53 protein-coding genes (2 of these 53 cut by a window edge) are annotated in these 57,010 nt (G+C 64.0%); 37 read left to right on the top strand and 16 right to left on the bottom strand.

The features are described from left to right. From QX071_RS30840 to QX071_RS30890, 11 genes are all read left to right on the top strand, one after another. On the top strand, nt 1-453 hold the 3' portion of the coding sequence (locus QX071_RS30840; protein ID WP_315702977.1) for a nitrite/sulfite reductase. The gene continues 1,203 nt to the left of window position 1, outside the view; the window shows 453 of its 1,656 coding nt (coding positions 1,204-1,656); its start codon lies off the left edge, out of view; its stop codon occupies nt 451-453. Then, nucleotides 440-958, top strand: coding sequence for a DUF934 domain-containing protein (locus QX071_RS30845; RefSeq protein WP_315702978.1), 519 nt, complete (start codon nt 440-442; stop codon nt 956-958). The genes QX071_RS30840 and QX071_RS30845 overlap by 14 nt, the downstream gene beginning before the upstream one ends. Further along, nucleotides 955-1,680, top strand: coding sequence for a phosphoadenylyl-sulfate reductase (locus tag QX071_RS30850; protein ID WP_315702979.1), 726 nt, complete (start codon nt 955-957; stop codon nt 1,678-1,680). Before QX071_RS30845 ends, QX071_RS30850 begins: the two co-directional genes overlap by 4 nt. A gap of 139 nt (nt 1,681-1,819) precedes the next feature. After that, nucleotides 1,820-2,809, top strand: coding sequence for a sulfate ABC transporter substrate-binding protein (locus tag QX071_RS30855; RefSeq protein ID WP_315702980.1), 990 nt, complete (start codon nt 1,820-1,822; stop codon nt 2,807-2,809). A gap of 34 nt (nt 2,810-2,843) precedes the next feature. Beyond that, nucleotides 2,844-3,680, top strand: a complete 837-nt coding sequence (cysT, locus tag QX071_RS30860) for a sulfate ABC transporter permease subunit CysT (RefSeq protein WP_315702981.1) — start codon at nt 2,844-2,846, stop codon at nt 3,678-3,680. Between the two features lie 9 nt (nt 3,681-3,689). Continuing rightward, complete coding sequence (gene cysW, locus QX071_RS30865) at nt 3,690-4,598, top strand: sulfate ABC transporter permease subunit CysW (RefSeq protein WP_315702982.1); 909 nt, start codon at nt 3,690-3,692, stop codon at nt 4,596-4,598. After that, on the top strand, nt 4,588-5,622 hold the full coding sequence (locus tag QX071_RS30870) for a sulfate ABC transporter ATP-binding protein (RefSeq protein ID WP_315702983.1): 1,035 nt from the start codon (nt 4,588-4,590) through the stop codon (nt 5,620-5,622). Before cysW ends, QX071_RS30870 begins: the two co-directional genes overlap by 11 nt. 394 nt (nt 5,623-6,016) lie before the next feature. Further along, nucleotides 6,017-6,529: a CAP domain-containing protein gene (locus QX071_RS30875; protein WP_315702984.1), complete on the top strand. Its 513-nt coding sequence runs from the start codon at nt 6,017-6,019 to the stop codon at nt 6,527-6,529. A 115-nt stretch (nt 6,530-6,644) separates the two neighbouring features. After that, nucleotides 6,645-7,823, top strand: a complete 1,179-nt coding sequence (locus tag QX071_RS30880) for a patatin-like phospholipase family protein (protein ID WP_315702985.1) — start codon at nt 6,645-6,647, stop codon at nt 7,821-7,823. Nucleotides 7,824-7,829: 6 nt separating this feature from the next. Then, entirely contained in the window at nt 7,830-8,621 is a 792-nt protein-coding gene (locus tag QX071_RS30885; protein WP_315702986.1) for a 3-hydroxybutyrate dehydrogenase, read from the top strand. 265 nt (nt 8,622-8,886) lie between these two features. Then, complete coding sequence (locus QX071_RS30890) at nt 8,887-9,141, top strand: SemiSWEET transporter (RefSeq protein ID WP_315702987.1); 255 nt, start codon at nt 8,887-8,889, stop codon at nt 9,139-9,141. A 42-nt stretch (nt 9,142-9,183) separates the two neighbouring features. Here QX071_RS30890 and QX071_RS30895 read toward each other — a convergent pair whose 3' ends face one another. After that, entirely contained in the window at nt 9,184-9,837 is a 654-nt protein-coding gene (locus tag QX071_RS30895; protein ID WP_315702988.1) for a L,D-transpeptidase, read from the bottom strand. Nucleotides 9,838-10,102: 265 nt separating this feature from the next. Between QX071_RS30895 and QX071_RS30900 the strand changes: the two genes are divergently transcribed. Beyond that, a complete protein-coding gene (locus QX071_RS30900) occupies nt 10,103-12,340 on the top strand; it encodes a lytic transglycosylase domain-containing protein (protein WP_315702990.1) in 2,238 nt (745 codons plus the stop codon). Nucleotides 12,341-12,349: 9 nt separating this feature from the next. On the opposite strand, the gene QX071_RS30905 is transcribed toward QX071_RS30900, so the two are convergent. After that, the gene (locus tag QX071_RS30905) at nt 12,350-13,726 is read right to left on the bottom strand and encodes a lipopolysaccharide biosynthesis protein (RefSeq protein ID WP_315702991.1); all 1,377 of its coding nucleotides are present in this window, start codon (nt 13,724-13,726) and stop codon (nt 12,350-12,352) included. A 246-nt stretch (nt 13,727-13,972) separates the two neighbouring features. Continuing rightward, on the bottom strand, nt 13,973-14,812 hold the full coding sequence (locus QX071_RS30910) for a protein-disulfide reductase DsbD domain-containing protein (RefSeq protein ID WP_315702992.1): 840 nt from the start codon (nt 14,810-14,812) through the stop codon (nt 13,973-13,975). Nucleotides 14,813-14,948: 136 nt separating this feature from the next. On the opposite strand from QX071_RS30910, the gene QX071_RS30915 reads away from it, so the two are divergent. Continuing rightward, on the top strand, nt 14,949-15,599 hold the full coding sequence (locus tag QX071_RS30915; protein WP_315702993.1) for a YqgE/AlgH family protein: 651 nt from the start codon (nt 14,949-14,951) through the stop codon (nt 15,597-15,599). A 185-nt stretch (nt 15,600-15,784) separates the two neighbouring features. Further along, complete coding sequence (locus QX071_RS30920; protein ID WP_315702994.1) at nt 15,785-16,153, top strand: CsbD family protein; 369 nt, start codon at nt 15,785-15,787, stop codon at nt 16,151-16,153. A gap of 97 nt (nt 16,154-16,250) precedes the next feature. Here QX071_RS30920 and QX071_RS30925 read toward each other — a convergent pair whose 3' ends face one another. The 3 genes from QX071_RS30925 to QX071_RS30935 all read right to left on the bottom strand — a co-directional run bounded on the left by QX071_RS30925 (nt 16,251) and on the right by QX071_RS30935 (nt 21,883). Continuing rightward, nucleotides 16,251-17,966, bottom strand: a complete 1,716-nt coding sequence (locus QX071_RS30925; RefSeq protein ID WP_315702995.1) for a DUF459 domain-containing protein — start codon at nt 17,964-17,966, stop codon at nt 16,251-16,253. Nucleotides 17,967-18,194: 228 nt separating this feature from the next. Further along, nucleotides 18,195-20,330, bottom strand: coding sequence for a copper-containing nitrite reductase (gene nirK / locus QX071_RS30930; protein ID WP_315702996.1), 2,136 nt, complete (start codon nt 20,328-20,330; stop codon nt 18,195-18,197). Between the two features lie 158 nt (nt 20,331-20,488). After that, complete coding sequence (locus QX071_RS30935) at nt 20,489-21,883, bottom strand: lytic murein transglycosylase (protein ID WP_315702997.1); 1,395 nt, start codon at nt 21,881-21,883, stop codon at nt 20,489-20,491. A 218-nt stretch (nt 21,884-22,101) separates the two neighbouring features. Here QX071_RS30935 and galU point away from each other — a divergent pair, with 218 nt between their 5' ends. Next, nucleotides 22,102-22,977 carry a UTP--glucose-1-phosphate uridylyltransferase GalU gene (gene galU, locus QX071_RS30940; RefSeq protein ID WP_315702998.1) on the top strand — a complete coding sequence of 292 codons (876 nt, stop codon included), beginning with the start codon at nt 22,102-22,104 and terminating at the stop codon, nt 22,975-22,977. A gap of 87 nt (nt 22,978-23,064) precedes the next feature. Here the strand turns inward: galU and QX071_RS30945 are convergent, their stop codons facing one another. Next, complete coding sequence (locus QX071_RS30945) at nt 23,065-23,994, bottom strand: SDR family NAD(P)-dependent oxidoreductase (protein WP_315702999.1); 930 nt, start codon at nt 23,992-23,994, stop codon at nt 23,065-23,067. Between the two features lie 96 nt (nt 23,995-24,090). On the opposite strand from QX071_RS30945, the gene QX071_RS30950 reads away from it, so the two are divergent. Continuing rightward, nucleotides 24,091-24,771, top strand: coding sequence for a TetR/AcrR family transcriptional regulator (locus QX071_RS30950; protein WP_315703000.1), 681 nt, complete (start codon nt 24,091-24,093; stop codon nt 24,769-24,771). Nucleotides 24,772-24,792: 21 nt separating this feature from the next. Here QX071_RS30950 and QX071_RS30955 read toward each other — a convergent pair whose 3' ends face one another. Then, the gene (locus tag QX071_RS30955; RefSeq protein WP_315703001.1) at nt 24,793-25,647 is read right to left on the bottom strand and encodes an NAD-dependent epimerase/dehydratase family protein; all 855 of its coding nucleotides are present in this window, start codon (nt 25,645-25,647) and stop codon (nt 24,793-24,795) included. Between the two features lie 96 nt (nt 25,648-25,743). Here QX071_RS30955 and QX071_RS30960 point away from each other — a divergent pair, with 96 nt between their 5' ends. The 5 genes from QX071_RS30960 to QX071_RS30980 all read left to right on the top strand — a co-directional run bounded on the left by QX071_RS30960 (nt 25,744) and on the right by QX071_RS30980 (nt 31,149). Beyond that, nucleotides 25,744-27,798: an NAD(+) synthase gene (locus QX071_RS30960; protein WP_315703002.1), complete on the top strand. Its 2,055-nt coding sequence runs from the start codon at nt 25,744-25,746 to the stop codon at nt 27,796-27,798. A 36-nt stretch (nt 27,799-27,834) separates the two neighbouring features. Further along, on the top strand, nt 27,835-28,515 hold the full coding sequence (locus QX071_RS30965; protein WP_315703003.1) for a substrate-binding domain-containing protein: 681 nt from the start codon (nt 27,835-27,837) through the stop codon (nt 28,513-28,515). Nucleotides 28,516-28,770: 255 nt separating this feature from the next. Further along, on the top strand, nt 28,771-28,992 hold the full coding sequence (locus tag QX071_RS30970; protein ID WP_315703004.1) for a hypothetical protein: 222 nt from the start codon (nt 28,771-28,773) through the stop codon (nt 28,990-28,992). 215 nt (nt 28,993-29,207) lie between these two features. Continuing rightward, nucleotides 29,208-29,834 (top strand): cell envelope biogenesis protein TolA, encoded by a 627-nt coding sequence (locus QX071_RS30975; RefSeq protein ID WP_315703005.1) that lies wholly within the window; start codon nt 29,208-29,210, stop codon nt 29,832-29,834. A gap of 88 nt (nt 29,835-29,922) precedes the next feature. Then, on the top strand, nt 29,923-31,149 hold the full coding sequence (locus QX071_RS30980) for an MFS transporter (RefSeq protein ID WP_315703006.1): 1,227 nt from the start codon (nt 29,923-29,925) through the stop codon (nt 31,147-31,149). Between the two features lie 8 nt (nt 31,150-31,157). Here the strand turns inward: QX071_RS30980 and QX071_RS30985 are convergent, their stop codons facing one another. Then, a complete protein-coding gene (locus QX071_RS30985) occupies nt 31,158-32,021 on the bottom strand; it encodes a protein-L-isoaspartate O-methyltransferase family protein (protein WP_315703007.1) in 864 nt (287 codons plus the stop codon). A gap of 123 nt (nt 32,022-32,144) precedes the next feature. Here QX071_RS30985 and QX071_RS30990 point away from each other — a divergent pair, with 123 nt between their 5' ends. After that, a complete protein-coding gene (locus QX071_RS30990; RefSeq protein ID WP_315703008.1) occupies nt 32,145-32,729 on the top strand; it encodes a sigma-70 family RNA polymerase sigma factor in 585 nt (194 codons plus the stop codon). Next, on the top strand, nt 32,726-32,992 hold the full coding sequence (locus QX071_RS30995) for a hypothetical protein (RefSeq protein ID WP_315703009.1): 267 nt from the start codon (nt 32,726-32,728) through the stop codon (nt 32,990-32,992). The genes QX071_RS30990 and QX071_RS30995 overlap by 4 nt, the downstream gene beginning before the upstream one ends. A gap of 19 nt (nt 32,993-33,011) precedes the next feature. Here QX071_RS30995 and QX071_RS31000 read toward each other — a convergent pair whose 3' ends face one another. Continuing rightward, complete coding sequence (locus QX071_RS31000) at nt 33,012-33,416, bottom strand: hypothetical protein (RefSeq protein WP_315703010.1); 405 nt, start codon at nt 33,414-33,416, stop codon at nt 33,012-33,014. A 181-nt stretch (nt 33,417-33,597) separates the two neighbouring features. Here QX071_RS31000 and QX071_RS31005 point away from each other — a divergent pair, with 181 nt between their 5' ends. From QX071_RS31005 to QX071_RS31040, 8 genes are all read left to right on the top strand, one after another. Then, nucleotides 33,598-34,521: a LysR family transcriptional regulator gene (locus QX071_RS31005; RefSeq protein ID WP_315703011.1), complete on the top strand. Its 924-nt coding sequence runs from the start codon at nt 33,598-33,600 to the stop codon at nt 34,519-34,521. A 135-nt stretch (nt 34,522-34,656) separates the two neighbouring features. Further along, nucleotides 34,657-35,757: a TauD/TfdA family dioxygenase gene (locus QX071_RS31010; protein ID WP_315703012.1), complete on the top strand. Its 1,101-nt coding sequence runs from the start codon at nt 34,657-34,659 to the stop codon at nt 35,755-35,757. A 66-nt stretch (nt 35,758-35,823) separates the two neighbouring features. Then, the gene (locus QX071_RS31015) at nt 35,824-36,978 is read left to right on the top strand and encodes an ABC transporter ATP-binding protein (protein WP_315703013.1); all 1,155 of its coding nucleotides are present in this window, start codon (nt 35,824-35,826) and stop codon (nt 36,976-36,978) included. Beyond that, complete coding sequence (locus tag QX071_RS31020) at nt 36,965-37,855, top strand: sugar ABC transporter permease (protein WP_315703014.1); 891 nt, start codon at nt 36,965-36,967, stop codon at nt 37,853-37,855. Before QX071_RS31015 ends, QX071_RS31020 begins: the two co-directional genes overlap by 14 nt. Further along, a complete protein-coding gene (locus QX071_RS31025; protein ID WP_315703015.1) occupies nt 37,852-38,682 on the top strand; it encodes a carbohydrate ABC transporter permease in 831 nt (276 codons plus the stop codon). Before QX071_RS31020 ends, QX071_RS31025 begins: the two co-directional genes overlap by 4 nt. A 39-nt stretch (nt 38,683-38,721) precedes the next feature. Further along, nucleotides 38,722-39,981 (top strand): ABC transporter substrate-binding protein, encoded by a 1,260-nt coding sequence (locus QX071_RS31030; protein WP_315703016.1) that lies wholly within the window; start codon nt 38,722-38,724, stop codon nt 39,979-39,981. Nucleotides 39,982-40,162: 181 nt separating this feature from the next. Next, nucleotides 40,163-40,735 carry a GNAT family N-acetyltransferase gene (locus tag QX071_RS31035; protein WP_315703017.1) on the top strand — a complete coding sequence of 191 codons (573 nt, stop codon included), beginning with the start codon at nt 40,163-40,165 and terminating at the stop codon, nt 40,733-40,735. An 81-nt stretch (nt 40,736-40,816) separates the two neighbouring features. Next, a complete protein-coding gene (locus QX071_RS31040) occupies nt 40,817-41,557 on the top strand; it encodes a metallophosphoesterase family protein (RefSeq protein ID WP_315703018.1) in 741 nt (246 codons plus the stop codon). A gap of 12 nt (nt 41,558-41,569) precedes the next feature. Here the strand turns inward: QX071_RS31040 and QX071_RS31045 are convergent, their stop codons facing one another. The 5 genes from QX071_RS31045 to QX071_RS31065 are packed head-to-tail and all read right to left on the bottom strand — an operon-like array spanning nt 41,570 to nt 45,567. Then, a complete protein-coding gene (locus QX071_RS31045; protein ID WP_315703019.1) occupies nt 41,570-42,337 on the bottom strand; it encodes an ABC transporter permease in 768 nt (255 codons plus the stop codon). Next, a complete protein-coding gene (locus QX071_RS31050) occupies nt 42,334-43,098 on the bottom strand; it encodes an ABC transporter permease (RefSeq protein WP_315703020.1) in 765 nt (254 codons plus the stop codon). Before QX071_RS31050 ends, QX071_RS31045 begins: the two co-directional genes overlap by 4 nt. Further along, nucleotides 43,095-43,901 carry an ABC transporter ATP-binding protein gene (locus QX071_RS31055; RefSeq protein WP_315703021.1) on the bottom strand — a complete coding sequence of 269 codons (807 nt, stop codon included), beginning with the start codon at nt 43,899-43,901 and terminating at the stop codon, nt 43,095-43,097. Before QX071_RS31055 ends, QX071_RS31050 begins: the two co-directional genes overlap by 4 nt. Then, nucleotides 43,898-44,602, bottom strand: coding sequence for a GntR family transcriptional regulator (locus QX071_RS31060; protein WP_315703022.1), 705 nt, complete (start codon nt 44,600-44,602; stop codon nt 43,898-43,900). The genes QX071_RS31055 and QX071_RS31060 overlap by 4 nt, the downstream gene beginning before the upstream one ends. Nucleotides 44,603-44,613: 11 nt before the next feature. Continuing rightward, nucleotides 44,614-45,567, bottom strand: a complete 954-nt coding sequence (locus QX071_RS31065) for an ABC transporter substrate-binding protein (protein WP_315703023.1) — start codon at nt 45,565-45,567, stop codon at nt 44,614-44,616. Nucleotides 45,568-45,664: 97 nt separating this feature from the next. Between QX071_RS31065 and QX071_RS31070 the strand changes: the two genes are divergently transcribed. The 3 genes from QX071_RS31070 to QX071_RS31080 all read left to right on the top strand — a co-directional run bounded on the left by QX071_RS31070 (nt 45,665) and on the right by QX071_RS31080 (nt 48,796). Continuing rightward, the gene (locus tag QX071_RS31070) at nt 45,665-46,654 is read left to right on the top strand and encodes a fumarylacetoacetate hydrolase family protein (RefSeq protein ID WP_315703024.1); all 990 of its coding nucleotides are present in this window, start codon (nt 45,665-45,667) and stop codon (nt 46,652-46,654) included. Nucleotides 46,655-46,705: 51 nt separating this feature from the next. Further along, nucleotides 46,706-47,482: a cyclase family protein gene (locus QX071_RS31075; RefSeq protein ID WP_315703025.1), complete on the top strand. Its 777-nt coding sequence runs from the start codon at nt 46,706-46,708 to the stop codon at nt 47,480-47,482. A 219-nt stretch (nt 47,483-47,701) separates the two neighbouring features. Next, nucleotides 47,702-48,796, top strand: a complete 1,095-nt coding sequence (locus tag QX071_RS31080; protein ID WP_315703026.1) for an amidohydrolase family protein — start codon at nt 47,702-47,704, stop codon at nt 48,794-48,796. A 308-nt stretch (nt 48,797-49,104) separates the two neighbouring features. Here the strand turns inward: QX071_RS31080 and QX071_RS31085 are convergent, their stop codons facing one another. Continuing rightward, nucleotides 49,105-49,941: a dienelactone hydrolase family protein gene (locus tag QX071_RS31085; RefSeq protein ID WP_315703027.1), complete on the bottom strand. Its 837-nt coding sequence runs from the start codon at nt 49,939-49,941 to the stop codon at nt 49,105-49,107. Between the two features lie 161 nt (nt 49,942-50,102). On the opposite strand from QX071_RS31085, the gene QX071_RS31090 reads away from it, so the two are divergent. From QX071_RS31090 to QX071_RS31100, 3 genes are all read left to right on the top strand, one after another. After that, entirely contained in the window at nt 50,103-51,032 is a 930-nt protein-coding gene (locus QX071_RS31090; RefSeq protein WP_315703028.1) for a GlxA family transcriptional regulator, read from the top strand. Nucleotides 51,033-52,593: 1,561 nt separating this feature from the next. Beyond that, a complete protein-coding gene (locus tag QX071_RS31095; protein WP_409997799.1) occupies nt 52,594-55,716 on the top strand; it encodes a winged helix-turn-helix domain-containing protein in 3,123 nt (1,040 codons plus the stop codon). Nucleotides 55,717-55,796: 80 nt separating this feature from the next. Next, nucleotides 55,797-57,010: the 5' portion of an MFS transporter gene (locus tag QX071_RS31100; RefSeq protein WP_315703029.1), read on the top strand. The gene runs 109 nt beyond the window's last position; 1,214 of the gene's 1,323 nt are visible here — the first part of the coding sequence; it begins with the start codon at nt 55,797-55,799; the stop codon falls past the right edge of the window.

Genomic DNA, 57,010 nt, shown 5'->3' on the forward strand with positions numbered 1-57,010 from the left:
ATCCCCAACGTCAACCTGGTCTCCGACATCATCGCCTGCCCGGGGCTGGACTACTGCTCGCTCGCCAATGCGCGCTCGATCCCGATCGCGCAGGAACTGACCCGGCGCTTCGCCAATCATGAGACCGCCAACCTGATCGGCCGGCTGCACATCAACATCTCCGGCTGCATCAATGCCTGCGGCCATCACCATGTCGGCCATATCGGCATTCTCGGCGTCGATAAGAACGGCGAGGAGTTCTATCAGATCACGATCGGCGGCCGTGCCGACGAGGGGGCCGTGCTCGGCACCTTGATCGGACCCGCCGTGCCTTATGGCGAGGTGGCCGATGTGATCGAGGATATCGTGGAAGCTTATCTGGCGCTGCGCGCACATCCGGACGAACTGTTCGTCGACACGGTGAAGCGGCTCGGCGTCGAACCATTCAGGGAGCGGGTCTATGCCACTCGTTAAGGGCGGAAAAATCGTCAGTGATGCGTTCGCCCATGTGGCCGACGACGCGGCTCTGCCGGAGCAGGGCGCGCTGCTGGTGACGGCGAAGCGTTTTCTCAGCGATCCCGAGGGCCTGCTGACCCGCGCAGCCGGCAAGCTCGGCGTGCTCTGGCCGAACAACCGCGACGTCGACGATCTCGTGCCCTATCTCGGCCGCCTGGCGGTGATCGCGCTCGTGTTTCCGACCTTCCGCGACGGACGCGCTTACAGCCAGGCGCGGCTGCTGCGCGAGCGTTATGCCTATCGCGGCGAGCTGCGCGCGACGGGGCAGGTGCTGCGCGATCAGTTCGTGTTCATGCTGCGCGCCGGCTTCGATGCGTTCGAAGTCAAGAAGCAGGCGGATGCCGAGGCCTTCACCGAGACGGTGAAGCGCTATTCGGTGTTCTATCAGCCGACCGGCGACGGCCGCCTGTCCGCGCTGCATCAGCGCATGCAGCTGCGCCATTCGGAGAGCGCCGGCCTATGAACGCCCATGTCGCGCCTGACCGGATCGCCGATGATGCGCCGTCGGCAAGCAAGCTCGACGCCGCGCTTCGCACGGCTGCGCCGCGCGAGGTGATCGCGGCCGCGCTCGACCTGGTGGGGCGCGAGCGGCTTGCGGTGGTCTCGTCGTTCGGCACGGAGTCGGCGGCGCTATTGAAGGTCGTGGCGGACGTCGATCCGGCGATCCCCGTCGTCTTCCTCGACACCGGACATCTGTTCGCGGAAACGCTCGCCTATCGCGATACGCTGATCGAGCGTCTTGGCCTCCGCGACGTGCGCTCGATCAAGCCCGATGCCGAGGCCCTGGCGCGCCAGGATGCCGACAACGATCTGTGGTTCTCCGATCCCGACGCCTGTTGCCGCATCCGCAAGGTCGAGCCGCTGGCACGGGCGCTCAAGCCTTTCGATGCCTGGATCAATGGCCGCAAGCGCTTCCAGGGTGGGGTGCGTGCGACGATGTCCGTCGTTGAACAGGATGGCGGCCGGCTGAAGTTCAATCCGTTCGCCAATATCTCGCAGGACGAGGTCGCTTCGATCTATGCCGAGGCCAGGCTGCCGCCGCATCCGCTGGTCGCCTCCGGATTCCGTTCGGTCGGCTGCATGCCATGCACCAGCCGCACGTCGGCGGATGAGGATGCGCGGGCCGGGCGTTGGCGCGGCCGACCCAAGACCGAATGCGGCATCCACACCGTCACTAGTTCGTAGCACAACCGCGCTGCCGGAACGGCAACAAGGAAATCCGGTTTCGTTGACATGCGCCGCGACATCCGGCCTCTTGCGCCACGCGCTCGCACGTGGCGTAGCCGGCCCAGTTGGGCCATCGTAGTAGGAATGGAGAGCTTGGATGATGCGGCATCTTCTCGCTGTTGTTGCGGCTTTGGTCTGGGCGGGCTCGGCCTCCGCGGCCGACATCACGCTCCTCAATGTCTCCTACGATCCGACCCGCGAGCTCTATGTCGAGTTCAACAAGGCGTTCGCTGCGGCCTATCAGAAAGAGACCGGCAAGAGCGTCGAGATCAAGCAGTCGCACGGCGGCTCGGGCGCGCAGGCGCGCAGCGTCATCGATGGGCTCCAGGCCGATGTCGTCACGCTCGCGCTCGCCTACGACATCGATGCGATTGCCGGCAAAGGCCTGATCGCGCCTGACTGGCAGAAGCGCTTGCCGCAGAATTCGTCGCCCTACACCTCGACCATCGTGTTCCTGGTTCGCAAGGGCAATCCGAAAGGGATCAAGGATTGGGACGACCTCCTGAAAAAGGGCGTCGAAATCATCACGCCCAATCCGAAGACCTCGGGTGGAGCGCGCTGGAACTACTTGGCGGCCTGGGGCTATGCGCTGAAGAAATACGGCTCGGCCGACAAGGCCAAGCAGTTCGTCGCCGACCTGTACCAGCATGTGCCGGTGCTCGACACCGGCGCGCGCGGCGCCACCGTGACCTTCGTTGAGCGCGGGGTCGGTGACGTGCTGCTTGCCTGGGAGAACGAGGCCTATCTGGCGCTCAAGGAGTTCGGCAAGGACAAGTTCGAGATCGTGGCCCCTTCGGTCTCGGTCCTGGCGGAGCCGCCGGTTGCCGTGGTCGACAAGGTGGCCGACAAGAAAGGCACCCGTGGAGTCGCTGAAGCCTATCTGAAATACTGGTATACGAAGGAAGGCCAGGAAATCGCCGCACGCAATTCCTATCGTCCGCGCGATCCGGAGGTGGCCAAGCAGCACGAGAATGAGTTCGCCAAGGTCGAGCTGTTCACCATCGACGAATTGTTCGGCGGCTGGACCAAGGCGCAGAAAGACCACTTCGCGGAAGGTGGCATGTTCGATCAGATCTATAAGAACTGATCGGGAGACGAGGGAACTTTAGCCTGGTGGCTTCTTGAACGCGCTTTCACCACGACGCAGCACCTTGCCGGGCTTCGGTCTCACCATGGGACTGACGCTGACCTGGCTGTCGCTCATCGTCCTGATCCCGCTCGCTGGTTTGTTCATTCGTTCGACCGACCTCAGCCTGGAACAGTTCTGGGGCATCGTGACCAGCCGCCGCACCTTGAGCGCGCTGCGCGTCTCCTTCGGGCTCGCTTTCGCCGCGGCTTGCGTCAATCTGGTCATGGGGACGATCGTCGTCTGGGCGTTGGTGCGTTATCGCTTTCCGGGCCGCCGGCTGTTCGACGCCATCGTCGACGTGCCGTTCGCCTTGCCCACCGCGGTGGCGGGCGTGGCGCTGACCTCGTTGTTTGCGCAGAAGGGCTGGCTCGGCGCGCCGCTGGCAGCGCTCGGCATCAAGGTCGCGTTCACGCCGCTCGGCATCTTCGTTGCCATGATCTTCATCGGCATCCCCTTCGTCGTGCGCACGGTGCAGCCGGTGCTGATCGATCTCGATCCCGAGATCGAAGAGGCTGCGGCGAGCCTCGGCGCCAGCCGTTGGCACATCGTCACCAAGGTGATCCTGCCCAGCCTGACGCCGGCGCTGTTGACCGGCTTTGCGCTGGCCTTTGCCCGCGCCGTCGGGGAATATGGCTCGGTGATCTTCATCGCCGGCAACCTGCCGAACGTGTCCGAGATCGCGCCGCTCCTGATCGTGATCCGGCTGTCTGAATTCCGTTATGCCGATGCCACGGCCATCGCCGTGGTCATGCTCGTGGTCGCCTTCCTGATCATCCTTGCGGTGAACCGGCTGCAGCGCTGGACGCAGAGCCGGGCACCGGTAAATTAGGGGCGCGCCATGAGCATCGAGATCAGCTTGCAACAGACGGGCCTGACATCCCCAGCGCAAGGCGTGCGTGCATTGCACGCCGCCCGCCGCGACCCGTGCACCGAGCCGCGGGCGATCCGCATTGTCATCACGACGCTCGCCATCGCCTTCCTCTCGATTTTCGTGGTGCTGCCGCTGGTGGTGGTATTCGCGGAGGCGTTCGCCAAGGGCATGCGCGCCTATATCGCTGCCCTCGCGGACCCCGAGGCCTGGTCCGCGATCCGGCTGACCCTGCTGGTGGCGCTGGTCTCGGTCGGAACCAATCTGGTCTGCGGCCTCGCGGCGGCCTGGGCGATCGCCAAGTTCGAATTTCCCGGCAAGACAGTTCTGATTACGCTGATCGACCTGCCGTTCTCGGTCAGTCCGGTGATCTCGGGCCTCGTCTTCGTGCTCCTGTTCGGCGCCCAAGGCTTCTTCGGCCCGTGGCTGCAGGCGCATCATCTGCAGATCCTGTTCGCCTTTCCCGGCATTGCGCTCGCCACGGTCTTCGTCACCTTTCCGTTCGTCGCGCGAGCGCTGATCCCGCTGATGCAGGAGCAGGGCACCCAGGAAGAGGAGGCCGCGATCTCGCTCGGCGCCTCGGGCCTGCAGACCTTCTTCCGCGTCACCTTGCCGAACATCAAATGGGGCGTGCTGTATGGCGTGCTGCTCTGCAACGCGCGCGCGATGGGCGAGTTCGGCGCCGTATCGGTCGTCTCGGGCCATATTCGCGGCGAGACCAATACGATGCCGCTGCTGGTCGAGATCCTTTACAACGAATATCAAATGGTGGCCTCGTTCGCGATCGCTTCGCTGCTGGCGATGCTCGCGCTGATCACGCTGGTCGCCAAGACCATTCTTGAACGTCAACTGGACGGGGAGGCGCCGCGTGACCATTGAAGCGAGAGGCGTCGTCAAGACGTTCGGCACGTTCAGGGCGCTCGATGGCGTCGATCTGAAGGTCGCCGATGGCGAGCTGCTCGCCTTGCTCGGCCCGTCCGGCTCCGGCAAGACGACGCTGCTGCGGATCATCGCCGGTCTCGAATGGCCCGACTCCGGCGAGATCCTGTTCGATGGCGAGAATGCGCTGGAGCGCGGTGCCGGCGAACGCCATGTCGGCTTCGTGTTTCAGCACTACGCGCTGTTCCGGCACATGACGGTGTTCGAGAACGTGGCGTTCGGCCTGCGGGTGCAGCCGCGCAGGATTCGCAAGAGCGAGGTCGAGATCCGCCGCCGGGTCAAGGAATTGCTGGACCTCGTCCAGCTGGACTGGTTGGCGGACCGCTATCCGAACCAGCTGTCGGGCGGCCAGCGTCAGCGGATCGCGCTGGCGCGCGCACTCGCGATCGAGCCGCGCATTCTCCTGCTCGACGAACCCTTCGGCGCTCTCGATGCCAAGGTGCGCAAGGAGCTGCGGAAGTGGCTGCGCTCGCTGCATCATGAGATCAACGTCACCTCGATCTTCGTCACCCACGACCAGGAGGAGGCGCTGGAGGTCGCGCATCGCGTGGTGGTGATGGACAAGGGGCGGATCGAGCAGGTCGGTTCCCCCACGGACGTCTACGACAGTCCTGCCACCGCGTTCGTGCATGGCTTTATCGGCGAATCCATCGCGCTGCCGGTGGACATCAGCGGGGGCCACGTCAATCTCAACGGCCGACCGCTGGACATCGCCGCCGATGGGGCGGCGCAGGGCGCCTCGACCCTGTTCGTCCGCCGCCACGATATGCAGATCGGGCCAGCCGGCAGCGGCGCCTTGCATGGCGCCGTCACCCATGTGCGCAGCTTCGGCCCGGTCCAGCGTGCCGAGATCGCGCTGAACGAGGGCGCGACGATCGAGATCGATGCGCCGCGCGACCGCGAGCTGAAGGTCGGCGAGTTGGTCGGGCTGAAGCCGCGGCGGTATCGGATCTTTGCGGCGTGACGGTGTGTGCACCCGCCGATGCACGTAGAGCTCGAGCTCTCATCGCGTAGCGCGCGATTGGAGACTGCTCCCAACAAGACGGGTGTCGCCCCGGACAAGCCCGGCAACGCGCAGCGTTGTTGGGCGCCGATCCGGGGCCCATACTCCCGAGAGCCCGTTGTCGCCGCGGAGTATGGGTCCCAGTGCAAGGCCGGGACGACACCGAATTCTTCAGATCGACTTCATCCCAACACGCTTGACCGCGCCAGCCGTATGGTTGACGAAGCGTTGCCGGCCGAAATGGCTCTGGAAATGGTTCTAATTGTCCTGATGGAACTTACCGCCGATTCACCTTTCAGCCACGGTTGATGTGCAACAACCCGCCTCTCGTGTCGGGATAGGGATTGGTTCATTGATGCGTTTGGCTGCTGCATTCTTCATTGCGCTCCTGCTTGCAGGCTGCGCGGCCGAGACCCCGGTCGTGCAGACGCCGTCGATGTATCTCGACATGGCCGCCGCCGGCGCCCGGCTGGACGCTGCGGCTGCCGCGACCATGATCTCGCAATATCGCCAGAACAACGGGCTTTCCGCGGTCGAGGTCGATCCGGAACTGATGCGGCTCGCCGAATCCCAGTCCCAGGTCATGGCCGAGAAGAACAAGCTCGATCATGACGTCCGCGCGCCATTGGCGAAGCGTCTGACCGGCGCCGGCTACCAGGCGACCGTCGCGGTCGAGAACGTCTCGGCCGGCTACCATACGCTGGCGGAGGCCTTTTCCGGCTGGCGCGACTCGCCGCCGCATCGGGCCAATATGCTGAAGAGCGGTGTCACAAAAATAGGCATTGCCGCGAGCTATGCGCCGAATACCAAATACAAGGTGTTCTGGACCATGATCCTGGCCGCGCCCGACACCAAACAGCCGTCGTAAAGGACGTGTAGGCCGCTCCGTGACGGCATCGGCGAACCCGGTCTGCCGAGCGGGCGGGATTGACGTCACTGTGAAGTGACGCCACGCTGCGGTGCATTTTGATATTTGGACGATAATGACGACCGATCATTGTCTCCCGGCGCCGCCGGCCACCCCCTCCGAAGCGCAACGTGTCCTGGTGCTCCAGGGCGGCGGCGCGCTGGGTTCCTACCAGGCCGGCGCCTATCAGGCGCTGTGCCACTTCGATTTCGAGCCGGAATGGATCGCCGGCATCTCGATCGGCGCGGTGAATGCGGCGATCATCGCCGGCAACGAGCGCGACAAGCGCATCGAGCGGCTGAAGGAGTTCTGGCAGCTGGTCTCCGCGCCGGTGCCGTGGAAGCCGCTGCTCAACGGCGACCGCCACCGTTCGGTGTTCAACGAAGCCAGCGCGGCACTGATCGCGACTTTCGGCGTGCCGGGCTTCTTCACCCCGCGCATCCCGCCGGTGCAGCTCTGGCCGGCCAATCGCCCGGAGCAGATCAGCTATTACGACACCGCGCCGCTGAAGAAGACGCTGGAGCGGCTGGTCGATTTCGATCGCATCAACGATCTGAAGACGAGGCTGTCGGTCGGTGCGGTCGGCATCACCACGGGCAATTTCGTCTATTTCGACAATTTCGAATTCAGGAAGCGCGGCAAGCTGATCGGGCCGGAGCACATCATGGCCTCCGGCGCGCTGCCGCCGGGCTTTCCGGCGATCGAGATCGAGGGCGAATATTATTGGGATGGCGGCATCGCCTCCAATACGCCGCTCGACTACGTGCTGGACGCCGAGACCGATCGCGATCTTCTGATCTTCCAGGCCGATCTGTTCAGCGCGCGCGGCGACCTGCCGAAGACGCTCTTGGATGCGGCCGAGCGCGAAAAGGATATCCGCTATTCCAGCCGCACCCGGATGAACACCGATAAGAACCGGATGATCCACAACACGCGCAGAGCGCTGCGCGATCTCTATGCCAAGCTGCCGGATTATCTGAAGAACGATCCCTCGTTCGAGCTGCTCTGCCAGGCGGCGAAGGAGAACACCGTCACCGTCGTGCACCTGATCTACCGCAGCAAGAACTACGAGACCTCGTCGAAGGATTACGATTTCTCCCATGTCGCCATGCTCGAGCATTGGGAGGCCGGCGTGCGCGACGTCCATCAGTCGATGCGCCACAAGGAGTGGCTGGAGCGGCCGCAATCCGGCGAGACCATGGTCACTTACGATCTCACGCATGACGGCGATCTAGCTGCCAGCAAAAAGGAGTGAAGCGACATGACGACGAATCTCGCGGGCAAGACGGCCGTGGTGACCGGCTCGACCAGCGGCATCGGGCTGGCCTATGCGCGGGCCTTTGCCAGCGCCGGCGCCAATGTCGTGCTGAACGGCTTCGGCGCGCCCGCCGATATCGAGAAGGAACGCAGCGCGATCGAGAGCGAGTTCAAGGTCAAGGCGGTTCATTCGCCGGCCGACATGACCAAGCCGGCCGAGATCGCCGAGATGGTTGCGCTCGGTGAGAGGAGCTTCGGCTCGGTCGACATCCTCGTCAACAATGCCGGCATCCAGTTCGTCTCGCCGGTCGAAGAGTTTCCGCCGGAGAAGTGGGAGACGATCATCGCGATCAATCTCTCCTCCGCGTTCTACGGCATCCGCGCCGCGGTACCGCTCATGAAGAAGCGGGGCTGGGGCCGCATCATCAACACCGCGTCAGCGCACTCGCTGGTCGCCTCGCCGTTCAAATCGGCTTATGTCTCGGCCAAGCACGGCATCGCCGGCCTCACCAAGACCGTGGCGCTGGAGCTCGCCACCCACAAGATCACCTGCAACTGCATCTCGCCAGGGTATGTCTGGACGCCGCTGGTCGAGAAGCAGATTCCCGATACGATGAAGGCGCGCAATCTCACCCGCGAGCAGGTCATCAACGATGTGCTGCTCGACGCCCAGCCGACCAAGCAGTTCGTCACGGTCGAGCAGGTCGCGGCGCTGGCGCTGTTCCTGTGCAGCGACGATGCCGCGCAGATCACCGGCAGCAACCTCTCGATCGACGGCGGCTGGACCGCGGAGTAGGGCGAGCAAACGTTCGGCCATCCTTCGGGGGCGACCTCAGCCGTCACGTCATTGCGAGCGAAGCGAAGCAATCCAGGCTTGACGTAAGAATCAGGATTGCTTCGTCGCTTCGCTCCTCGCAATGACGGAAGAGGGGGAGCGATTTGTCGGCGGAAGCATCTCAGTGAAAGGTGGAGGCGAAACCAACCGATCCTCTCGATGATAGGTTTCGCTTTCGCTCCACCCGTCCTACAAGCGTCGGAAGAAACGCGAACAGGATTCGGCCTTGCTCATCGTCACCCTCATCGGCCTTCTGGCAGCGATCTGCACCACGAGCTCATTCCTGCCGCAGGTGGTGAAGGCGTGGCGCACGCGCTCGACCCATGACATCTCGGTCGGGATGTTCATCCTGCAGACCACCGGCAATTCGATGTGGCTGCTCTATGGCGCGCTGATCGGCGACCTGCCGCTGGTGGTCGCCAACCTGATCACGCTGGGCCTGGTCGCGACCATCCTGGCGCTGAAGCTGCGCTATGGCTGACGCGACGGGTCTTCAAGCTTGAACCCGCGAGGGCGCCACCGATCAGATGCGGTGGCCGCCGAACAGGCTGCTGGTGGTGCTGGCCCCGGGCGGCAGCACCACCACGGTGGAGCCCTCCTTCACCCGGTTGTAGAGGTCGGCCACGTCGGTATTGGTCATGCGGATGCAGCCGGAGGAGATCGCCTGGCCGATATATTCCGGCTGATTGGTGCCGTGGATCCGGTACAGCGTGTCCTTGTTGCCCTGATACAGATAGATGGCGCGCGCGCCGAGCGGGTTGGCGGGGCCGCCGGGAACCCGTTTCGGATACGGCCCGAGCCGGGCCTGGATATCGGCCGTGGGAACCCAATCCGGCCATTCCGCCATCTTGCCCACCGTCGCCGTGCCGGAAAAGGCCATCGCTTCCTCGCCGACCGCCACGCCGTAGCGGATCGCCTTACCGTCGGGCAGGAAGTAATAGAGATAGCGCGCGTCGGTATCGACCAGGATCGTGCCCGGGGGCTCCTTGCGGTCAGAGTCGACGATGTGGCGCTGGAACTGCTCGGGGATCTTGGCTTCCGCATAGGGCGGATTTGCCAGAAGCTGGCGGTCGCGCGGCGTGAAATTGGCTTCCGAGGACGGCGACAGCGTCGCCTGCATGCAGCCGCCAAGCAGCAACAACCCTGCCAGCGCAAATGCCAGCCCCGATCTCGACATCGCCCGTTCTCCCCTCGTGCCTACTTTCCGAAGTCCACGCAGCATCGGCGGCACTCTTGCGACCCGACCATTTGCTGTCTCAATCGTGCCTAAATCAAGACTAATATATCCACGGTTGCGTGATCGTGGAACTTCGCGCTTTCGCAGCCAAGTGTTGCGGCCATGCGACAGTCGCGGGCCGCCGGCATGATAGCGTTCGTGCAAACCCTGCCGGCGGGGGCGTCACTCCCGCGAGCCTGCCGGCCGGTTCGCGGGGGATCAGAGCATGAACCCATTGCGTTGGTTGCTGGCCTGTGTCCTGAGCTTTGTCGCGGCCTTGGCCATGGTCGCGGAGCTGTCGAGCGAAGCGCTCGCTCGGCCGCGGCAGCACGGAGCCCAACAGCATCCCGCTTCCGTGCAAAGGCCGCATGCGAAGAAGGCTGCCACGAAAGCGGCCGCGCGACATCGACCCGAGCTTGCCCTTAAGCAGGAGCGCAAACGCAAGCCCAGCGAAGCCAGCCGTTCCGCCGTGGCTGCGCCGGTCAGCGCCGCTGCCGAAGCGCCTGCGAGCCCGCCGCTGTCGGGAGACCTCGCTGCGGTCAAGTCGGTCTTCGAGCTGACGCGCAAGGGCAAGACGAGCGATGCGAGCGCCGTCGCGAAGACGATCGAGGATCCTGCTGCACGCAAGCTCGTCGAATGGTTCATGTTGCGGCACTCGGAGTCCATGGCGAACTTCAGCCGCTACGCGGCTTTCATCCGCGACAATCCAGCCTGGCCGAATGTCAGCCTGATGCGGCGGCGCGCCGAAGCCTGCCTTTGGCAGCAGAAGAGCGACGCGGCGACGGTGCGCGATTTCATCGGCGATCGACCGGCCAGCGCAAAGGGACGCCTGGCGCTGGCGCGGGTTCTTCTCGCCGAAGGCGATGCCGATGCGGCCGCACGATGGGTCCGCAAGGTCTGGCAGTCGGAGGATCTCTCCGAGCGCACCGAAGCGGATGTGATCGAGGGCTTCGGCGCGCTGCTCGCGAGCGAGGATCACCGGGCGCGGATGGATCGGCGGCTCGGCGCAAAGGATTTTTCAGGAGCGATGCGCGCGGCCCATCGGCTTGGCGGCGACGAGGTCTCCATCGTCAAGGCGTGCCTTGCCGTCAAGGGCGACGAGAAGAAGGCGCCTGGCCTGCTCGACGACGTGCCGGCGGCTGCGCGTAGCGATCTCGGTTATGTGCTGTGTCGCATCCAGTGGCTGATGCGCCACGACCGCATCGCCGATGCGACGCAGCTGATGCTGACGGCGCCGCGCGCGACGATGGCGCTGCAGGACACGGATGAATGGTGGCGCTCACGCCGTGTGCTGGCGCGCAAGCTGCTCGACCTCGGACAGTTCAAGGAGGCCTATCAGGTCGCGCGCCAGGCCGCGCCTCCGCAGAACGAGTATTACCGCGCCGAATGGCATTTCCTGGCCGGCTGGATCGCTCTGCGCTACCTCAACGAGCCCGAGACGGCGCGCGCGCATTTCGCCCATGTCGACGAGGGATCGGTCAATCCCATCGTGCTGGCGCGCGCCAATTACTGGCGGGGCCGTGCGGCGGAAGCGATCGGCGACGCCGAGGCCATGCCCGCGGCCTATCAAGCCGCGGCACGCTACAGCACCGCCTATTACGGCCAGCTCGCACGGGCCAAGCTCGGGCTCGACGGCGTCGAGCTCCGCGCTCCGCAAGCCGGGCCGGACGACGATGCTGCGCCTGCGGACGAGCGGGTGCGCGCGGCCGAGATGCTCTACAGGCTCAATGAGCAGAACGTCGTGCTGAGCTTCGTGACCGATCTGGCGGAGCAGAGCACGGATGTCCCGGCGCTGGTCGCGCTCGGCGCGCTGGCCGGCCGCCACAACGATGCGCGCGCGATGCTGCAGATCGGCAAGACGGCCCTGGCGCGCGGACTTGCGATGGACCATTTCGCGTTCCCGACGATCGGGATCCCCGAGCACAAGCCGATCGGCCTCGCCATCGACAGCAGCGTCATCTATTCGGTGGCGCGCACGGAGAGCGCATTCGACCAGCGCGACCGCTCGTCGGCCAACGCGGTCGGCTTGATGCAGGTGACGCCGGAAGCCGGACGCGACACGGCCAAGCGGTTCGGCGTCGGCTATGACTGGGACCGGCTGGTGTCGGATCCCGTCTACAACACCCAGATGGGGGCGGCCGAGCTGAGCGCGCTGCTCCGCGAATACAAGGGCTCTCACATCATGACCTTCGCCGCCTACAATGCCGGCCGCGGCCGCGTGCAGGACTGGGTCAAGCAGCATGGCGATCCACGCGATCCCGCCGTCGATCCGGTCGACTGGGTGGAGCGGATTCCGTTTGCCGAAACCCGCAACTACGTCCAGCGCGTGATCGAGAATGTGCAGGTCTACCGCGCGCGGTTCGAGGCCATCGAGGTCGCAAAGCGCGACCAGGAGCAGAGCACGGTGGCGCGCGCGGCTGGCTCGGGAATGGTCTCCTCGGCGCAGGCGCTGCCGCCGCCGTAAGCGGCGTAGTTAGCGGCGGCCGCCGAACGCCAGCACGTGCAGGCCGAGCCGGCGCTTGACGATCCAGAACAGGAGCGCGGTCTCGAACGTCAGCGACAACGACGTCGCGGCCGCGGCGCCATGGCCGCCGAAGCGTGGCACCAGCACGATGCACAGCACCAGGTTCATGACGAAGGCGGACGCATAAGCGAGTGCGCAGACGTGCTGATGGCCGAGCATGTTGAGCAGGCGCTCGACCGGGCCGATCGCCGAACGCACCACGAGCCCGATGGCGGCGATGAACATGATGTCGTAGCCGGCCGTGAACTGTGGCCCGAAAAGCCAGAGCAGCGGCTCGCCGAGCGCGAGCAGGGTCAGCGTCGCGGCGAGCGAGGGCCAGAACGTCCAGCTGATGGCGTGCGCGACATAGGCCGACAGCCGCGCGGTGTCGCCTTGCGCGTGATATTCGGCAAAGCGATGTGCCGTGGTCGCCGACATCGCGTAGTGGATGAACGACACCAGCGCCAAGGTCTTCACCACCGCGAAATAGACGCCGACCTCCTCGGAGGGACGGAATTGCTGCAGCACCAGCACGTCCGTGTAGGACAGCAGCAGATAGAAGCCCTCGACCAGCAGGATCGGCAGCGAGACCGCAAGCCAGCCGCCGACATCGTAGGCCTTCGCGCCCGCTTCGATGTGGCCACCGAGCCTGCGATTGAGCGCGATCATCTGTCCGATCATCGCGAGCCACACGGCAGCTGCGCTGGCGAGCATCGCGGCGGTGGCGCCGAGCTGCAGGCCGAGCACAACCATGCCTGCGGTAAAGCCGATGATCAGGCTTTGCCGGATGATGAATTGCGGCATCAGCCCGAGCGTCATCCAGTCATGCGAGCGGGCGATGCCGTCCTGCGTGTTGGCGACCACGAAGGCCGGCAGGGTGGCGCAGCCGATATAGAGCGGCATGACCTCGTTCGCATCGATCCAGGGCGAGAGCAGATGGACGACGCCGGCGAGCAGCAGTGCCGCGAATGAGGACGTCGCAAAGGTCAGCCAGCGGCTGCCGGAGAGAAAGCCGCGCAAATGCGCCTGCGCGCCGCGGGCGCGATAATCGGGGATCAGCTTCTGCGCCGAGGAAGCGAGGCCGAAATCGAGCATGCTGCCGAGCAGCAGCACCCAGGTCCAGACATAGACGTAGATGCCGTAGTCCGCGCCGCCCATCCAGCGCGCCAGCAGGATCTGCGACAGATAGGCGAGGCCCGCGCTGACGACGCGAATGAGGAAGATCAGTCCCGCCAAACGGCGGGTCAGCGAGGCGTCGCTACCGTCACCGGCTAAGCGAAGCCTCGCCTTGAGCCGCGCGATCAGGCCAGCTTCTGCGGGTTGGTGTTCGGTGTCCATCACGGCCACGGCTGCGGTCCACTGTCATGTCCGCGCGAGAGGGCGGCGATCCGCGTCTGTATCAACCGGCCGTTAAGATTCGGTTGGATGGCGCCATGTTGTCGCCCCTGCGAAAGCAGGGTCTCATAACCACGGAATGTTATTGTTTAAGGATGAAGTCGACCAGTCGATTTCGTCTTGGCGGCCGCGGCGTATGGGTCCCGGCGTTCGCCGGGACGACAGCTGAGGGTGGTGCAGCGGTCGTCCGATTCACGGTCACGGCAGGTTGACGTTGAACTCGTAAGCCTTGTCCGCGCCGACCAGAGTGAACTTCAGCGCCGCGCCGTCGGGCTTGGTGCCCGGCGGCACGCCGTCCAGCGCGAATGTGAAACGTTTCACGCCCGGCGGACTGTGCTCGGCGGGAGCAGGGACGGGCAGCGACCATTCCGGCGTCGGTCCCTCCACGAACAGATTGACGTTCTTCGGGTCGGGCGTCACCACGTCGACAATGACATTGGACGGGCCGTCGCGCTTGACGTCGCGGATCGTCAGCGGGTTGGGATCGCCGACATTGGCCGGCTTCGGCACGGCGTCGAGCGCCGCGGAGAGCGCGCCGTCCTCGGTACTCGCAACGCTGGTGAAGGCGAGATCGACCTTGGCGTCGACCGGAATGCAGATCCGCTCGCACACCGCGTAGCTGATGTCCGCACGCAGCGTCACGGGCTTGTCCGTGCTCTTGGCGACGATGCGTAGCGGCAGCACGATCTGGTCGTGGTAGCCGAGTGAATGGCCGCCGGCACCATCGTCGAACTTGGTTGGCGCCGGCCACAGAACCGTCACCGCCTCGACATTCTCCGACGCCGAGAAATCGAACCGCGGGGGCACGCCGGAATCGCCTGGCGTCCGCCAATAGGTTTTCCAGCCCGGTTGCAGCTGGAAGGCGATACCGCCCAGCAGCACGTTGCCGCTGCGCGAGCCTGCGAGCAGTCGCACCGCGGAATGGCCCTCGCGCTGCCACGGTGAGGCGTCTTGCGCCGAGGCGCCGACAGCCAGGCAAGAGGTGAGCAGCGCCGCGGCGAATCCGCGGCGGGCATGAACTGGAACGAACGCGGTCATGAGACGTCTCTAATGCTGAGTGCAGGCCTAAACCATTGAATTGGTTGTGAGCGAAAAAGCCAGTGTGAACGCCGGCCTTGATTGACAGAACCCCATCCCAATATCAGGATGATCTGAAGCATGAGAGTTTGCGCCGATGAATCCTGAGGCAAAGCGGCAAGGCGATCTTCGCCGGAGAGTGACGGGCATCAGCGATGATGTCTCTCACGGCGGCTATCTCGATGGCCAGTTGCTGGTCGCGATGCCGGTGATGGGCGATTCGCGCTTCGAGCGCTCGGTCATCTATCTCTGCGCGCATTCCGCGGAAGGAGCCATGGGCATCATGGTGAACCGGCCCGCCGGCAGCATCGATTTCCCACAGCTCTTGATGCAACTCAACATCATCAACAAGGCCGACCAGATCGAGCTGCCCGGCAGCGCCGAGACGATGAAGGTGTTGAGCGGCGGCCCGGTCGATACCGGCCGCGGCTTCGTGCTGCATTCGAGCGATTACTTCATCGCCAACGCCACGTTGAAGATCAACGACGGCGTCTGCCTGACCACGACGATCGATATTCTCAAGGCGATCGCCAATGGCACGGGACCGAAGCATGCCATTCTCGCGCTCGGTTATGCCGGGTGGCGGGCCGGCCAGCTCGAAGAAGAGATCCAGGAGAACGGCTGGCTGCATTGCGATGCCGATCCGGAGCTGATCTTCGGCGACAATGTCGAGGACAAATACGATCTCGCGCTGCGCAAGATCGGGATCGATCCCGGCATGCTGTCGAACGCAGCCGGACACGCCTGAGGCGCGCTCCTGGTTCTCGCGCAACTGGGCGGGCCTCGCCCGAAAGCGTCGGGTCCCTCGTGCTTCATCGGCCGCCGCTTTTCGTCGCTTCCTCCTGCGTCTTCTTGCTGCGTCCTGGGAACTGCCACCGCTGTTGCCGGTTAGCTGGGCGGCAAGTCCCCCAAGCGAGCACGAGGAGAGGCGCGATGGACACGGATCGGATCATAGGAACGGCGAAGGATATGGCAGGCAAGGTCGAGAGCGGCGTCGGCGAGATGACCGGTGACAAGCAGACCCAGGCCTCGGGCCGCGCGCGCGAAGCCTCGGGCGTCGTGCAGAATCTTTACGGCCAGGCCAAGGATGCGGCGCGCGATGCCGGCGACGCCGCGATGAATTTCGCCAAGGATACGATCGGTGGCGATCGCGTCGACAATCTGCGCGACGGCACGCAGGCGCTCGCCAAGCGCGTGCAGGATAATCCGATCGGTGCGCTTCTGGTGGCCGGCGGCATCGGCTTTGCGCTGGCGCTTCTGATGAGCCGTCCCAGCCGGCCTCCGCAGCGCTGGCGCCACTGAGCCGCGCGCTTTCCGCGCGTTCAATTGCGATCGGCCGGTGTTCGTCTCCCAGGGGAGACGGCATCGGCCGATTTGTTTCAGCTGCAATCGAGAGAGTCTAACGGGCCGGCGCGTCCTGCACCGCCGCTGAATGGCCGACATTAGCGGGCGGCCGCGGCGGTCCTGGATTCGGGCTGCGTGCCGCGGGCGGCTTCGGCTGTTGCGGGGCGCCGCCGCCAAAGAACTCGCGGAACGCTTGGCCCGGCTGCTGCGCCTGCGCCGGAGGTGTCGCGTTCTGTGGCGCAGCCCGCTTCGGCTTTTGCGGGGTCGGCTGGGCTGTCGTTGCGGCCGGCTCGCCCGGCGTGGCGGCGGCCATCGGCGCTTCCGGCTGGGTCTGCTCTTTCGGCGGCTCCTTGGATTGCTCGCGGCCGACCTCGCGTCGCGGCCAGGCGAAATCATCGGCCCGTCCGGCTGGCGGGCTCAGTGGCTCACCCTTCACCAAGGTCCGCGCCGCCAATGCATCCACGGGAGCGGGCCGGCTGCCCGCACCGCCGAGCAACTGGTCGGTGCCGACCGATGAGGCGACCAGCGGAACGATCGGTCCCGCGATTGGCCGTGGCGCCGGCTGGCCCGGCACCGCATTGGCATCGGGCGTCGCCGGCTCGCTCGGCAGCTCGATCGGCGCCGAGCGCCCTGCCAGTACGCGCGTGATTTCGCGCTCGACATAATGCGCCAGCTTCCGGGCGCCGGGCTTGGTGAAATAGACGCCGTCATAGGTGCGCAGCTGGCGAATTTGGCCTTCGAAGTCCGGGCCCTTCTGCAGGAAGCGGCCGGCCTCGTCGACAAAGCCGTCCCACACGTCGACATAGGTGATGCCGGTTTTGCCGGCGACGTCGCGATAGAGCGAATCCAGGAACAGCATGTCGGCCGTGCCCTTGGTGCCGCGGATCGCCGGCAACCCGACCCAGATCACCGGAACGCCCTTTGATTTGGCGACCGCGATCATCTCCTCGATCTTCTTGACGTAAAGCTCGACCCAGCGGTCATCGCGGAAATCGTAGATGCCGTTCGGCGAACGTGCGGCCTTTCCCGGGGCCGCCGCGGGCGTGTCGCCGCTCTCGGCGTCGTCCTGCGGCAGTTCGCTGTCAACCGGCTTGTCATCCGGCTTCGCCGCGGCCGTGTCGGTCTTTTGCTCCGGCTTGCCGTCGCTTCCCTTCGCCTTGGCGTCCTTCTTGGTCTTGTCGCCAGGCTTCTTATCGTCCGCCTTCTTGTCGTCGGGCTTGTCCGTTTTTTCGACCACCGGCTCGCGGATCGAAATGCGGTCGTTGAGGCCGAGCATGATGACGATGGCGTCTGCCCGTTCGCCGGCGAGAATGCCCTTGGCGGCGGTCGCCCAGTCGGCGGGCTCGCCCTTCGGCTGATACTTGATCAGCCCCGAGATGGTCTTGATCTTGCGGGTGACGCCCATGTCGGGCTGTTCCGCATAGGCGTCCTCCAGCCCGTAGCCGAGCCAGTCTGCCATGCCGTCACCGAGTACCAGCACATAGCGTTCGGGTGCGTTGTCGCGCTTCTCGGGAGGTGGGGCCTTGGAGAAGTCCTGGTAGACCTTCCTGGGCTGCTGCGGCTCGCGGAACGGCGAGAAGAAGTCGCCGCCGAACCAGCCGCCGCCGCGCGGCGCTTGGCGGGTAGGAGGTGGCGAACTGAACGGATTGAAATTGAAGAACTGGGCAGAAGCCGGGCCAGCGATGCCGACCAGCATCGCAATCGCCACCGCCAGCACGACCAACAGGCCGGGCTCGTTCAGGAGCTTGATGAGGGACTTCAGCTTGGACATGCGGCCCGGTCACGCGGCGAAATCATGTGTCTCCATATAGTAGCAGCCAAATCCGGCCGCAAACGGGCATTCACGGGGTGGTTGCGAATCCCTCTGCGAAGGTTCGCAACAGCGGCGGAAAGTTCCTTTCAGTCGCGGGGGCGGCCGCTGATCCTCCGTGAAATGGATAAAAAGGTATCTGGGACCGGGCCAAGGCCACCCGCATCAGGCGGCACGCGACCGCCCATCTCAGTGCCCCATGCCCGGCATCAACTCGCCGTTATAGATGTCCGGGTTCTGCGGGCCTTCGACATTGAGAATTCCGAGCAGGCCACGCTCAGCGCGAGCAAGCGCGTGATCGACCAATGTGTAGTTGCCGGGCACCTGGACTTTGAACTCGGTGATCGCAGCGCCTCCCGGCGGGACGGTCACGGTCTGAATTCCCCGGAGCGGCGGCGTGGTTATCCCGCCAAGCAGATAGACCTTGTCGAAGATCTCGCCGATCACATGAAAGGAGGAGGTGTAGTTCGGCCCGCCGACGCCGAAGAAGATCCGCACGGTGTCGCCGACCTTCGCATGCAGCGGGTGCAATTTGCTCAACGCGCCGACCGAGCCGTTGAACACGAAATATTCAGGCCGTTCGTCCAGCAGCTTCTCGACGCTGAACTCGGCGCTGCCGTGCTGGCCGTACGGGATGTCGGAATAGATTTCGCCCTGCATGACATAGAATTCGTGATCCACCGGCGGCAGCCCGCCTTCCGGCTCGACCAGGATCATTCCGTACATCCCGTTCGCGATGTGCTCGGCGACCATCGGCGTGGCGCAGTGATAGACGAACAGACCCGGCACCAGCGCCTTCCATGTCATCGACTTCTCACCGCCTGGATCGACCTGCAACGATGCGGCGCCGCCGCCAGGACCGGTTGCCGCATGGAAGTCGACGGAATGGATCATGGCGCTGTCGGCCGAGTTCTTGAGGTGAATCTCGACCGTGTCGCCGACGCGGACGCGGATGAAAGGACCGGGCACCTTGCCGTTGAACGTCCAGTAACCGAACGTCGTGCCTTCCGCGAGCCGGCCTTCCACCTCGACGCTGAGAAGATCGACGCGGACCGTCTGCGGGTCGCGTTTGCCGATCGGTGGCGGCAGATCGCCAGGTTCACGGGAGATGTCGGCCTCGACCACGGTCTGTGGTGCGGCCCGCGGCGTCACGATGAACTGGCCTTCCATGCCGGCGAGCCTGTGCCCGGGCACGCTGCAATAATAGACGAAGTCGCCCGACCTCGCCGCGCGGAATGCGATCGTCGTGCTGGCGCCCTTGCCTGTCACCCTCGGCGACTTCGCATCCTGATCCGGGAATACGACGTCGTGCTCGGCGCCTTCGCCGTTGATCAGCGTGAGCTGAACCACTTGCCCTTCGACCGCAGTCAGGACCGGATTGACCTTGCCGTCGATGGCGCCGCCGACTCCGATATAGACCATGCGCCCTTCAGCGATGGCGGATCTCAACGTGTACTTCGCGTCGGCGACGTAGCCGATATCGGCTCCCGTTACCGTCTGCGGGGCTTGCGAGACCGGAGGTGGGGGCGTGGGCGCCGGCGAGGGAGCCTGCTGCGTTGTGGGTGCTGTGGCCGCGCCCGACGATGCGGCTAGAAAGGCGATCACATCGGCACGGTCGTGATCGGTCTTCAGTCCGGGGAAGGGCATCTTATTGCCGGGGACGACGCTCGCGGGATCTTTGAGATAGCGATCGAGCGTCTGCGCGTTCCAGACGATGTCGGCTCCTTTCATCGCCGGCGAGTAGTTGTAGTTCGGCTCGGTCCCCGCTTTGCGCCCGATGACACCGGCGAGCGAAGGGCCGAGCATGTTCTTGCCCGCTTCAATCGAATGGCAGGCCTGGCACTTGCGGAAGACCAGGCGGCCGGCCGCTGGATCGCCGGCGGTTGTCGTTACTGCCGCTGCCGGGCTTGGGCTTGGATAAGGGCTTGGGCTTGGCGAGGCAGCCCGCCCTTGGCCGCTGGTTTGCGACTCCGGCGCAGCTTGCGCCGCGTGCGGCTGGTGGTTCGTCGCGGGCGGCTGTCGGGGCGAGGATTGCTGTGTTGCCGGAGCTTGTTGGACGGCCGGCGCAGCCGATGCGGGCTGTTGTTTCGACTCTTGTGACGCTGCGGGCTCGGGTATCGACGCGTTCTGCGCGGTGGGGGTGAGAGCGGTTTCAGCCTGCGATTTTCCCGGCTCTGTGTCCGTCTGGCTGGACGCCGGCATCGTGCTGCCTGGCGGGTACAAGATCGTGGCCAGCGAGAAACCACCAACGATCAGCACCACTCCGAGCAGGAGTATCGACCATCGGCGAGCCGCCCCGACGAGCGTGGGCCTCATTCGATCCATGCTGCTTCCGCAAGCGTTTTGCGGAATCTCGGTGCATCACGCGCGTCCGTCAACCAACATATGTTTGAGGGCAGGCACCTCCCGCAAACGTGTCGAGGCGGAGTAGCGATGAACCGCCGCGTCGCGTGCCCATCACCAGTGATGGCGGGGGGCACAGATCAGCGCCCGCGCAGCCGCTCCAGCACCTCGGCGGAGGCGAAGCCATCCGCCGGTGCGCCGATCGAGGCCTGGAAGTTCCGCAGCGCCTCGCGGGTCTGGCCGCCGAACTGGCCGTCCGGCGTGCCGCGGTAGAAGCCGCGCTCGGCGAGCAGCTGCTGCAGCTCCAGCCGCTCCGCGCGCGACAGCGTGCGCTCCTCGCGCGGCCAAGCCTGGACGAACGGCTGGCCGCCGCGCAGCCGGTCGGCGAAATGGCCGATCGCGAGCGCGTAAGCCTCGGCCGGATTGTATTTCATGATGACGCGGAAATTCTGCATCATCAGAAAGCCGGGCCCTTGCGCGCCTGCCGGGGCCAGCAGATAGGCCTTGTCGGCCGAGCGCGGAAATGCCTGCCCGTTGGGGCGCTTCAGGCCCATCTGCTCCCATTGCGCCAGGGTCATGACCTTGGCGCGGTCCGCCAGCATGTAGTTGAAGCCCTGCGGCACCACGACCTCGTAGCCCCAGCTCTGGCCGGTCTGCCAGCCGTCCTTCTTGAGGTTGTTGGCCGTGGAGGCGATCAGGTCGGCGGCATTGTCGACCACGTCGCGGCGGCCGTCGCCGTCGGCATCGACCGCGTAGCGCTTGAACGCGGTCGGCATGAACTGGGTCGGGCCGAAGGCGCCGGCCCAGGAGCCGCGCATCTGTTCGGGCCTCAGGTCACCGTGATGGAGGATCTCCAGCGCCGACAGGAACTCTTCCTTGAAATAGGCCTGGCGGCGGCCGATGCAGGCGAGGGTCGCGGTGGACTGCAGCACGCTGCGATCGCCGATCTGGGTGGAATAGTTCGACTCGATGCCCCAGATCGCCGCGATGATGTAGCGGTCGACCCCGTAGGCCCGCTCGGTCGCATCGAACTGCGCCTTGTAGGTGGCGAGCACCTCGCGGCCCTTGGCCAGCCGGTTGTCGTTCACCAGGATATCCAGATACTCCCAGATCGACTTGGTGAACTCCGGCTGCGCATCGAGCAGGTCCATGATCCGCAGGTCGGGGGACAGCCCTGCCGTGAACCGCTGAAAACTCTCCTGCGAGATGCCGCGCCGTGCGGCATCGGGCCACATCCCGGCGATGCAGTTATCAAAATTCGCCGCCGCCTCGCGAATCGCAGCCGCCGTCATCAGCGGATGGCCGGAGGCGCCGTCCTCCCCGCTCCAGGGCAGCGGGCCGCCCCCCGGCGCCGGGGGCGTTGACTGCGCATTGCTCGCATTGCCCTTGGCGAAAGAGCCGGTGAAGAGATTGTCAAGAAAGTTCAAGGGATTGTTGCCGGACTGGGCGCGGACCGGGGTTGCGCAGGTGACGGCAGCGGCGAGTGCCACGGCGCCGGCCAGCAGAATCGCGGATGGTTCCGTTCGTCGTCCCATGTTCACTCGCTGCCTCACAAATCAGGCGTCCAGGAGGCCTTGTCTCGGTTTCCAGAAGATTAACGAACCTCCGGTTTCATCCGCAGGCAAATTTTCTGCAGCGCACCCTGGCTGTCTGGAACTGTTGGCCAACATCCGCCTTTGTTCTCGGCTGCAAACCAGCTACCAGGATGCGATCCATTTCGCATTCATATCTTTGCAAGGTCCAGTTTCGCCCCATGAAAATCCGCAAAGCTGTTTTTCCGGTCGCCGGCCTCGGCACCCGTGTCCTTCCCGCCACCAAAGCGATGCCGAAGGAGATGCTGACCATCGTCGACAGGCCGCTGATCCAATATGTGTTCGATGAGGCCAAGGAAGCGGGGATCGAGCATTTCGCGTTCGTGACCGGGCGCAACAAGACCGCGATCGAAGACCATTTCGACCGGATGTACGAGCTCGATGCGACTTTGGCCGCGCGCGGCAAGAAGACCGAGATGGAGATCCTTGCGCGCGACCAGCCGGAAGCCGGCGCAGTCAGCTTCACCCGGCAGCAATCGCCGCTCGGGCTTGGGCATGCGGTGTGGTGTGCCCGCGACATCATCGGTGACGAGCCGTTCGCGGTGGTGCTGCCGGACGAACTGGTCTTGAACAAGCCGGGCTGCCTCGCCCAGATGATCGCCGCCGCGGGCAAGCTGCCGGAGAAGTCCAATGTGCTGGCCGTGCAGGAGGTGCCGGCCGACCAGACCCATCAATACGGCATCTGCGGCGTCGGCAAGCGCGACGGCAAGATGTTCGAGGTCGACGGCATGGTCGAGAAGCCGGCGAAGGGCACGGCGCCATCGAACTTCTCGATCACCGGCCGCTATATCCTGCAGCCGGAGATCTTCAAGATCCTGGCAACGCAGGAGCGCGGCGCCGGCGGCGAGATCCAGCTCACCGATGCGATGATCGGCCTGTCCAAGACGCAAAAGTTCTATGGCGTGGAGTTCGAGGGCGAACGGCACGATTGCGGTTCGAAGTCGGGCTTCCTGCGCGCCAACATCGCCTTCGGCATGGCGCGCCCTGACCTGCGCGAAAGCTTGCGCGAGGACATGAGGAAATATCTCGAGGGCTGAGCCAAGGTGTCGTTTGAACGCTCGCAGGGCCGCGCATCCCGCGGCCCTTGTCGGTCTGAGAGCGCGACCTCGCGGTGATGGCAAGCTCTAGCCGGAGCCCGAGCCGCCGTCCGCGATGAGCGCCGAGCCGGTCATGTAGGTCAGCTCCGGAGCGGCCATCGCAACCGCGAATTCCGCGATTTCTTCCGGCTTAGCCATCCGCTTGATCCCCGGCAGATTGACGCGCGCCCACTGAGCGGCACCGATCTCCCACATCGCGTCGGGCATCGCCTCGGTGCCGCCGACGCGCCGGACCAGTGCGGTGTCGGTGGTGCCCGGTACGATCGCATTGATGCGGATGCCCTTCTCAGCATAGTCCAGCGCCGCCGACCGGACCAGGCCGATCAGGCCGGACTTGGTGGCGGTATAGACGCTGCGTCGGGCGCTGGTGCGATGCTCGTTCGACGACGAGGTGACGAGAATGGTGCCGCCCCCGCGCTTGAGCATTTCCGGGATCTGATACTTCATCGCGAAGAATACGCCGCGCAGATTGGTAGCGACGATGTCGTTCCATTCCGCCGCGGCGAATTCATGCAGCGGCTTTTCCAGCGTGATGCCGGCATTGTTCAGCGCAATGTCGAGCCCGTCGAATGTATCGACCGCCTGTCGGACGAAGTCTTCGACCTGGGCCTCCTCGCGCACATCGGCGCGGATGTAGCGCGCGCGACCACCCGCAGCCCGGATCTGCTCTTCGACCTCGCGACCCAACCCCTCGCGGCGGCCGCAGAAGGCCACCGCCGCGCCCTGGCGCGCGAACGCCAAGGCGGCGGCGCGGCCGATGCCGGACGTCGCCCCCGTGATCAGTACGACCTTTCCTGCAAAGCGCTTGGGCGCCTCGACGATAGTGGGGGCGGGCGAACGGCTCGCCTGCGCCAGCGCCACGCCGCCAACAGCGCCGAGCGCGATCCCGCCGGCGACGCCGGCGAGGGTGAGCGCCTTGCGGCGCGAGGGGGCTGGAGTGGTCGGTCGTTCGTCCATGGTTGTGCACTCCCTGCTTCTTGCGTTTGTGCCGTAATGTGAACGCTGATAACATCATTCTATGTAAAATATGATCACTGTCAACATGTGAGTTGGATGACCAAGCCGAGCCGCACAAAGCCTGTCCGAAAGCGCGCCGTTAAGGAGCCGCGCCCCTATCACCATGGTGATCTCAGGCGCGCGCTGATCGTGGCCGCGACCGAGCTTTTGGAGCGGGAAGGCGCCGAGGCGCTGTCGTTTCGCGCGGTCGCGCGCACCGCCGGCGTGTCACAATCGGCGCCCTACAATCATTTCTCCGGTAAGGAGGATCTGCTGGCGACGGTTGCCGAAGCCGGTTTTCGCGCGCTCGCATCTTCGCAGGCCGAAACCGCCGCGCGCGTGGCGGCGGGAGAGCAGCGCATGATCGCGCTCGGCCTGGATTATATTGGTTTTGCTGCGGCTCATCCGCAGCTCTATCGCCTGATGTTCGGCGTCGGCGTTCCCGATTGGCATGCCTATCCGCAGGTCTCCGAAGCCAAGCAGGCGAGCTTCGTGCCAATCCGGGCTGCGCTTGCCGAAAGCTCGGCGCTGACAAGCTCTATGCCGGCGCTCGATCATGCGGCGGTCGCTGCCTGGGGCCTCGCCCACGGGCTCGCCATGCTGCGCATCGATGGTTCATTGGGACGACGCAACGCGCCTGGCGCCATTCCTCCGGAAGAGGGGGCACTGCGATTGTTCGCGCGCGGGCTGAGGTATACGTTGGCCGGTGCGGGGGGCGAGGTCGAGCGATCCTCGTGAAAGCAGCCGCTGGCTGGCAGCTTATGGCTGCCCTTCGCCGGCTGCCCATAGCGCATCGAGGCCGGCGCGGTAATTCGGATAGCGCAAGCGAAGCGCAAGGTCCCGCTTGGCCCTTATATTCCGGACCCGCCGGTTGCTGGCATAGAAACTCCGCGCCATCGGCGACAGCTCCGCGGTCTCGAACGGCTGTTCCGGCGGCGCCGCCACGCCCATCAGCGATGCCGCATAGGCGATCACGTCCTGCGGCGGCGCCGGCTCGTCGTCGCAGATATTCCAGGTGCCGCCGGCCTTCGGTGCGATCGCGCCCATGATCGCCGCGGCCGCATCGTCGACATGGATGCGATTGAACACCTGGCCCGGCTTGACGATGCGTCGCGCCCGCCCGGCGCGGAGTTCGACCAGCGCATTACGACCGGGTCCATAGATGCCGCCAAGCCTGAGCACCGCGAGCCGGTCGCCGAGCCGCGCGCGCCATTGCGCCTCGACCTGCACTCTTGCCTTGACGCGATCATGCTCCGGCGCGAGCGGCGTGTCCTCGTCGATCCAGTCTCCCTGATGGTCAGCATAGACGCCGATGGTCGAAAGATAGATCACGCGCCGCGCATTGCCATCGGCGATCGCGCGGCCGAAGGCGCCGAGCACGGGATCGTCGGCTGGGCCCGGCGGCACGGAAATCAGGATCACGTCGGCGCGGGCGGCTTTGGCGATCGTCTCGGCAGCGGCTGTGGTGCCGTCGAACAGATCGAGCTCGAGCGGCGCAAGCCGCGCGCGCTTTTCTTCGGTGCGGACCGTTCCGGAGGTGTGGGCGAAGCGATCGCCGTAGTGCTGGACGAAACGCCCTGCGGTGTAGCCGAGGCCGATGACGAAGAGGTTCATGGGTCCGCCTTATCCTGGATGGCGATCGCCATCCGCGCTTGCGCTGGCACTTTCAATAGCCGATGTCATATAAGGACCGAAAGGAGACGGCGCGCGATGAGCTTCCAATCGATCTACCGGCACGGCTTTGCCCGGGTTGCGGCCTGTGTGACGACGTCGCACGTCGCCGATCCCGCCGCAAATGCGGCCGCGATCCTGGAGACGGCGCGAGCCTGCCATGCGAGGTCCGCCGCGGTGGCCGTGTTCCCGGAGCTCTGCGTCTCCGGCTATGCAATCGAGGATCTCGTTAACCAAGACCCGCTGCTGGATGCCGTCCAGCGCGCCCTTGCCGACATCGTGGACGGATCGCGTGAGCTGATGTCGGTGCTGATCGTCGGCGCGCCGCTGCGGTTCGGCCATCGCATCTACAACTGCGCCGTCCTCATTCATCGCGGCCGGATCCTCGGCGTGGTGCCGAAGATCTATTTGCCGACCTATCGCGAGTTCTACGAGGGCCGCCATTTCGCGTCCGGCGCCGGCATCGTCGGCCAGCAGATCGAGGTCGCCGGCGCGACCGCGCCGTTTGGTACCGACCTGCTGTTTGCCGCCGATGACGTCGCGGGCCTCGTCGTCGGCGTCGAGATCTGCGAGGACATGTGGATTCCGGTCACTCCGGCCTCGGAGCTGGCGCTCGCCGGCGCCACCGTGCTCGTCAATCTCTCCGGCAGCCCGATCACGGTCGGGCGCGCGAGTTCGCGTTCGCTGCTGTGCCAGTCGACATCGGCGCGCTGTCTCGCTGCCTATATCTACGCAGCTGCCGGTGTCGGCGAATCCACCACCGACCTTGCCTGGGACGGCCAGACCTCGATCTTCGAGAATGGCGTGCTGCTTGCCGAAAGCGAGCGCTTCCTTCAGACCGGCCAGACCATCTTCGCCGATATCGATCTCGATCTGTTGCGCCAGGAACGTGCCCTGATGGGCACCTTCGACGACAATGCCCGCGTGCGCGCCAAGGACAGCGTGAGCTATCGCCGCATCGGCTTTGCGCTCGCGCCGCCCGCCGATGACATCGGCTTCGTCCGCAAGCTCGAGCGCTTCCCTTTCGTGCCGAGCGATCCGGCGCGGCTCGACCAGGACTGCTACGAGGCCTACAACATCCAGGTCGCCGGGCTCACGCAGCGGCTGCGCGCCACCGGCACCAAGCGCATCGTGATCGGCGTCTCAGGCGGCCTCGACTCGACGCATGCGCTGATCGTCGCCGCGAAGGCGATGGACCTGCTCGGCCTGCCGCGCACGAACATCCTCGCCTATAACCTCCCGGGCTTTGCCACCGGCAGCGCCAGCAAGGCCTACGCGCACGCCTTGATGCGCGCGCTCCAAGTCAGCGCCACCGAGCTCGACATCCGCCCGGCGGCGACGCAGATGCTGAAGGATATCGGCCATCCGTTCGGACGCGGCGAAGCGGTCTACGACATCACCTTCGAGAACGTGCAGGCGGGCCTGCGCACCGACTATCTGTTCCGCCTCGCCAATGACCGCGGCGGCATCGTGCTCGGCACCGGCGATCTGTCCGAGCTTGCGCTCGGCTGGTGCACCTATGGCGTCGGCGATCAGATGTCGCATTACAACGTCAATTCCGGCGTGCCGAAGACGCTGATCCAGCACCTGATCCGCTGGGTGGTCGCGACCCGGCAATTCTCTGATGAGGTCGGCAAGACGCTGGAGCAGGTTCTGGCGGCGGAGATCTCGCCGGAGCTGGTGCCGGTCGCGGAGGGCGAGACGCCGCAGAGTACGGAGGCCGCGATCGGCCCCTATGAGCTGCAGGACTTCAATTTGTTCTACACGCTGCGCTATGGCTTCCGTCCGTCGAAGATCGCGTTCATGGCGCATCACGCATGGAAAGATGCCGATGCCGGCGCGTGGCCGCCGGGCTTTCCGGCCGCCAAGCGGCGCGCCTATGCGCTCGCCGACATCAAGCATTGGCTGGAGGTGTTCCTGCGGCGCTTCTTCGCCTTCAGCCAGTTCAAGCGCTCGGCGATGCCGAACGGGCCGAAAGTGGTGGCCGGCGGCTCGCTATCGCCACGCGGCGACTGGCGCGCGCCGTCGGACGGCAACGCCGCGGCGTGGCTCGAGGAGCTCGCGCGCAACGTGCCGAGCGACGTCAAGGCTTGACCTGGCGCGGCCAAGCGATTTTCAACGGAGCATATGATGAGCATCACCGGCATTTCCTCGATGGCGACGCGGCAGATTCTGGCCGAGCTCGCGGCGGCGTATGAGGAGGCGACCGGCGAGGCGGTCACGATCGAATCCGTCGGCGGCGTCGATGCCGCCAAGCGCGTCCGCGCTGGCGAGCCGTTCGACATCGCGGTGCTTGCCTCGGACGCGCTGGCGAAGCTGGAGGCCGATGGTTGTCTCGTGCCCGGCAGCATCGTCAACATGGCGGAATCGCCGATGGCGCTGGCGGTGCGTGCAGGCAGCCCGCGGCCGGAGCTGAGCGAAGCCGGCGTGCGCGCGGCGATGGCGAACGCGCGTTCGATCGGCATCTCCACCGGCCCGAGCGGCACGCATGTGCTGAAGCTCGCCCGCGACTGGGGCCTGGAGGACGTGGTCAAGGATCGTATCGTGCAGGCGAAGCCCGGCATTCCCGTTGCGAAGCTGCTGGCCGATGGCGAGGTCGAACTTGGCTTCCAGCAGCTCAGCGAGATGATGGGCGCCCCCGGCATCGATGTCGTCGGTCTGTTGCCGGCCTCACTGCAGCCGGGCACGGTATTCGCCGCCGGCCTTTGCAAGGCTGCGACGCAGCCGGATGCCGCCCGCGCCTTCATCGCTTTTCTCGCCTCCGACGAAACCGCGGAGACCAAGCGGCGTCACGGCATGACGCCCGCGTGAGGCCGCAGGCTGCCGCTTCTGCGATTTTGCCAAGGTGGCGCTCCGAGGGCGATGAGCAACGACGCTTCGCCGCCGCCCCGCAAGGCAGCAATGATGAACGCGAAGGTCGACGGGAAAAGCGCCTGTTATCAATTGTTTGACCGCGTTGGTGGAGCCGGTGACAACCCAAGGTTAAAAAGGCGTAATCCGCAGGATGGAACTCCTATGTCGCGCGGGGGTTGGGCGTGCGTGAGTTCAACCAACGGAGATTCATTCATGAAGACGACTCAGCTCGCTATCGCCGTGCTTGTTGCCTCGACCCTGGCGGCCGCTCCTTTTGCCGCTCAGGCGAAATCGCACAAGACCAGGCATCATCACTCCGCGACCTCGTCGCAGACCACGACGGGCTCGAACATGCGCTCCGGCACCAGCGCCAATCCGTCGAGCCAGGGCAATGTCGGTCCGGGAACGAATCAAGCCGGCAGCATGTCGAAGTAAGCGAGTGAGCTTCCACTCAGCGACCACAAAGTAAGCTTCGTTCAGCGTAAGAAAGCCCCGGACCTCCGGGGCTTTCTTGACGCATGGGGGAGCGTGTCCCTGCAAGCCTGAGCAGACTGGGCCGCGTCGCCGGCGGGCTACGCGCTGCTGTTAGACGCCGGTCGAACCTGCCGGTTTGGTATAAGGTGTAGCCTCACCGATCGGGCGCGGGCGGGATGGCGAATAAGCTCACACGAAAGCTCAAGACCTTTCAAACTTCGCTCGGCTTTTTCGACCTGGCGATTGCGGCGCCGTCCATGAAGGCGGCGTTGGAGGCGTGGGGCGCGCGCAGCAATCTCTTCCATCAGGGTGCCGCCAGGGAAACCGACGATCGCGCGATCGTCGCCGCCACGCTGGCGAAGCCCGGCATCGTGCTCAAGCGCCAGGTCGGCACCAACCAGCCCTTCACCGAGCATGCCGGCCTGCCGACGAGGCTGGCAGGTCCCGAGCGCGACAGGCCACGGAAATCTCCTCGTACACCAGCGCGCCCATCGTCGCGGACGACCGATAAGGCGGCAGAGCGCACGGCGGCGCTGGCATTCGCGCGGGCGCAGAAGCAGCGCGCGGCCGAGCGGCAGAAGGAAGAGGCCGCGCTGGTGAAGGCGCGCGCCCGGCGCGACACGGCGGCGGCGAAGGCGCAAGCGGCGCTCGAGAAGGCCCGGCGCGCGCATGAGGCAAGAGCTGATGCCATCGAAACCGAGCGCGCCGCGCTCGATGAGCGGACGCAGGCCGAGGCTGAGCGATGGGGGCAGGAGAAGGCGAAGCTGGAAGCCGCGCTGCGCCGGGCCCGGGAACAGGGATAAGCACTGCTGAAAAAAACAGAGTAGGCTGTGTCGACCCGGCCATGTCCCGTTCGTCTTTGAACCGTATGGGATGCATGGAGAGCAAGGCATGAGCACATCGCGCTATCGGTGGGTCATCGTCGCGGCCGGCGGTCTTCTGGGCTGCGTCGCGATCGGAGGAATGTTTTCGCTGCCGGTCTTCCTCAAGCCGATCGCGGCCGACACCGGCTGGTCGGTGGCCGGCGTGTCCAGCGCGATGACGATCGGCTTCCTGGCCATGGCCTTCACCAGCATGGGCTGGGGCACGCTCTCCGATCGCGTCGGGCCGCTTCCGGTGGTGCTGACCGGTTCGATCCTGCTGGCGGTGAGCCTGGCGCTGGCCAGCTTCGCCTCCTCGCTGATCACGTTTCAGCTGATGTTCGGCCTCATGGTCGGCGGCGCGACGGCCGCGATCTTCGCGCCGATGATGGCGACCGTCACCGGCTGGTTCGAGACTCATCGCAGCCTCGCGGTGTCGCTGGTCTCGGCCGGCATGGGCATGGCGCCGATGACCATGTCGCCGCTCGCGGCCTGGCTGGTTTCGAGCCACGATTGGCGGACCTCGATGCGGCTCATCGCCGTCGTCGTCTCTGCGATCATGATCCCGGTGTCGCTGCTGGTGCGGCGTGCGCCCGCACCCGAGCGCCGCGAAGCCGCCGCGCCCGGGCAGGATACCGCGCCGTCCGAGATGACGCTGTCGCAGGCGGTGCGCTCGCCGCAGTTCATGATCCTGCTCGCCACCAACTTCTTCTGCTGCGCCACGCATTCGGGCCCGATCATCCATACCGTGAGCTATGCGGTCTCCTGCGGCATTCCGCTGATCGCGGCGGTGACGATCTACAGCGTCGAGGGCCTCGCCGGGATGGGCGGCCGGATCGCATTCGGTCTGCTTGGCGACCGCTTCGGCGCCAAGCGCGTACTGGTGCTCGGCCTGCTGGCGCAGGCCTTCGGTGCACTGGCCTATGTCTTCGTGCGCGAGCTCGCCGCGTTCTATTCCGTCGCCGCGCTGTTCGGCTTCATCTATGCCGGCACCATGCCGCTCTACGCCGCGATCGCGCGGGAGAATTTTCCGCTGCGGATGATGGGCACCGTCATCGGCGGCACCGCCATGGCCGGCAGCCTCGGCATGGCGACCGGTCCGCTCGCCGGCGGCCTGATCTACGACGCCTTTTCCAGCTATGCTTGGCTCTACATCGGCTCCTGGCTGATGGGCCTCGGCGCCTTCCTGATCGCCATGACGTTCAGGCCGTTCCCGAAGTTGGAGCCGGAGCCCGCGCCGGCGCAGGTGTCGGCGTAGGTCGAGGCTTAGCCGGTGGTCGCGATGGGCTCGCGTTCCAGCCAAAAGCCAGGGGCTTGGTACCAGACCTGCTCCATCTCGGCATGCGCAGGGGCGCCGAGATGGAGCGCGCAAATTGGGATCTTCAAGGGCGCCAAGCCCTTCATCGCACTTTCCAAGCGTTGGCTGGCTTCGGCATCACGCTGCCCAACGCAAGGAAAGATGCTGACTCCGCCGATCGATGATACCGCAAAAGCGTTGCCGCGCCGGGTGGCACGCAGCAGGAAGCCCCGCCAAGATTCGGTGGTCAGTGGCAGCAGAAGCCTGCCGCCCTCGGCCAAGCGCTCGAGCCATCCTCGCGACGGATGCGTGCATCCGGCGAACACGATGATCGCATCAAACTCGCCGGCTTCGATGTGGCCATCATTTGAGATCACATCGATCTGCGGCCAGCCCGCAAGGTTCGAGCGAGCCTGTGATGCCAGCTCAGTGTCGATTTCGACGGCAGTGACCAAACCATCGGGGCCGATGATCTCTGCTATCACGGCCGAATAGTAGCCGGTGCCGGCGCCGATCTGGAGAACGCGCTCCCCCGGCCTCAGGTCGAGCCGGTCCAGATTGCGTGCCCAGAAGCTCGGCATTCCGTTGTTGAGATTGCGGCTGGCGTCGATCGAGACAAGGATGTCATGATAAAGCCAGCGCGGGTCATTGTCGGGCGTCAGAAACGGCTCGTCGTAGGGAGACGGGATGATGCGCCAAGGGCCGGGACCGACGAATTGCTCGCGGGGGACCACGGCAAATGCCCGGATCAGTTCCGGATTGGCCAGCACCGGGGTCTTGTAGCGCAAGTCTTCAGCGTACCAGCGACGCGCTGCCGCCAGGCATGTGTCCATGAGGCTTTCTCCTGTCGCGGTTGGACAGATACGATGCGATCACGACCCGCTCGCGCGGACAGGCTCAAAAAAAATTTGGATGGCCTGTCCGCATCCGGCGAGTCTGATCGCATAGTGATCGTCATGGAACGAACGACACTTTCCTCGGTGAGCAGCGTCGCGGTGGCCCGGTCTGCGGCCGATGTTTGGGGCGCGATCCAGGCGCTATCCGAAGCCGATCTCGTGCGGCTCCGGGCGCTGGCGCATCTCTGGAGCCGGGGGTTGCCGGGAGGGCTTGGCTGGACCGACATCCTCCACGAAGCGATCGTCCGCGTTCTCGACGGATCGCGTCCCTGGCCATTTGGCGTCGCCATTCTGCCGTTTCTGGCCGGAGTCATGCGCAGCATCTGCGACGATCAGTGGCGGCGTGCACGGTATGAGCAGCGGCTTCTGGTGAGCTGCGACGATCCGGACCAGGGCCGCGACGAGCCCGCTGACGATGCTCCGGATTCCGAGCGGATCGTCAGTTCGGTCAACGCGCTGGCTGATATCTATCGGCTCTTCTCGGCCGATCCGGTGGTGTTGAAGATCATAGCAGGGATGGCGTGCGGCCTGACAGCAAAGGACATCTGCCGGACCTACGACATTTCCGATCTCGACTACGACACCGCGCGGCGACGCATGCGCCGCACTCTCATGCGCCATCAACGAACCTGGAGCGTGCCGTGACCCGTTGGCAACCACCTCATGAACTGGTCCGCCTGCTCGATGCGCTGAGCGAGGAAATCCTCACCGCGACGGACGAGGACGTGCGGCAAATGCACGGAGGGCAGCTCGCGATGACAGCCGGTGAAGTCGATGTGCTCGTCAAGGCCGCATGCGCGGAAGCCGAGGGATGTACCACCAAAGGTCTTGGGACGGGCCCGGTCGAGCCGGGAGTTGCTCCGCAATCGGACGGGTCTGCGCGCCTATCGCTGCATCAGCGGCATTGAGCCGGTGCCGCGCGCTTTGTCAGGCGATCGTTCGCTCCGCCAAGACGATGGCCTCCGCAAAGCGCTCGCGCGCCGCCGCGTAGCGATCGATGAACTCTGCAATGCAATCGTCTGCCGGTGCACCGGTTCGCGCGTGCTCGACGAACATTGGCACGCCGTAGACCGAGCGATGCATGTCTCGAATGCCGGCGACGAGTGCCAGGCGGTCCGTGTCCGATAGCGCAGCGAGCGGCGTGTTGTTCGGACTACGCGCGAGACGAGCGATCAACCACCCGGTCGCATCCGCCTCCGCTCGCAGATGTAGCCGCTCCGATTGCCACGCCGTGATGTCCCGTGCGATCATCCGCATGACAATCGCATGACGGCCGGACGGCAGCGTGAGCCGTTTCGCCAGCCATTTCCGAACGAGTGCAGGGTAATTCACGTAGAGCCGCAATCAATCCAAGGTCGGGACGCGGATAAAGCTCTTGAAATGTCTCTTGCTGATGACAGTCGCTCGTCGGCAAGCTGCTCTTGTCATAAGATCTACTTCTGACCATGCTTGAACGGCGCTTATGGCCAATATCAAGGCACGTCCGTCGCGTGACGACGAAAGGAGATGCGCGGTGGAGCGATCGGCCAGACCGCTGCACCATGCGATCACGCTGCGACAGATGCGCGCATTTCTGTTGACGGTTGAAAGATCCAGCGCGTCGGCTGCCGCACGCCTGCTCGGCGTCTCGCAGTCGGCCGTGAGCCAGCAGCTTCAGGAAATGGAGAAGCTGCTGCAGGTGAAACTGCTCGAACGTGTCGGTGTCCGGATATTGCCCACGCAGGCGGGGCGCGCATTGATGGCACCGGTGCGGCAGGCGCTCGCTGCGGTCGAGCGGATGGAGCCCGCGATTGCCGAATTCCGCAACGATGGCACGGGAACGGTCCGTCTTGGGACCGGTGCGACGGCCTGCATCCATTTTCTTCCGAAACCGCTGGCGCAAATCCGTGCTCAATTACCGAAGCTGCAGGTCCTCGTCGTCACGGGGAACACCGACGAGATCGTCAAGGGCGTCGAGAACGGCTCGATCGATGTCGGCTTGATCACGGGCGATCCGGCTCGCCCGAATCCCACGATCCACGTCGAAGAGATCCTGGTTGAAGATCTCGTCGCGATCGTGCCGAAAGCGAACGCGTGCCGACTTCCTGAGACCTTGCGTCCGCGCGACCTCGCAGGCCTGCCGCTGATCCTGTTCGACCCGGCGGGACGCACTCGCGATATCATCGACGCGTGGTTCCAGCGCGATGGTGTCAAGCCGATCGCCGCGATGGAGCTCGGCAGCATCGAGGCCATCAAGACGCTCGTTGGTGCCGGTCTCGGCGCATCGCTGATTCCCCGTCTTGCGACCAATTGTCTCGGCCCCGACATCGTCAGCCGGCCGATCACAGGGCCGATCCAACGGCGGCTTTGTCTCGCATTGCGCATCGACAAGGTGCTCGATGCAGGACTGCGGACCACGCTTGCTCAGCTGCGCTCGGCAGCGGCGCATATGAGTTAGGTACTCATAAGCAGAAGCATTGCTTCCCATTAGGCAGCGTTTTGCGATTGTTACATTCTTGTGTTTCGTCCTCCCTAAGGTCCGGCCGAGCTGCGGTCACGTAAGTGAAGCAATCGAGCTGGAGGGAGACGAGCCTTGAACCTGCCAAAAGTGAATGTCGATTTCGAGACGGCGCCCGGACCGGTCGGCGGTGAGCTCGCTTGGCGCACCGTCGATCTCGAAAACAACCAGAGCTGGATTCACCGTCTGGACGAGAACGAGATCGCCGAGCTGGAACAGGCGGCCGCGGGGACCAAGGAACGAGGAATCGACATCCTCGACATCCGCAAGGAGGATTTCCCGCTGTCCCACGTTGCCCCCAAGCTCGCCTTGCTGCGCAACGACATTCTGAATCGTTTTGGCTTCGGTTACATGCGCGGGCTGCCGGTCGCCAAATACGATCGCGACATGCTGATGCGCATCTACTGGGGCTTGTCTTTGCATCTCGGCGACATCGTGCCGCAGAACCGCAACGGCCACATGATCGGTCACGTCATCGATATCGGCACCAAGGTCGACGATTACAACAAGCGTCTGACGCAGACGTCGGCCGGCCTGTCGTTCCATTCCGATTCCTGCGACGTCGTCGGCCTCGTGTGCATCCATACCGCAATGCGTGGCGGCGAAAGCGCGCTGGTCAGTGCGATCGCCGTCCATGACGAGATGATGCGCCAGGCGCCGGAACTCTGCCGGGCGCTCTATCAGCCAGTGACGGTGGATCGCCGCGGCGAGGTGCCTGAAGGCAAGCAGCCCTGGATGCGCATTCCCGTATTCATGTGGCAGGGCGGACAACTCAATGCCTACGCGCCGCTGGAAGAATATCTCAATTCGGCTCGCCGATTCGAGGATGCGCCGAAGATGACGGACCAGCAATGGGAAGCGACGAAGCTGTTCTTCTCGATCTGCAACGATCCGACCTTCTCGATCAAGGTCCCGTTCGAGCCCGGCGATTTCCAGTTCGTGCAGAACCATGTCGTCCTGCATTCGCGCACCTCGTTCGAGGACTGGCCCGATCAGGCCGAGAAACGCCATCTGATGCGCATTTGGCTCTCTTTCCCGGACGGCCGTGAGCTTCATCCGGCCATTGCGGAGCGCTGGGTCAACATCGCCCGCGGCACCGTGCGCGGCGGCGTCAACATCCCCAACCGGAAGGCGCTCTCGATTCCCATGGAGCCGATGACGCCGGCATTTGCGTAACGATCGGAAGCCGCGGGACAAGCGTCTCGCGGCTTCTCCCGGAGGACGAAGGCCGTGAGGAGTGCGATGAATCTATTGAGCGTGCGCGACGTATCGAAGTCGTTCGGCCGCGCAACGATCCTTTCCGATATTGCACTCGACGTAAAGGATGGCGAGATCATCAGCCTGCTCGGGCCGTCGGGGTCCGGCAAGTCCACGCTGCTGCGCATCATCGCCGGGCTGGAGCAGCCGGATCGCGGCGTGATCCAGCTCGACGGACGCGATGTCACGACGACCGCACCGGGGCCGCGCGGCATCGCGATGGTATTTCAGAATCTCGCGCTTTATCCGCATCTGACGGCACGGCAGAACATCGCGCTTCCGTTGCGGATCAGGCGCCTGTCCCGGCTGCAGCGGCTGTTGAGTCCGCTGCGGCTGTCGCGGCACGTTCGCGCGATCGAGCGTGAGATCGATCGGCAGGTCGCGAACCTCGCCGAGAAGCTGGCCATCGACACCCAGTTGGATAAGATCCCGGCGCGACTGTCCGGCGGGCAGCGGCAGCGGGTGGCGATCGGCCGGGCGATCATCCGCGAGAGTCGCCTGCTGCTGTTGGATGAACCGCTGTCGAGCCTGGATGCGAAGCTTCGCGTTCAGGCGCGCGAGGAAATTCTCGAGCTGCGGCGCAATTTCGGCCTGACCTGCATCTTCGTCACGCACGACCAAGGTGAAGCACTGGCCATTTCCGATCGCGTTGCCGTGATGCTGAACGGGCGCATCACCCAGTTTGCGCCCCCCGCTGCGATCTATCGCAGTCCCGCGACCCTCGATGTCGCCCGGTTCGTCGGCTCGCCCGCCATCAATTGCATCGAGGGCGTCGCCGACGGACATGGGCTGGTGCGGGCGGGGCTTCACACCTTCACCGCGCCTCGTCCGCTTGCGGCGGGCACCCGATTGACGGTGGCGTTCCGGCCCGAGCATGTGCAGATCAAGTCGGGTGCGCAGGCGGCGTTGCCCGGCTATCAGATCGCCCGCACGGAGGACTACGGTCACGAGGGGCTGGTTCATCTCCGCAGCGTGGACGACAGCACGACGCTGATCGGCCGAATCTCCGCGCCGGTCCGTATCGGCATCGGCGATCATGTGACGGTCTCGGTGTCCGAGCGCGACATTCATCTCTTTTCGGAAGCCGGTGAACGTCTCGATGCCGAGCCTTTCGGGGTGTCGCATTATGCGCGCGCCTGATGTCGTGACGCGGTCACGCCTCGACCTCGTGCCTTACATGCTGGTCGGCCCAGCCGTCGTGCTGCTCGTCGTGATGATCCTGTTTCCGCTGTTGCTGGTGGCAGGTACTTCCTTGACCGATTGGCAGATCGGCGCGGGCTGGCCGAACTTCGCCGGCCTCGACACCTACAGGGAGTTGCTGGCCGATCCGGACTTCCGCGAAGCGGTTGCCAATACGGTTCAGTACGGCCTGATGGCGGTGCCGACGACCGCAGCGCTCGGGTTGCTCGCAGCCTTGTTGATCTCATCCTGCGGCCGCGGCGCGGCCGTATACCGCCTCATCCTGTTCGTGCCTTCGGTCGCGACCTTGGCGGCGATGGCGGTCGCCTGGCAAATGCTGTTCAGCCCGGCCGTCGGCGGCATCCCGCAGCTCGTGCGCGCGCTGGGCTATGTGCCGGGCAATTGGCTGCAGGACCGGACGACGGCGCTGCCGATTCTGGCGCTGATCGGGGTCTGGAGCGAAGCCGGCTTTGCGATGCTGTTCTTCCTCGCGGGGTTGAAATCCGTTCCGCGCGAGCTGAACGAGGCGATGGCGCTGGATAATGGCGGCATGGCCGAGCGGCTGTTTCACGTGGTCCTGCCGCATCTCGCACCGATCTCGGTGTTCGTGCTGGCGTTCACGGCGTTGCGCGCGCTGCGCGTCTTCGACACGGTCGCGATCATCACCCGTGGCGGACCGGAGAAGTCGACGCTGGTGATCCTCTACTACATCTATCAGCAGGGCTTTCAGCTGTTCCGGACCAATCTTGCGGCCGGCGCCTCGGTGCTGTTCGTTGTCGCCGTTATCCTGCTTAGCGCGGTGCAGCTGCTTGGCCGGACCGCCGGGGGCAAGCGATGATCGGCTCTCGCCGCATCCTGGCCGTCCTGTGCCATTGTATCCTGCTCATCGCATCGGCGTTGACGCTCGTGCCGATGCTCTGGGCCATACGGATCTCGTTCTTCCCGGCTGGGGAGCTGTTCTCTCGGGACTTTCATCTGCTGCCCAGCCATTGGATCGGTTTCGAGAACTATCGGCGGGCGCTCTCGGCCACGCCGCTGCTGCACTACCTCGAGAACGGTGCGATCGTCTGCGCTGCGATCGTCATCTGCCAGCTTGCGGTCGCGATCCCCTGTGCCTATGCGCTGGCGAAGTTCGACTTCCGCGGCCGCGGCCTGATCTTCGGAATGGTCATTGTCGGGCTCGTCGTCCCACCGGCGGCGCTGGTGCTGCCGCTGTTCGTGATGGCGGCGGAAACCGGCCTTGTCGATACGTATACGAGCCTCGTGCTGCCATGGACGATCTCGGCGCTCGGCATTTTCCTGCTTCGACAGGCTTTCCGGCAGGTTCCGGACGAGGTGATCGAAGCCGCGCGGCTCGACGGCCTCGCCGAGTTCGAGATCCTGTTGCGTGTGCTCGTTCCCATGATCGCGCCCGCGATCGGCGCGCTGGTGATGCTCTCGCTCGTCGCGCATTGGAACGACCTGCTTTGGCCGTCGATCGCGATCACGTCGGGCGCCAAGGCCACGCCGCCGTTCGGCGTGATGCTGTTTCAGGTCCAGGAGCTCGGCTCGGATAACGGTCCACTGATGGCTGGCGCGATCCTGATCGCAGCGCCGCTGCTTCTGGCCTTTCTTCTCACGCAGCGCACCGTTCTCGACGGTCTCACCTGGACCGATTCGAAATGAACATGGCCGGCGAACGACACCCCCGAACAGGAGCTTGATATGAAACGAATGCGGTCCATCCTGCTGGCCCTGACGTCGATCGTCGCGACGGTCAAGGCGGCTGCCGCGGTCGAGATCTCGGTATTGTATCCGCAGCCTTATCTCTACCAGGCGCCGATCGAGGAGATCGTCAAGAAGTTCGCCGAGAAGCGGCCCGATATCCAGATCAAGCTGCTGGCGCCGACCAAGAACTACGAGGAAGCGGCGAGCGCGGTGCTGCGCAGCGCGATCGCCGGCGGGATGCCCGATGTCGTCTTCAATGGCACGAACCTGATGCACCTGTTCGTCGACCGCAAGCTGGCGGTCAGCCTCGATGGTTTCGTCGGGGCGGAGAAGGAATGGAACAAGCAGGGCTATGTCCCCGGTATGGTCTCGACGGGCGTCGTCAACGGCCAGCTCTATGGCCTTCCCTTCGCGCTCTCGACCCCGATCATGTATGTCAATGTCGATCTGCTCAAACGTGCCGGCGGCAGTCCGGATGCCTTGCCTCAGACCTGGCCCGCGGTCCTGGATCTGGCGCAGAAGATCACCAACAAGGAAGCCGGTATCGACGGCAGCTATCTGCTGTGGACCACGACCGGAAATTATCTTTGGCAGGAACTGCTGTTCACCCATGGCGGCGAGATGGTGTCATCCGACGGCAAGTCGGTCGGCTTCGATACGCCGGCGGGCCTGAAGACCTTCGAGGTTCTGCACGACCTCGTCACGCAAGGCGGCATGGAGAACCTGACGGACGAGCAGGCGACGCAGGCCTTCATCGCTGGGCGGATCGGGCTGTTCTTCTGCTCGTCCGCCCGCGTCAACAGCTTCACCAAGCAGATCGGCAACCGGTTCGAGTTGCGCACGGCGCCGTTCCCGAGTCCGATGCCGGACTCCAAGGTTGTGTCCGGCGGCGCGACGATGATGATCTTCGCCAAGGATGCGGAGAAGCAGGCGGCGGCCTGGGAGTTCATCAAGTTCGCGGCCGGGCCGGTCGGTCAGACCATCATGGTCCGCCACATCGGCTATATGCCCTCGAACCGGATCGCGATCGACACGCCCGAGATGCTCGGGAATTTCTACCGGGACAATCCCAACATGCGCACCGCGATCACGCAGCTGCCGCGCGCGACGCGCTGGCTCGGCTTTCCCGGTTCGAACAGCCTGAAGGCAATTCAGGTGATTTACGACAGCATGGAGAGCGTGGTCGCCGGACGCGTCGCGCCCAAGGAAGCACTCGATCGTTCGGCGACGCAGATCCAAGCGTTGCTTCCGAAATAGTGCGGTGAGCCTGTCGCGTCCAAATCCGGCTGTCCAAGTCCGGCTTATGAGCGGCATTAGAACAATCGCGTTCTATTCGATGGCGCGTTGCTGCATGATTCGATGACATCTCGGCGGGGCGCTTCCGCCGGGATCGAACATGATCGCAACACCAGACGAAATGAAAAATCCCGGAGCTGTCATGACCATCGTCGACCCGCCGCGCGCGAACATCGTTGCTGTTCGAGATGCCGAGGAAAGGGATATGGCGCAGGTCCAGGCGATCTATTCCCACTTTGTCCTCAACGGCCTCGCCACGTTCGAAGAGGTCGAGCCGAGCGCCGAAGAGATGATATCGCGCCGCGCATCGGTGCTGGCGGCCGGCCTGCCTTATCTCGTTGCGGAGGCCGACGGGCGAATCGCGGGATACAGCTACGCGACCTCGTACCGGCCGCGTCCTGCCTATCGTCATACGGTCGAGAACTCGGTCTATGTCGCCGATGGCCTGCACGGGCGCGGCGTCGGAACGGCCCTCCTGACGGCGCTCATCGCACGCTGCGAGGCGGGGCCTTGGCGGCAGATGATCGCCGTGATCGGCAACCGCGGCAACGCAGGGTCGATCGCCTTGCATACGAAGCTGGACTTCCAGCCGGTCGGGACGTTGTCGGCCGTCGGCTTCAAGCTCGGACGCTGGGTCGACACCGTGCTGATGCAAAGAGCGCTCGGACCTGGATCAGCCTCGCTCCCCGGGGGCAGCTCGCACGCGGCGACATAGTTGCCGCGTTCTCGATCCATCGCCGGCAGCAAAGCCCGGGGATGCTAAACTAAGGCTATCGTGATCGACGGAGCAGAAGCGATGCGCCTGGCAGTCATTTCGGACATCCACGGAAACCTTGCCGCTTTGGAGGCCGTGCTCGCCGACATCAAGCAACGTGCGGTCGATGTGACGGTCAATCTCGGCGATTGCGTCACCAGCCCTCTCTGGCCGAAGGAGACCTTTGAAGCCCTCGAATCGCTCGCTTTGCCCACCGTGCGCGGAAACCATGACCGCTGGATCGAGGAATATCCCGAGGACAAACTTTCGCGGGCAGGAAGGTTTGCGCGGAGCGCGTTGAGTGCCGAGCAGCGACAGGCGCTATACAATCTGCCATCTCGTCTCGATCTGGGTGACGGGATCCTGGCCTGCCATGGCACGCCCGATGACGATTGCACGTTTCTGTTGGAGGAGGCGCTCGACGACGGCCGGCTCGTGCCGGCACGTCGTGAAGTTGTACGAACGCGTTTGGGAGGTGCGGCGTCGGCGCGCGTCGTCTTGTGCGGTCACAGCCACCGGCAAGCCGTCGTTCACGGACCGGGCGAATGCCTTATTCTAAATCCCGGCAGCGTGGGGTGCCCGGTATTTGCCGACATTCCTTTTGCCGCGAACCTCGAATATCGGTCGCCGCACGCCCGCTATGCCCTCCTCACCAAGAGGGACAAGAGGTGGCAAGTTGAACTGCTTGCCTTGGACTACGACTGGGCGTCCGCATCTACGCGCGCCCTCGCCAATGGTCGTCCCGAATGGGCGCAGGCGCTGTCGTCGGGATGCGTTGGATGAAGCCGCGGAGGATCATCGCGCCGCAACCTGCCACACGAGCAGGCGTTGCTCGAGCAGCGACATCGCAATCGAGGTGAAATACCCGGTGGCGCCGAGCAGGATTACGCCGGCGAATAGGTCGGGGGATCGGAATGCGCGGGCTGACAGCAGCACCCAATGGCCCAGCCCGTCGAGACCAGCGAGGATCTCGCACACGACCGAGAGGATCAGCGCGACGGTGAGGCTCAGTCGCATGCCCGCAACGATGTCGGGAAGCGCCGAAGGCAGCGCGATCTTGCAAATGATCGCACTACGCGACATCTGCAGCGCGCTGGCGACCTCGTACAGGCGAGGTTCGACCGCTGCGAAACCGTGGATGGTCGCGAGCATGATTGGCCAGATTGCTCCGAAGGCGATCACAAACAGGGCCATGCCTTGCGTCAGGCCCAGCAAAGCGATCGCGATCGGAATGACTGCCGAGACCGGCAGGGGGCGCAAGAATTCCAGGGACGGCGCGACGTAGGTGCGCATCAACCGCGAGGATCCGATCAGCGCGCCCAGTGCAACGCCGGCGACCGAGGCGGCAAGCCAGCCATAGGCCATGTGCTCGAGCGTTCCGGCCAGCTTGCCCGCGAGATCCCCGTTCGTGAAGCCGCGTACCAGAGCGGCCCAGGCGCGGTCGGGGCCGGGGAGGAACACCGGCGAGACCAGCCTTAGATCGGCGGCGAGCTGCCACAGCGCGACGAAGCCAGCAGCGACGCCAATACTCGCGATGCGCCAGAGGATCGAGACGGGGGTCATTGGTTTGCTCCGGCGAGCGCGGCACGGCCGAACAGACGAAGTTGGGCCGTGACCAACAATGCGTTGAGCCCGTAGCCGATCACCCCGATCCAGACGAGATAGGCGAGCATCAGATCCGCTCGCAGCGCCTGTTGGGCCAGCATGATGCCGGCACCAAGCCCGATCGGATTGATCGCGATCTCCACCGTGACGGCGACGATCAGGGCGATGCCGGCCGAGAGTCGGAAAGCGACGAAAATCCGCGGTAACGCGGACGGGATGACGATCTTGGTGATCCGCTGGAGCGCCGTCAGCCGCAGGGCGCGCGACACCTCGACCAGGCGTGGTTCGACGCCGCGAACCGCGCTCCGCGTCAGGATCAGCATCGGCCAGACGCACGCGAAAGCCACGATCACGATCTCCATCCGGTAGCCGAAGCCGAGCGCGATCAGCGCAATCGGCAGCAGGGCGACCGAAGGGATCGGTCGGATTGCCTCGATAGTTACCTCCATCAGCCGGTCGAGCGGCCGCGACATGCCGAAGGCAATGCCGAGCGCGAGCCCGATGGTGCTCCCGATTGCAAGCCCCGCGAAGGTCGCGAACAGCGTGTCGCGTGTCGCGGCCGGGATCGAGAGATCGGCAAGCGCCCCGGCTAACGCCACGACGACAGCGCTCGGCGGTGCGAGGCTGTCGCTCTGCAGGTGGGTGAAGCGCGCCCAAACTTCGAGCGCCAGCAGTATCGCCAGCGGCAACAGCAAAGGCTTGGCACGCGCAAAACTCATGCCTCGGTCGCCTTGATGAAGTCGAACAATTGCCGCCGCAGCCGCAGGAATTCCGGATGCTCGCGGGTGGCGAGCTGGTCGCGCGGGCGGGGCAGGGTGACGTCGAGTTCTATGCCGATCCGTCCCGGATGCGGCAGCAGACCGATGACGCGGTCGCCGAGATAGATCGCTTCGTCGAGATCGTGGGTCACGAAGATCACGGTGGTCTTGCTCGCCTGCGTCAGCGAGAGGACCTCGTCCTGCAGGGCTTGGCGCGTCATGGCGTCCAACGCGCCGAACGGCTCGTCCATCAACAGCGTCGTTGGCTCCTGCGCGAGGCAGCGGGCGATCTGAAGCCGCTGTTGCATGCCGCCCGACATCTCGGACGGATATTTGGAGCCTTGGTCAGGCAGGCCGACCTTGCGCAGCAGCGCTTCGACACGCGCGGCGCGCTCGCGGGCCGGCACGCGGCCTGCTTCCAGCGCTAGCGAAACATTGCCTGAAGCCGTTCGCCATGGCAGCAGCGCCTTGCCGTAATCCTGGAAGACGATCGCGACCTCGCGGCGCGGCTCGGTTATCGGCTCACCCTCGAAGGTCACGGCGCCTTCGCTCGGCCGGTAGAGGCCTGCGGCGAGCCGCAGGGCCGTGGTCTTCCCGCAGCCGGAGGCCCCGACGATGCACAGGAATTCGCCTGGGCGGACCTCAAGGCGCAGCTTCTCGATAATGGTCTTGCCGCCGAGCCGGAGCGTCGCGCCATCGAACGCGATCAGGGGCTTCTGGCGCCGCCATGCGCGCGCCTCGTCCAGGCTTGTAAGGACGCTCATGATTGCCCCTCGTCGCTTGACGGATACACGAAGTCGATGGTCGAGCGCAGATGCGCCTCCAGCATCATTTGCGCGGCGGCAACGTCGCGCGCGAGCACGCGATCGGCGAGCATCTGGTGACTATGGATGAAATCTTCGCCGCTCGCGATCGCGCGCATCATCACGCGGCGGTAGCGGTAGGCTTGGTCGTAGAGGTCGGAATGGGCGGCGAGCATCCGCTGCGAGCCGCAGGCCGCCAGCAGGGAGGTGTGAAAGCCCTTGTGCAGCCGGTCGAAGTCGGCGGCGCCTTCGCGGAATTCGTTTCCGGTTCGCTCGATATGGCGGCGCATCTGATGCAGCGCACTCAGGATGCCGGCCTCCCAGGCGTCGTCGCCGCGCTTGATGGCAAGCCGAACCGCGGCGATCTCGATCGCCGTACGCATGCAGGTGATGTCGGCGAGATCTTCGCGGCTGATCTCGGCGACGCGAAACCCACGCTGGCCGATGCCGACGATCAACCCGCGTGACATCAGCCGCGAGAGGCCTTCGCGCAGCGGCGTGGCGCCGATCTCGTAGCGCTGCACCAGCTCGACGATGCCGAGGCGCGACCCTGGCGGGAGATGTCCCGCGAGGATGTCCTGTTCGATGAGAGAGGCTGCGCGCTCGCTCAGCGTGCCGCCTTCGGCCACAGGACGGTTGAGCGCGCGTTCGGAAACCGGCATCGAGGGAGCCTTCAGTTCAGCACCAGCTTTCTGACATCAAGTTTGGATTGCAGCATCTTTTGCGACGCCATGACTTCGATCCACCAGGCGAGATCTTCCGGCTTCAGTTTCGGCTCGGAGTGGTTCGGCGGTGTCGCCCTGACGAGATCGAGCGGTTGTTTGGTAAATTTGGCGATCGAGGCGGAGGCCTTCTCACGGTCGCCGTTGACGATCGCCGCGGCTTCCGCAATCGCTTCGCGGAACTTAGCAACCGTTGCCGCATTCTTCTCGGCCCATTCGCGCGATGCCGCATAGAAGATGATCGGATCGGCGCGGGCGAGATCGACCGCATAGCGCGCGCCGATCGAGCCGAGTCCGGCGTTGGTCATGCGGGTGACGAAAGGCTCGGCCGTGAGCACCGCGTCGACGCCGCCGGACTTGATGATGTCGGCCATGGTCGGAAAGGTCACCTCGACGAAGTTGACGCTCTTCGGATCAACGCCTTTCTCCACGAGCCATTTCACGAACAGGACGTGCAGGAAGGCGTTGAGGCCGGGCGCCCCAACCTTCTTGCCGACGAAATCCTTCGGCTCATTGATGGTGATGCCGTTACGGACGAAGGCGGTGATGGCGGCGTTCGATGTCGGACTCATGACCGAGGCGCCCGCGATTGCGATGAGGTCGAGGCCGCCATCGACAGCCTGCAGGAAGACGGTGGAGGTCGGCCCGCCGACCTGGATCGAGTCGGACAGGATCGCCGCCGGAATGTTCGAGTTGATCGCAATCGGTGTCATCTCGACGTCCAGCCCGTGCTTTTTGAAAATGCCCTCGTCGACGGCAACCATGGCGGACGCGCAATCAGACGTGGCCGTACAGCCGATTTGAATCTTTGCCTGAGCCAGGGCTGCCCCGGTCAAGGCACCAAAAGCCGCAATAAAAACGCCGTGACCGAGCGCGACCCTCATCAAAGTCTGCCTCAACAGCATCCGCCTCACCGCGCTCTCCCGATTTCATATTTTTAAGTCTTGTTTATCGATATTTTCTTTGATCATATATTTACGTAGAGAACAAGGGGTGCCGAGGGTGAAGCTCGCAACGTACCGATCGGCCGGCCAGGACAAGGTCGGTCTCGTCCATGCGCGTGACAGTCAGGTGTTCGATCTCGCCGAAGCCGCCCTTAGGGAAGGTCCGGGCGATCCCGCTTTCGCCTCGATGCTGGCGTTGATCGACGCTGGTCCGCACGCGCTTGACCAGGCCGCGGCGCTGTTTGAAAAGCACGGCGCGGACGCGACGCTCTCGGTGGCGGTTGGTGCAGTGGATATTCTCGCGCCGTTGCCGGAGCCGCGGCAGATGCGCGATGGCATGTCATTTCCGCTGCACATCCTCCAGGCGCCACGTGGGCAGCGCAAGCTGGCGGCGCGCGCGAGGGGAGACATGACCGAACTGGCCCGTATTGATGCGGAGCCGCTCGGCGAATTGCCTGAGATCTATCGCAAACAGCCGATCTTCTACATCACGAACCGCTTCAGCGTGCGTGGGACCAACACGACGGTGAAATGGCCGCGCTACAGCAAGGTGATGGACTACGAGCTCGAGTTCGGGATCGTTACCAAGAACAAGGGGGCGAACATTTCCGCGGCGAAGGCCAAGGACCACATCTTCGGCTACACCATCTTCAACGATTTCTCCGCGCGCGACGCGCAGCGGATCGAGATGGAGGGAAGGCTCGGCCCGGCCAAGGGCAAGAGCTTCGATGGTGGCAACGTGATCGGACCGTGGATCGTGACGCCCGACGAGATCGGCGATCCTTACAGGCTCAAGATGGAAGCCCGGGTCAACGGCGAGATCCGCTCCAAAGGCGTGACCGATGGCATGCTGTTCTCATTCGAGGAGATCATTGCCCACGTCACGGAGGACGAGACGCTGATGCCGGGCGAGTTCATCGGCTCCGGCACCGTCGGCAATGGCTGCGGGCTCGAGCTCGGATGGTATCTCGAACACGGCGATACGATCGAGCTCGAGGTCGAGAAGATCGGCATCCTGAAGAACAGGGTCGAGCGGCAGGACGTCTAGATCTGCCCAATACGAACAAATACTAATAATAAGACAACATGAGGAAATGCCATGGCGCGCAAACTGATCGATATCTCCGTCCCCCTGCAAAACGACGTGCCGGCCGATCCCCCCGGTGGCCACCCGACCATTCACTACATCGATCATCAGCAGGGCCTGCCTCGCATGTTGCAGTTCTTCGATGGTCTGAAGGCGCAGGATCTGCCGGACGGGCAGGGTTGGGCGGTCGAACAGGTGAGCCTCTCGACCCACAACGGCACGCATCTCGATGCGCCCTGGCACTTCCACCCCACGATGAACCGTGGCGAGCGCGCCTGGACCATCGACGAGGTCCCGCTGGACTGGTGTCTGCAGCCTGGCGTGAAGCTCGACTTCCGTCACTTTCCGGACGGCTATGTCGCCACGGCGCAGGATGTCGAGGCCGAACTCAAGCGCATCGGCCATGAGCTGAAGCCGCTGGAGATTGTCGTCGTCAATACCAGTGCCGGCGCGAAATACGGACGGCAGGATTACGTCACCTCGGGCTGCGGCATGGGCTATGAGGCGACCATGTATCTGCTCGAGCGCGGCGTGCGGCTGACCGGCACCGACGGCTGGAGCTGGGACGCGCCCTTTGTCTACACCGCAAAGAAATACGCCGAGACCAGGGACGCCAGCCTGATTTGGGAAGGTCACAAGGCCGGCCGCCATATCGGCTATTGCCATCTCGAGAAGCTGCACAATCTGGAGCTGCTGCCGTCGACCGGCTTCACGGTGTCGTGCTTCCCGGTGAAGATCGAACGGGCTTCGGCGGGTTGGACTCGCGCTGTCGCGATCATGGAAGGCTGACAGTCCTTTCCTTGTCGCGGGACTCCGGCGCCGATCCGCTTGCAACGACTCGGTGAGGGGCCGGCCGACGTCGCCCAGCCGTAAGAAGACGAGGGCATTATGGCCTCCGCCATCACAATCCGCCTTGGAGCTGACTAGAGGGCTGCAGCTGATCGAACCGATGATCTCTGCAAGTGCCCCGGCCGGCCCTTTGCCAATTCAGCACGGGAGAAACGCAAGATGAACACGAGCGATCTGACATTGCGCGGGCTTCACTCCTGCCCGGCCTGTTCCGGCCCGTCCTGGTCGAGACGGGGCTTTCTCGCAGGACTGGGAGCACTCGGCCTCGCCTCGACCATCCCGACGGCTCCGACGCAGGGACAGACCAGCCCGGTGCTGATCGATACCCATGTTCATTTCTATCCTCCTGAATATCAGAAGCTGTGGCTCGGTTACGAAGACACGCACAAGCAGCCGCACTTTCCCGGTCAGGTTGCCTGGACCCGCGAGAAGCTGGTCGAGGACATGGACCGCAACGGCATCCGCGCAGGCGTCCTGTCGATCTCCTCCACTCCTGGCGTGTGGTTCGACCTCGGGCCGGCGGAAGCGGGCCGGCTCGCGCGCGTCTGCAACGAATATGCGGCGGACATGATGCGCGACCATCCGGGTCGTTTCGGCCTGTTCGCGACCCTGTCGATGCTGGACATCGATGCCACGCTCAAGGAGATCGAATATGCGTTCGACACGCTGAAGGCTGACGGGATCGGCCTGCAAAGCAACTACGGCGACAAATGGCTGGGCAATCCGGCCTACAAGCCCGTGCTTGAGGAGTTGAACCGTCGCAAGGCGGTCGTCTATGTGCATCCGCTGGTCGCGAGCTGCTGCAGTGCGCTGAGCGTCGGTACGTTCCCTGCGCTGATCGAAGTCCCGCACGACACCACGCGCACGGTGACGAGCCTGCTGCTCAGCGGCTCGTTTGCCCGCCATCGCGACATCAAATGGTTGTTTTCGCACGCCGGCGGTACGATCCCGATGATGGCCGGCCGTATCAATGCGTTCTATGGGGCGCGCCCCGACCTCAAGGAATTCGCGCCGGAAGGCATCGAAGGCGAACTGCGCCGGCTTCATTACGACACCGCGAACGCGACCTTCGCGCCGTCCATCGCGGCGCTGCTCAAGCTCGTGCCGGTCTCCCAGGTCACTTATGGCTCCGACTATCCGTATTTCGGCTTTGGTCAGTTCGCCGAACTGCAGAAGCGCGGTCTGTCGGCAAAGGACCTCGATGCCATCGGCCATGAGAATGCGACGCGTCTCATTCCGCGGTTGCGTGCCTAGGGCTCGATGGCGCTCTAGCAACTACGGCAGCGCTCGCGATACGAAGTATCGGGGAGCCGCCTGGATCGATCCTATGCCCAGCCTGCTGGGCAGCTAGAAAACCCTACCAGTTGATAGGATCTGGCCATCTCGTCACGACATCGGTCGGACGCAGGCGCCTGGCAATTGTGCGATAGCGCAACGTTGCTTTAACGTTGTCGGCGCGTTTGAGAGGAAACGGATGCCGGCGGATGAGGGCGAATGCTCGAATGGTGCGCCACTCCGAGCAAAACTGCGAACTCTTATGTGATTGAGATAGCAATATAATCTCAAGTGAGATCGCTTCGAGGAGATGCCAGCCTGTACCTGAAGAACGCCAGGATCTCGTCGCGTGCCGCGATCGTCGGCTGGCCTGCCGCGTCGATCAGGTGCGCGGTGACAACGCTATGCGGGGTCGTAACGTGACGCTCGAAGAACGGCGCAAGATCGGTATTCGCCGCGCTGTCCGGAAGCACCCGCCCGATGAACCGATCGCCAAGCGCCTCAGCATAGGCCGAAAAACGTTGAGCCGTGCAGAACTTATCGCCCTCGAAGCGATAGGCGATCACCGTCAAATCTTCCCGCTCGAGCCGCTCGCGGATCGCTTTGACTTCGTCCGGTGCGATTTCAATGCCGGCCGGATTGTTCAGCGGCAGCGACGGCTGCGAGAGCACCGGCGCCAGCATCGACGGTTCAAGCATCATGGTCAGCGCGAAGTTTCCGGTGAAGCACATCCCGATGGCACCGACGCCGGGACCGCCGCACTCGCCATGCGCAAATCGCGCCAGCGACCGGAGCCACTTTGTCGCGGGACTGGATTCGTTTGAGGCCAAGGCGCGAAACTCGGCGCTCACACAGGCGCGCTGAAAGATCGCGGCGCCCTCCTCCGCGCCTGGAACGACGCCATCGCGGCCGAACAACGACGGCATGTAGACGGTGAAGCCTGCGTCGCGGACCCAGCGCGCAAACCGCGCGACATAGGGGCTGATGCCCGGCATCTCGGTCATCACGATGACGGCAGGCCCTACGCCGACCACGTAAACGACCTTGGTGGCGCCGTCGAGCGTGATGGCGCGGCGCGTGAAATCCTCGAGAGGATCGTCCCGCTTCATGGACCGTTTGGGCATGGCGCAATTCCTTGTCGATCGATGGATACCAGACAGAAGCCGGGGACCGAAGATGTCTGCAGACAAGCCGCCGCAAGGGGGCGGCGTTTTCACCGATATCGTTGCGATTGCGCGGCCAGCGCGCTAGTGTCAAAAATGACATTTATCGAGGTTTTTTTGACATGACCAAAGTCGCGGTTGTCGAGATCGAGGGGTGCATGGCCTCGAGCGCGGCCATCACCCACGACGTCATGGCGACCGCCAACCGGATCAGCGCTGCGAAGCGCGCTCTGCCATTCGAGGTTACGACGGTGCGTTGCGCATCCCGCAAAAGCGACGTCGATCTGCGCGGCATCGAACTCGTCATCGTCCCCGGTCTTGGAGCTGCGTCGGCCGACGAACTGGACAGAAAGTTGAAGAGCCCGACGTGCCGGCGCGCGAGCGACATGCTTACCCGAGCGTTCGGGATCGGAGCCGTGCTCGCCGCGTCCTGCGCGAGCACGTTCCTGCTGGCGGAAGCTGGCTTGCTCGACGGCCGGCGGGCCACCACGACATGGTGGCTCGCGCCGGTATTCCGGCAGCGCTATCCGGGAGTCGAACTACTGACGGAGCAGATGGTCGTCGCCGATTGGCCGATCGCAACCGGTGGCGCGGCCATGGCGCAGATGGACCTGATGCTTGCGATCGTCGGTCGGTTCGCCGGACCAAGCCTGGCGAAAGCCTGCGCCAACTATCTCCTGCTGGATGAGCGGCGCTCCCAGGCGCCGTTCATGGCGATCACCTATCTCGCGGGCCAGGACCCAAGGATCGCCAAGGCCGAGAAATGGGTGCGCGACAACATCGCACGTGACTTTGCAATCGAGGAGCTCGCCGAAGCCGTCGCGCTGGCGCCACGGACATTTGCCCGGCGAATTGCGGCGATCTGCGGCGTTTCACCGATTCAGTTCGTGCAGCGCATCAGGCTTGAGACCGCGCGACTACTGCTTGAGACCACGCGCCTGTCGGTCGAACAGATCGCGCAGCAGATAGGATATGCGGAGCCCTCGACACTTCGGCGGCTGATCCGGCGTGATACGAAACATTCGCCCGGACATTTCCGTCCCGCAGCCTGAGTGTCTCCCATCGCTCGCGACGCCTTGTCCAGGAGGCATCAGCGGCGCAGCGGACCCGTCATCGCCCGCATGGTTTATCCCATGCAGCGATACTACCACAGCGGGACCAGGCTATTGAGCTATCAAGTCATTCCCAACGAATGAGGGGCTTTAGCGATGATGGTGCCCCTGGCCGATAATTGCCTAGAGCCATAACCATTTGAATTTAAATCTACTTTTGTCGTCAATTGCTGCCGATACCAGCACAAATACCAGCAGGATGACGCGCGGTATTCGCCGACAAAAATAAAACAGGAGGGTTCTCGCCGCCGGCACGCCTGCCCTTCCAGACTCCACAATCGCCTGATCGGAATCGAACCCGGCTCTGCCCCGAATCGGAGAGACCTACCGCGAGGTTGAGTTTAGGCTCGTGTCCTGCGTGCGATACGTGGCCCTTCACGATGCCAATGGAGAGACCTAATTCCCAATGGACGACCTTGGGGCGGCTCGATTGCCGCTCGGTGCGGGACCGACGCCGAAAGCGCTCTTCGCGCGACGCTGATTTTAGTCCCGCGGTTTCAGCAACGTCCCGTAGGGCGGACGTTCGAATCGTTCCGGGCGTGCCATCTATCTCAACTATCAGCGATTTCTTGAGCAGGCCCGAAATGGCCCCAGACTAATTTAGTCTGGGGCAATTTCTGAAGAATTTTTGCCCGGCATCGAAGGTTGCGCAGCCGGCTCTTCGAAGCCGGAGCTTCAAAGCGAACGACGGTCGGGGGTTCGAGTCCCTCTCCTGACTGCAACCCCAGTCGATTAGGGCCGAAATGAGACGCAGGCGCCTGTTTAGTCGGATCGCAACTTGCAGCAAATGTCGTTATCGGACGTTGCGCGTCCAGGATTTGAACCTACTCGCGGACCACTTCTCGCTGGCGAGGGATTGCGCACGAACGGTCGCGGGTGCCGCCGCTCACCGCAAAGAAAACGTGCGAAAATGAAAGTCCCCGGGTAGCGAAGTGGCGTATTTGTCCACTAACGAGCTATCCGATCAAGGCCGCAACGCTTCGTATAAGCCTGCCTCCACCGAGCTTGCTAAGTGGCTGATAAGTCGAAGCATTGTGATCAACAAATCCGGCGCGTGATGTTGAGTCAGAATCAGACTTTGCCTTGCCAAACTAACATTTCTACCTTCACCCCATTGGGACATCGAGCGTTTGCTGGCCTTGGTATATGGGTGGTGGAATGATGCCCTTTGAGATAGCTTTGCGCTCGGCCGCTGGCTGGTGGCCAGCGAAGTACTGCCTCGCTTGATGAGACGATCGAACTTCTACGGAAGAAAGGTTTTGAGGGCCAGTTCTAGTGAATTGCGCGTGGGCGGCAAAAAGATGGGACAGTACGATTTGCCCTCTGCCGAGAGTAGTGGCCATCAATTCGAAGAAGCTCGGAGTTCTTGGCTGTGGACGTATCAGAAAGTCATGGACCGGTGGGCAGCGGCAGGCCGGATCGTCTGGAACTAGACGTCCAAAGTCGTGAGCTGCGAGTAAACGGATCCGCGATTCCGATAAGCGGTCGCGCGTTCGCAGTCTTGCAGACGCTGGTCGAAGCCTCCGGAGCCGCGGTAACGAAATCGGAGCTGATGTCGCGCGTTTGGGCCGATGTTGTCGTTAGCGACACAGCTCTTCAGGTCCAAATCTCCGCGATCCGCAAGGCCTTGGGAATGAATGGGGCGTTGCTGAGAACCATATCTGGTCAGGGCTATCGACTGCTTGGCGACTGGAGCGTGCTGCCAACAGCCCACTCAACGCAGTCAGCGCCATTGACCCTCAATCTGAATTCAGCGGAGCCTCACAGGACCAACATGCAAGGCGGCGCTGCGGTCCGCCAACCTATCTATCGATGTGATGAGTGCGAAATAGATCTCTCGCTGCGCCAGGTGCGTGTTCGCGGCGTCGCCGTGCCAATCGGCGGCCGAGCCTTCGACATATTGGCCGTATTGGTCCAGGCAGCAAACGAAGTTGTCACCAGGCGAGATCTGCTACAATTCGTATGGTCAGGTTTGATCGTCGGAGAAACCGCGATCGATGTTCACATATCTGCGATCCGCAAGGCGCTCGGTCCGCACCGCGCCATGCTCAAAACGATTTCCGGGCTTGGATTCCGCTTGGTTGGCGCGTGGACCGTGCAAACCAGCAAAGTGCCGCCGGCGCCGCCTTCCTTAACGCGCAGCACTGATTCAACGAACTTGCCCGCAGCTGCGAACGCACTTATCGGACGTGCCGCTTCTTTCGGGTTCCTGCAAGAGGCTTGCTCTGCCTATCGGATTGTCACTCTCACCGGTCCGGGTGGCATTGGGAAAACCGTGCTTGCGATTGAGTTGGCGCGCGGTCTGCTGTCTCGATTTGATGCCGGTGTTTGGCTCGTCGAATTGGCCTCTCTTGCCGACCCGAGCCTGTTGCCCGCTGCGGTGGGAGAGGCCATCGGCCTGCAGGCTAACGGTCGGCCGATGTCGGCGGAGGGAGTGGCCCGGGTCATCGGTCACGATCGCGTCCTCGTCGTCTTGGATAATTGCGAGCATCTCGTCGGGGCCGCCGCACAACTCGCAGAAGCTATCGTTCGCCTCGCGCCAAATGCCGTCATTGTTGCTACCAGCCGCGAGACCTTGAAGATCAATGGCGAACGAGTGTACCGCGTCCCGCCGCTCGAGGTTCCTCAACATGAATTCAGTCTGCCGGACGAAATAATAAGCAACAGCGCAGTCCAGATGTTTTTGAGTCTGACGGAAGCGCCGCACATGGCTGGCCTGCGCGATGAGCCGAGCCTACGCTCTATTGCGAGCATCTGCCGCCATCTTGATGGATTGCCCTTGGCGATCGAGTTCGCCGCTGCTCGTTCGACCTCGCTAGGACTCTCTCGGGTTGCCGGCGGCCTCGAAAATCGCTTTGCGCTCCTGACGACCGGGCGAAGGACGGCTTTGCCGCGTCATCGGACCTTGCGCGCTGTCTTCGATTGGAGCTACGATCTCCTCCCCGACGTCGAGCGGGTGCTGCTCCATCGATTGGCCGTGTTTCCCGGAGGGTTCACCGTTGAGGCGGCTTGCGCCGTGATGGGCGACTATTCCTCAACGGAAGTTGCGGATCGCATCTCAAGCCTCGTCGAGAAGTCCATTGTCTCCTTCGATCGCAGCTCGCCTGACGATCGCTGGCGCCTGCTGGAGACGGTGCGCGCTTATGCGATGGAAAAACTCTCCAGTAGTGGTGAACTTCACGCGATATCGCGCTGCCACGCGGAATACTTCCGCGACCTTTTTGCCAGCTTTAATGCCGATCGGGAAACCAGCAGCGAGGACACATCCCAGTACAATCGTGAACTCGACAATCTGCGTGCGGCGCTTACCTGGGCGTTCTCCCCATTCGGTGACTCGACGCTCGGCATCGCCCTAGCGGTCGCCTCCGTGCCCTTTTGGCTGGCTGAGTCGCTGCTCGGCGAGTGCAGGAACTGGACCACCAAAGCGTTAGCCGATCTAGGCCGCGCCGGCAATGACGATCAAGAGATGGTCTTGCGCAGTGGTCTTGGCCAGTCGTTGATGTTCGCCGAGGGCATGACTTCGGCGACATATACGAATCTGACGCGAGTGCTGTCGCTCGCCGAAGCTCTCAGCAACATCGAGCACCAGAAGCGCGCGTTGCACAGCCTCTGGCAGATCAGTTTGCGCTCACTGGATCTGCGGAGAGCGCTGCAATACAGCCAACGCTATGCCGAACTGGCAAAGAGCGAAAACGACGGGGCGGCAGCACGCATGGCCAACCTGATGTCTGGCATGTCGCTGGTGTATCGGGCCGAGTATGTTGAAGCATCCCGCCTTCTTGAGCGTGCCTTTCGCGAGCATTCAGAGGCTCGGCCTCATCGAGCCTCGCCTTCGCTTGGAATCAATGCTCGGGCCGCAGCCTTGGGACATCTGTCGCCGTGTCTGTTCGCGCGCGGCTTGATCGATGCGGCAATTACGGCGGCTGAGCGATCTATCGAAGAAGCCGAACAGCTTGGGCAGCCCGTTGCTCTATGCCTGGCGCTCGCAAGGCCAGCTGGCCTGCTACTCCCTGAAGTCGGCGCTCTTGAAAAATCGGAGCGTCATATCGGGATTATGCAGGAGCAAGTTGATCGCTACGGTCTTCCTACCTTTCGGGCCGTTGCGCTTTGCGCGAAGGGGCGCATCCTCTTCCTGCGAGGTGACCCCGTTGCCGGTGCGGCGGCGCTCCGCTCTGGGCTCGCCCAATTCGAGGCAACCGGCTATCGGTCGTTCATCACGCCCTTTCGTGGCTACTATGCTGAGGCGCTCGCGGCTGCCGGAAGCGCCGATGAAGGTCTTGCGGAGATCGAGGCGGAGCTGCTCTCGGCGGAGGAGAGGGGCTACATGGAATACGTGCCGGAGCTGCAGTGCATTCAGGGCAGACTCGCGGCTGACCGTGATCCGGACGATCCAGCCGCGGAACAGATTTTCATGCGCGCAATAGATCTCTCGCGCCAGGAGCAAGCACTGTATTGGGAACTATGCGCGGCCCTGAACTTGGTAGAACGATGGCAAAAGCAGGATCGCCAGGGGGAGGCATACACGCTGCTCGCGCCGATTTACCAGCGCTTTACTGAGGGTCTCTGGGCGCCGGTTCTGGTGCGGGCCAACTCGGTTTTGCGACGGATCGAGAGTCGCCTGTGATGAGAACGATCGCGGGTTCATCGCGACTACCAACAAACGCCATATGACCATTGATGGTCGGAGATATTGAGGAGAATGGCATGGAGGGGTTCGAGGCGGCAACCGGGGCGACCATCGGCGCCACGCGGTGGAAGCGACTGATCCCGGCGTCGATGGTGGTCTACATCATCTCGTTCATGGACCGCACGAACATCAGCTATGCCTTCGCCGGCATCGGCCAGGAATTCCACGTCAGCAATGCGGATCAAGGTTTCGCCGGCGGCATTTTCTTTATCGGCTACACGCTGTTTCAGATTCCCGGCGGATGGCTCGCCACCCGCTGGAGCGCCAAAAAATCAGTTGGGGTTATGATTCTTCTGTGGGGAGCCGCGGCAATCTGGTGCGGTCTTTCCCGGAGCTTCAATGAGTTGGTGCTCGCCCGCTTTGTGCTCGGTATTGCGGAGGGCGGTGTTTGGCCGGCCATCTTGGTGCTCATCAATAATTGGTTCCCGGTGTCCGAACGAGCACGGGCCTACGGTTTTTGGATGACGAACCTGGCGATCGCTTCGATAATAACGCAGCCTCTTTCCGGCTTCATCGTCGGTTCGACCGACTGGCGCACGATGCTGCTGATCGAGGGTGTTCTTCCCTTCATCATTGCGACGCCGGTTTGGTGGCTGGCGATTGCGGATACTCCGCGCGATGCAGCGTGGTGCTCGCAAGCCGAGCGCGATTACATCGAAGAGTCGCTTTTGGCGGAAGCCTTCAGCGAGCCGAAAACCTTGCCGATTCGTCGTATCTTCACCGATCGCGTCGTGTGGCAATTGGTCGTGGTGTCCTTTCTGATCCAGGTCGGGTTCTATGGCCTGAATATGTGGCTGCCGTCTTTGCTAAAGGCACTGACGGAAGCCGGTTTCGGCGCTGTGGGACTGATCGCAGCTCTGCCCTACTGCACGGCAATCGTTTTTATGTGGGTGAACGGCTCGTTGGCCGACCGGAATCGGCGCTACCAACGCCACGTGCTGATCTCGCTTGTGGTCGCTGCCGTTAGCCTTGTCGCTTCGGTGCTCATCGGCCAGTCTTTTGTCGCGCTGTCGGTCTTTTTCATTTGCCTCGCGATAGGCGGTGCCCTTTCATACGAGGGGCCTTTCTGGGCGGCTGCGTCGCGGGCACTGCCAGCTTCGGCGGCAGGCGCCGCAGCTGGCCTCATCAATGCCGTGGGCAATCTCGGAGGCTTCCTTGGACCGCGCCTCGGCGGCGTCTTGTTGGATATGAGCGGAGGCCAGTTTGTCGCGACAGCTGTAGCGCTCGCTGC

Origin of the sequence: Bradyrhizobium sp. SZCCHNS1022, from assembly GCF_032484835.1 — a bacterium.
Classification (GTDB): domain Bacteria; phylum Pseudomonadota; class Alphaproteobacteria; order Rhizobiales; family Xanthobacteraceae; genus Bradyrhizobium.

Coding starts and splice junctions, on each gene's coding strand:
- QX071_RS30845 (WP_315702978.1), top strand. CDS start 440: ATGCCACTCGTTAAGGGCGGAAAAATCGTCAGTGATGCGTTCGCCCAT.
- QX071_RS30850 (WP_315702979.1), top strand. CDS start 955: ATGAACGCCCATGTCGCGCCTGACCGGATCGCCGATGATGCGCCGTCG.
- QX071_RS30855 (WP_315702980.1), top strand. CDS start 1,820: ATGATGCGGCATCTTCTCGCTGTTGTTGCGGCTTTGGTCTGGGCGGGC.
- cysW (WP_315702982.1), top strand. CDS start 3,690: ATGAGCATCGAGATCAGCTTGCAACAGACGGGCCTGACATCCCCAGCG.
- QX071_RS30875 (WP_315702984.1), top strand. CDS start 6,017: ATGCGTTTGGCTGCTGCATTCTTCATTGCGCTCCTGCTTGCAGGCTGC.
- QX071_RS30880 (WP_315702985.1), top strand. CDS start 6,645: ATGACGACCGATCATTGTCTCCCGGCGCCGCCGGCCACCCCCTCCGAA.
- QX071_RS30885 (WP_315702986.1), top strand. CDS start 7,830: ATGACGACGAATCTCGCGGGCAAGACGGCCGTGGTGACCGGCTCGACC.
- QX071_RS30895 (WP_315702988.1), bottom strand. CDS start 9,837: ATGTCGAGATCGGGGCTGGCATTTGCGCTGGCAGGGTTGTTGCTGCTT.
- QX071_RS30900 (WP_315702990.1), top strand. CDS start 10,103: ATGAACCCATTGCGTTGGTTGCTGGCCTGTGTCCTGAGCTTTGTCGCG.
- QX071_RS30910 (WP_315702992.1), bottom strand. CDS start 14,812: ATGACCGCGTTCGTTCCAGTTCATGCCCGCCGCGGATTCGCCGCGGCG.
- QX071_RS30915 (WP_315702993.1), top strand. CDS start 14,949: ATGAATCCTGAGGCAAAGCGGCAAGGCGATCTTCGCCGGAGAGTGACG.
- QX071_RS30920 (WP_315702994.1), top strand. CDS start 15,785: ATGGACACGGATCGGATCATAGGAACGGCGAAGGATATGGCAGGCAAG.
- QX071_RS30925 (WP_315702995.1), bottom strand. CDS start 17,966: ATGTCCAAGCTGAAGTCCCTCATCAAGCTCCTGAACGAGCCCGGCCTG.
- nirK (WP_315702996.1), bottom strand. CDS start 20,330: ATGGATCGAATGAGGCCCACGCTCGTCGGGGCGGCTCGCCGATGGTCG.
- QX071_RS30935 (WP_315702997.1), bottom strand. CDS start 21,883: ATGGGACGACGAACGGAACCATCCGCGATTCTGCTGGCCGGCGCCGTG.
- galU (WP_315702998.1), top strand. CDS start 22,102: ATGAAAATCCGCAAAGCTGTTTTTCCGGTCGCCGGCCTCGGCACCCGT.
- QX071_RS30945 (WP_315702999.1), bottom strand. CDS start 23,994: ATGGACGAACGACCGACCACTCCAGCCCCCTCGCGCCGCAAGGCGCTC.
- QX071_RS30950 (WP_315703000.1), top strand. CDS start 24,091: ATGACCAAGCCGAGCCGCACAAAGCCTGTCCGAAAGCGCGCCGTTAAG.
- QX071_RS30955 (WP_315703001.1), bottom strand. CDS start 25,647: ATGAACCTCTTCGTCATCGGCCTCGGCTACACCGCAGGGCGTTTCGTC.
- QX071_RS30960 (WP_315703002.1), top strand. CDS start 25,744: ATGAGCTTCCAATCGATCTACCGGCACGGCTTTGCCCGGGTTGCGGCC.
- QX071_RS30965 (WP_315703003.1), top strand. CDS start 27,835: ATGAGCATCACCGGCATTTCCTCGATGGCGACGCGGCAGATTCTGGCC.
- QX071_RS30970 (WP_315703004.1), top strand. CDS start 28,771: ATGAAGACGACTCAGCTCGCTATCGCCGTGCTTGTTGCCTCGACCCTG.
- QX071_RS30975 (WP_315703005.1), top strand. CDS start 29,208: ATGGCGAATAAGCTCACACGAAAGCTCAAGACCTTTCAAACTTCGCTC.
- QX071_RS30980 (WP_315703006.1), top strand. CDS start 29,923: ATGAGCACATCGCGCTATCGGTGGGTCATCGTCGCGGCCGGCGGTCTT.
- QX071_RS30985 (WP_315703007.1), bottom strand. CDS start 32,021: ATGGACACATGCCTGGCGGCAGCGCGTCGCTGGTACGCTGAAGACTTG.
- QX071_RS30990 (WP_315703008.1), top strand. CDS start 32,145: ATGGAACGAACGACACTTTCCTCGGTGAGCAGCGTCGCGGTGGCCCGG.
- QX071_RS31015 (WP_315703013.1), top strand. CDS start 35,824: ATGAATCTATTGAGCGTGCGCGACGTATCGAAGTCGTTCGGCCGCGCA.
- QX071_RS31020 (WP_315703014.1), top strand. CDS start 36,965: ATGCGCGCGCCTGATGTCGTGACGCGGTCACGCCTCGACCTCGTGCCT.
- QX071_RS31025 (WP_315703015.1), top strand. CDS start 37,852: ATGATCGGCTCTCGCCGCATCCTGGCCGTCCTGTGCCATTGTATCCTG.
- QX071_RS31030 (WP_315703016.1), top strand. CDS start 38,722: ATGAAACGAATGCGGTCCATCCTGCTGGCCCTGACGTCGATCGTCGCG.
- QX071_RS31035 (WP_315703017.1), top strand. CDS start 40,163: ATGACCATCGTCGACCCGCCGCGCGCGAACATCGTTGCTGTTCGAGAT.
- QX071_RS31040 (WP_315703018.1), top strand. CDS start 40,817: ATGCGCCTGGCAGTCATTTCGGACATCCACGGAAACCTTGCCGCTTTG.
- QX071_RS31045 (WP_315703019.1), bottom strand. CDS start 42,337: ATGACCCCCGTCTCGATCCTCTGGCGCATCGCGAGTATTGGCGTCGCT.
- QX071_RS31050 (WP_315703020.1), bottom strand. CDS start 43,098: ATGAGTTTTGCGCGTGCCAAGCCTTTGCTGTTGCCGCTGGCGATACTG.
- QX071_RS31055 (WP_315703021.1), bottom strand. CDS start 43,901: ATGAGCGTCCTTACAAGCCTGGACGAGGCGCGCGCATGGCGGCGCCAG.
- QX071_RS31060 (WP_315703022.1), bottom strand. CDS start 44,602: ATGCCGGTTTCCGAACGCGCGCTCAACCGTCCTGTGGCCGAAGGCGGC.
- QX071_RS31065 (WP_315703023.1), bottom strand. CDS start 45,567: ATGCTGTTGAGGCAGACTTTGATGAGGGTCGCGCTCGGTCACGGCGTT.
- QX071_RS31075 (WP_315703025.1), top strand. CDS start 46,706: ATGGCGCGCAAACTGATCGATATCTCCGTCCCCCTGCAAAACGACGTG.
- QX071_RS31080 (WP_315703026.1), top strand. CDS start 47,702: ATGAACACGAGCGATCTGACATTGCGCGGGCTTCACTCCTGCCCGGCC.
- QX071_RS31085 (WP_315703027.1), bottom strand. CDS start 49,941: ATGCCCAAACGGTCCATGAAGCGGGACGATCCTCTCGAGGATTTCACG.
- QX071_RS31090 (WP_315703028.1), top strand. CDS start 50,103: ATGACCAAAGTCGCGGTTGTCGAGATCGAGGGGTGCATGGCCTCGAGC.